This window comes from Methylobrevis albus (assembly GCF_015904235.1).
GTDB classification, from domain to species: domain Bacteria; phylum Pseudomonadota; class Alphaproteobacteria; order Rhizobiales; family Pleomorphomonadaceae; genus Methylobrevis_A; species Methylobrevis_A albus.
Genome location: NZ_JADZLT010000050.1, coordinates 170,015 through 225,513, shown reverse-complemented (window position 1 = coordinate 225,513; position 55,499 = coordinate 170,015). Strand labels below are relative to the sequence as shown.

The window sequence follows — 55,499 nt, the reverse complement described above, 5'->3', positions numbered from 1 at the left end:
ATCGCGAGGCGCACGCCGAATTCTTCCGCCACCGGCACCACCGCGCGCAGGAAGTCGGCGAGGTTGCCGCGCATGTCGTCCGCCGTGACGCCGTCGAAGGCGGCAATGCGTGCGGCGATCCCGGCGCGGTCGTAGGAGCCGTCGCCGCCGGGCAGGCCGGCGATGATGTTGGTCTCGAGCCGGGCGACTGCCGCGTCGTCGAGGCTGGCGAGCCGCGTGGCGGCGCGCTCGAGCACGGCAGCGTCGTAGTCCGCTTCGGCGCCGGGCCGGCGCAGCACGAAAGCGTCGTAGGCGACAAAATCGGTGACGTCGAAGCGCAGCGCGAGCCCGGTCGAGGGCATCGGATGGCGCAGATCAGTCCGGGTCCAGTCGACCACGGGCATGAAATTGTAGCAGACGACGCCGACGCCGGCCCGGCCGAGCGCGGCGAGGCTGTCGGTCCAGATGCCGAGCGCCCGCGACCAGCCGGCATCGCGCAGCTTCAGCGACACCGGCACCGGGATCGATTCGCACACCGCCCAGGTGAGCCCCGCCGCCTCGATCTCCGCCTTGCGCGCCCCGACGTCGTCGTCGGTCCAGGCGCGGCCTTCGCCGATCTCGTGCAGCGCCGAGACGATGCCGGTCGCCCCCGCCTGCCGGACGTCGCCGAGGGTGACGGGATCATTGGGTCCGAACCAGCGCCAGCTCTGCAGCATCTTGTCCCTCCTTCATTTGTGGGACAAAATACCGAGCATGAGCCATTTATCAAGCCGGGAGAGGCGTCGATCGATGCAAAAGGCCGACGATAGCGGTTCGGAGGCGGCGAGTGGCTCCGCCGTCGATCAGGTCGTCGCGGCGATCCGCGCCCTGATCCGCGAGCGCGGCCTCGGCGTCGGCGACGTGCTGCCGAGCGAGGCGGAACTCGGCGCCATGGTCGGGGCGGGGCGCAACACGGTGCGCGAGGCGATCCGCATCCTGAAGGCCTACGGCATCGTCGAAAGCCGCCAGAAGGTCGGCGCGGTGATCACCGACCGGCGCCGCGAGGCGGTGATGGACGTGTTCTCGTTCGCGATCGACATCTCGGCCGCGACGTTCCGTGACGTGCAGGGCTTTCGCCGACTGGTCGAGGTCAACCTCGCCGAGACGCTGATCGGCCGGCTGCCGGCGGCGACGCTCGCCGCGATGGCGGCGGAGAATGCCGCGATGGCTGCGGCCGAGGATCCGGCCGCAGCGGCGCGGCACGACTACGCCTTCCACCGGCTGCTGGTCGAGGCGGCCGGCAACCGCACCCTGGCCGAGGTCTACGCCATCCTGCGCCCCGTGGTGCAGCGCCTGATGGAGACCGGCAAGACCGAACGCCGCGCCCGCGACGGCGCCTTCCGCGAGCACGCGGCGATCCTCGACGCGCTCGGCACCGGCGACCGGCTCGGCTACGCCTACCACATGAACCGGCATCTCGACGCGGGGCTGGAGTTTTTGCCGGAGGCGGGGCGGGGGTAGGGGGCTTTATCGGGCTTTCTCGGCTTTACCGTGCTGCCTCCCCCCTCCCGTGCTTCGCACCTCCCCCGCTTTCGCAGGAGAGGGGACGCAGGAGGAGGGGGCGACGGTCTCGACAGCGTTTCGGTTCGGCGCGACCTTCGTTGTGTGAAGGTCATATCGCCCATCGTCCCCTCTCCTGCGAAGCGGGGGAGGGACAGGGAGGGGGGAGGCCGCACGGCACGACCACCCCCCAAAACCCCAACCTCAGGTGATCGACCCCACCACGCCCTCGAGCAGGTAGTCCGTGCCCCACAGCGCGCCGTCGTAGAGGCCGAGGGTGCCGTCGATGACCTGGTTGCCCTTGTTGTCCTTCAGCGGGCCGACGAAGATCGGGGCGCCGCCCTTCACCTCCTCGATCGCCTTGGTCGCCGCGGCGATCGCCGCTTCCGAGGCGCCGGCGCCGAAGGCGGTCGACTGCACCATGTCCTTGTCGTAGCCGCCTTCGTTGACGTTCGGCAGCTTCTCGCCCTTGGCGATCAGGCCGGCGTATTCGGTGTAGACGGTGCCCCACTTCAACTCGGCGCCGGTGATGAAGCCGGTCGGCGCCAGCGTCGACTGGTCGGCGTTGTGGCCGCAGGTCTTGATGCCGCGGCCCTCGGCGGTCTCGACCACCACCTTGGGGCTGTCGACGTGGCAGGCGATGACGTCGCAGCCGGCGTCGATCAGCGCGTTGGTGGCTTCCGCCTCGCGCACGGGCAGCGACCATTCACCGGTGATGATCAGGCGCACCTCGGCGGCCGGGTTCACCTTCTTCACGCCGAGGGTGAAGGCGTTGATGTTGCGCAGCACCAGCGAGATCGGCTTTGCCGCGATGAAGCCGATCTTGTTCGACGTCGTCGAAAGACCCGCGGCGATGCCGTTCACGTAGTGGCCCTGGTCGAGGTAGCAGAAATAGCCGCCGAGGTTCATCGGGTGCTTGTCGGCGCTCCAGAGGCCGGTCGGGTGGCGGAACTCGATCTCCCGGAACTTCTTCGCCGCCTCGATCATGAACGGGTCGAAGTAGCCGAACGAGGTTGCGAAGATCAGCGACGCGCCGTCGAGGTTGATCATCGATTCCATCGTCTGCGAGACCGAGACGGTCTCCGGCACGTTCTCTTCCTCGACCACGGTCACGCCCGGGATCGCCTTCAGCGCGGCGGCGCCGACGGCGTGCGCCTGGTTCCAGCCGTAGTCGTCGCGCGGGCCGACGTAGACGAGGCCGATGGTGAGGCCTTCCTGGGCCCTGGCTCGCAGGCCGCCGGCGAGCAGCAGGGAGCCGGCGGCGGCGGTGCCGAGGAAGCGGCGGCGGGTCAGCGGAAATGCGGTCATTGCGGGTCCCCTCGCGTTGGGTCGGCCATGCGGCCGCCGTCGCCGGAACTTCGGTTCCGGCGTGGTCGTCGTCATGAAGGTCGGGAAGCCGGGTGGTCCCGGTCTTGTTGGACAGAACGGCGTCAGGTCGCCTTGCGGCCGGACGTGCGCCGGATCGGCACCGCGCCCTCGGCCGTGCCGGCGACGGCGCCGGCGTAACGGGCGAGCACCGTGCCGAGGTCGGCCTCGACCGGCTTCTCGCCGATCAACGCCCGCCGCTCGACGGCGCCGACATGGTGATCCATCAGGTCCGCCGCCGCCTCGCCGTCACCGCGGCGCAGGGCGGCGAGGATCTCGGAATGCTCGTTGACGGCGCAGTCTGACGAGTGCGGCCGGCCGTAGAGCGCAAGAATCAGCGAGCAGCGCGAGATCACCTCGCGCAGGTAGCGCATCAGCAGGCCGTTGCCGGCCATCTCGGCGAGCCGGGCGTGGAACTCGCCGGCGAGACGGATCGAGACGCGCTCGTCGTCCAGCGCCCGCGCCGCCTCTTCTTTCCGCACGTGGCCCTCGAGTTCGGCGCCGAACTCCGGCCGCCAGCGCTTGGCGACGAGGCGCACCACCTCGCGCTCCAGTGCCTTGCGCACCTCGAATACCTCGCGCGCCTCCTCGAGGCTCGGCTGCGCCACGGTCGCCGTGCGCCGCGGCAGCGCGTCGACGAGGCCCTCGGCCTGCAGCCGCGCCAGCGTGGCGCGCACCAGCGTCCGGCTCATGCCGAACTGGGTGCCGATCTCGTCCTCCGGCAGCTTGGTGCCGGGCAGGATCGCCTGCTCGATGATCGCCTGCCGCAGGGCGGCATAGGCGATATCGCTGCGGCTGGAGGGCTTGGTCATCTGGACGAGGGCTCCGGCATGTTGGGGGCGATTGTTGTATACTGGATATGCGCCCGCAAGTATCCCGAACGCGCAAATTCTAGGCGCCGCTGCCGAGTCTTTAGGCTTCTGTCGGCCGATGTCGTATGCCTATCCTGTATACTGGATTAGCCGGCTCGCGCTGGCGCGCATCGTCGGGGAGGTGGCAGGTGGCGGACGACACGACGGCGACGGGGCGAACGGTACGCCTCGTTCTCAACCGGCAACAGCTCGAACTCGTCGACCGGACGGTTGCCCGCGGCGTAGCACAGGACCGGACGGCCCTCGTCCATCTGGCGCTCGCCGAATACGCGGTGCTGGCGGCGGCCGGGGGGCTGCCGCGATGAGCGCGCGCGAGCCGATCTTCGAATGGGAGCTGCAGCCCGGCACGGGCAAGGCGATCGAATTGCGCGCCGGCCAGATCCTGCGCATCGAACAGGTGGGTGGCGGCCAGTGCGTCGATTTCAACGCCTTCAACCTGCACGACTACAAGGAGTTCATGCACTGCGGCCGGACCCGCACCGTGCACGGCTTCAACCCGACCAAGGGCACCTTCATGTGGTCGCAGCCGCCGCGTGAACGCGCGCTGCTCTACATCATGGAAGACACCTACGGCCGCAACGACGTGCTGTTTCCGCGCTGCAGCTCCTACGTCTACGAGGCCGCCTACGGCTTCGACGCCCACACCAACTGCCACGACATCCAGGCCGAGGCGCAGCGCGAATACGGCCTCACCCCGGACGACGTGCACGACAGCTTCAACCTGTTCATGTGCACGGAAGTCACCCTCGACGGCCGCGCCACCATCACGCGGCAGGCGTCGAAGGCCGGCGACCACGTCGACCTGCTGGCGCTCGCCGACGTCTTGGCGATCCCCAATGTCTGCGGCGCCGACGTGATGCGCACCAGCAATTTCGGGCTGAAGCCGATCAAACTGCAGGTGTTCGAGGCGACGGAGGCCGAGCTCGCGGCGGTGCCGAAGACGCCGATCCTGCGCAGCCAGCGCACGCCGAAGGATTTCCGCAATCCGGTGATCAAGGCCGACCGGGCGCTGACCCGCGACCCGGCCTACGTGCCGGAATTCACCAACGTGCCGCTGGAAACCGAGACGCTGGAGATCGAGCTCACGCCGGAAGAGGCCGCGCTGTTCGACAGCGTCCGGCTGCCGGTGCACGGCGACGACGACGGCGCGGCGCTGCGCGACGTGCTGTTCAGCTGGTGGGAAAGCCGCTTTCTCGCGGCATCTAGCGGCGCACCGGCGATCGGCGACCGCTGAACTCGCCCCTGAAACGAACTTCGCCGCCCCGGGGGGCGGCGAGCGGTGGCCAGTTCGCGAAGCGCGTCCGGCGTGGTCGTCTCGAGGCGGCCCGGCACGAAGCTGCCGGGCGGCGTGTCAGAGCCGGTGCTTCAGAGCCGGTACTGGGGGCGCCGGAACAGGCCGCGGTCGATTTCGCGCTGGCGGTGCTCGAGGTCGATCGCGTCGCGGGCCTCGTTGAGGTAGCCCGTCTCGATGTCACGCTGGCTGGCGGGGCGCAGCGCCTGGCGCAGCTTCTTGATCGGTCCAAACATCATCGTCTCCTTTGGCGGCTCGCATTGGCCGCAGTGCCGCTGGAAACCGGTAGGCGCCCGCGCCGACCCGCCACGTTCGACGTGGCGACGGCAGGTGGGACACCGGCTCGCGGTACGAGCATCCGGTTCGTCTCGACGCGGGGCCCGGACATTTCCGATCGCCGCCGCTTCGATGTCCCCAAGATAGGGATTCGATGCTGCGCTGCGAAGGCATGGCTCTGCATTGCACTTATGCTGCAGGCGCACGGCGATGTGCATCGATTTAGACGGTTTGCTCCGAGCAGGACGAACGGCAAGATCCCCGGAAAACCGCCATTCCCGGAATTTCACGTCGCGGAAAACAGCTCGGGACGTCGCAGTCGCAGCGTCTGGATCAGCGCAAAGCTTTTCAAATCGTCAACATTTCCGGCATCTGCCGCCGCGGCGAGTTCGGCGAGCGGCACGATCACCACCTCGATCTGCTCGCCCTCGGCGGCGAGACCGAAGCCGGCGCCGCCAGCCGACCCAAGGTCGGCCTCGGCGAGGAAGAGCGACAGGCGCTCGGAAAGGCTGCCGCCCGAGGGGTAGGCGACCACGACCGGCCGGAGCTCTCCGACGACGCAGCCGGTCTCCTCGCCGATCTCGCGGCGCGCGGTTTCAGCCGGTACCTCGCCGGGGTCGACGAGACCGGCCGGCACCTCCAGCATCAGCCCGTCGCCGCCCTCCCGGTCGAGCTTGCCGGCGCGCACCTGCCGCACCATCAGCGCAGTGCGGCGCAGCGGATCGAACACCAGCGCGGCGGCGCCGTCGCCGTGGTCGACGACCTCGCGCACGATGCTGACGCCGTCGCCGAGATCGATCTCGACCACGTCGAGCCGGTTCCAGCCGCCATGCAGACGGCGGCGGCTGACGATGCGGGGCAGGGCGGGGGCGCCGGGATCGGGTGTCGGCATGGGCGGATCTGGCCTCTCGGGAGCATCGGCGGTCGGGTCCGGCTGTAGCGGACAACGGCGGCTGTGGACAAGCCGGGCCGGCTGTTTCCTGCGCCGGGCGGCGAAAACGCTTTCTTCATGCCTTCGGTCTCACGCTGACGTCCGAGGTTGCTGCGGCGGAGGCCGGCCCGTGCGGGTCGTGCGCCGGACCGCAGCGATCTGCCGGCGGACCGGGCGACAAGCTCCGGCAGCCGGCGGGAAACGCCTGGAGGACGATCGATGCACCTCGTTCGCCTCGTCTATGTCAGCCGGAACCGGATCCTCGATCTGGAGCTGCCGTTCGCCCACGAGATCCGGGCGATCCAGGCGGCTTGTGATCGCAGCAATCCGGCCGCGTCGCTCACCGGCGCGCTGGCATTCAGCGAGCGGCTCTTTGCCGGCGTCCTCGAGGGCGACCGCATTCACGTGTCGAGCACCCTCCGCCGCATCGTGTGCGATCATCGCCATGCCGATGTCACGCTGCTGCAGTTCGGCGCGGTCGGCCAGCGCCGCTTCGCCGACTGGGCGCTCGCCTATGCCGGCCAGTCCGAGGAGATGGAGCGGCTCTATCTCCGTTACGGCATCACGGCGGGGTTCGACCCGTCGCGCATGACGGTCGACAGCCTGGTGTCGCTGCTGGCGCAGATGGTCCGCATGGAGGGCGCGGGTATCCACCATGCACCGGCCTTCACGGCCGCCGCGCAGGTGCCTCAGGTGGAGCCGGAGCCGGGCGCCGCGCCGGAGCCGGCGCCGCGGCCGCGCAATGCGGCGGTCGCCGCCACGCTGGTGAAGCCGCCGGAGCCGGCCAACCGCCCGCCGCCGCTGCCGATCCGGAGCGGCGCCGCCGCCTTCCGGGTGCAGGCGGCGCCCCGGGCCGAGGACGCGTGAGAGCGCAGCGACGGGCGGCACGCGATCCGGCGCTGCCGCAGCGGAGACGACGGCCGGGCGCCGCCCGCGCCGACGACCGACGCCGGCGAGGGGCCAGGCGCCGGACGGGACGGGCCGCAAGGCCGGTCCAGCAGATGGAAAAAGTGCGATGTACTTGTTCAGGATGAGCTTCTACAGCGACAACAACATGGGCGCCGGGGAGCGCCCCATCGCCAGCGAGATCAAGGCGATCCTCGCCGCCTGCAGCCGCTATACGCTGGCCTCCGGCATCACCGGTGCGCTGGTGTTCAACGAGCGCTACTTCGTGCAGGTGATGGAGGGCGAACGCAGCCTGCTGTCGCGTACGGTGTGGAGCATCGCGTCCGATGCCCGCCAGAAGAACATGGTGCTGCTCTCGGCGGCGCCGATCAACGAACGCCTCTTCCTCGGCTGGTCGGTCGGCTACGCCGGTCACTCCGAGCAGGCCGATGCGCTCTACCTGCGCCACGCGATCATGGGCGCGCTCGACCCTTCGCGGATGACGGCGGAAAGCGTCGAGAACCTCGTCGCCGAGTTTGTCACCGGCGAGAACCCGTTCGTGATCTCGTCACGCCATGCGGCCGCCGCGCCGCCGCCGAAGCCGGCGCCAAGGGCCGGCGAGACGATCAAGGTTCGCCCGGCGCCGCCGTCGCCGCGGGTCCCGACAACCGGATGACGGCTGACCGGAGAGGAGTGGTCCGGTCAGTGTGATCGCGCGCCGCGCACCAGGTCCTGCAGCGCGCAGAAGGTGGCGAACCGCCGGTCGTGCTGGGCGCGGATCGCGCCGGCGGCCGGCTCATAGACGGCGCCGGCACCGCTGAGGGCGGACATCGCCTCACGGAGGCCCGGGAAGGCCCCCGCCGCGGTCGCCCCGAGCGTCGCGGCGCCGAGCAGCACCGGCTCGGTGGTGAGCGGCGCGACGACCGGCTTGCCCGCGGCGTCGGCGAGCAGCTGGCGCACGAAAGCGCTCTGGCCCGCACCGCCGCTGATCACGATCCGCTCTGTCGGCGCCCCGGCGTCCGCCTGGGCTTCGAGAATCTGGCGCAGGCCGTAGCCGATGCCGAAGAGGCCGGCGACATAGAGCAGCACGAGGTGATCGGCGTCCGTCTCCATGCCGAGCCCGGCGACGACCGCGCGCGCATGCGGATCGGCGAACGGCGCCCGGTTGCCGAGGAACTCGGGCACGACGTGCAGTCCCTTCAGCGCGGCCACCGCCGCCGACGGATCGTCGAAGCGCGCGGCCGCCTGCTCCGCCAGCAGCACGGGCAGCGAGGTGCCGCTTTCGCGCGCCTGCTGCATCGCCTCCGGATAGGCCGGATGCAGGCGCACCAGTTGGTCGATCGCCGCCCCGGCGGCGCTCTGCCCGCCCTCGTTGATCCAGAGTCCCGGCACCATCACCGAGTAATACGGCCCCCAGACACCCGGCACGAACACCGGCTCGGCCGTCGACAGCAGCGTGCAGGACGAGGTGCCGAACACATAGGCGAGGTTTTGCTCCGGCACGCCGCCGATGCCGACCGTGCCGATGCCGCCGGCATGGGCGTCGATCATCCCCGCCGAAACCGGCGTGCCGGGGGAGAGGCCGAGCTCCGCGGCCGCGCGCACGGTGAGGCCGGCGCCGACCGGGGTGCCGGGCTGCACGATGGTGGTGCCGATACGGGCAAAATCCTCGTCGGCGAGTTCGCCGAGGCCGACCGCGCGGAAATAGTCCGGGTCCCAGCGCGCCTCGTGCGCGACATAGGTCCACTTGCAGGTGACGGTGCACATCGAGCGCGCGAGGTCGCCCGTCGCCCGGAAGGTGAGGAAGTCGGCGAGGTCGAGGAAATGGCCGGCGGCGGTGAAGATCTCCGGCCGGTTTTCCTTCAGCCACAGGAGCTTGGGCGTCTGCATCTCGGGCGAGATGCGCCCGCCGACGTAGCGCAGCACCGCCGGTGCCAGTGCGTTGATCCGCTCGGCCTCGGCGACGGCGCGGTGGTCCATCCAGACGATGATGTCGCGGGCCGGATCCTCCGATGGGCCGACCGGCAGCGAGGCGCCGTCCGGTCCGAGCACGACCAGCGAGCAGGTGGCGTCGAAGCCGATGCCGGCGACGCTGTCGCCCGCGACGTCCGCGGCCGCCAGCGCCTGCCGGACGGCGGTGCAGACCGCAGCCCAGATCTCGCCGCTCGACTGCTCGACCATCGCGCCGCCGTCGCGGAAGAGCGAGATGTCCTGCTTGCCGGTGCCGAGGCATTCGCCCCGTTCGTCGAACAGTCCGGCGCGGGCGCTGCCCGTGCCGACGTCGATGCCGAGAAAATGAGGGCCGTCAGCCATCCACCGTCGCTCCTGCCATCCGCAGGGGAAGGAGGATCACAGATCGACCGCGTTTGGAAGCAGCACCAGGTCGCGCACGACCACGCCGCGCGGGCGGGTCAGCATGAAGAGGACAGCCGCGGCGACCTCCTCGGGCTGCATCAGGCTGCCGTTCGCCAGCGCCTCTTCCATCTTCGCCTTCGGCCAGTCGTCGAGCAGCGCCGTCACCACGGGACCCGGCAGCACCGCGCCGACGCGCACGCCGTGCGGCGCCACCTGGCGCCGCGTGCTGTGCACGAAGGCCTGCACGGCGAACTTCGAGGCGGTGTAGATCGGCTCCCAGACCACCGGCACCACGCCGGCGATCGAACTCGTGAACAGGATGTCGCCGCTCCGCTGCGCGATCATGTGCGGCAGCACCGCGTGCACCGATCGGAACGCCGCGTTGATGTTGAGGTTCAGCATGCGGTCCCAGACGTCGGGATCGCCCTCGGCGACCGGCCCGCCGACATAGGCCCCCGCATTGGCGTGGAACACGTCGAGCCGGCCGGCGAGGTCGAGGATCCGCGGCAGCAGGCCGGACACCTGTGCGCCGTCGAGCAGATCGCAGACGAGCGGCAGCGCGCGGGGGCCGAGGTCGGCCGCGCAGGCCTCGAGCCGGTCCTGCGCCCGGTCGATCAGCATCACGGTCGCGCCTTCCGCGACGAGGGCTTTCGCGCAGGCGAGACCGATGCCGGACGCCGCCCCGGTGATGGCGACGACCTTGTCCTTCATGAGATCGGGCATCGCGTGCCTCCGGACAGAAGTTGGGAGAGGGCTGGAAGAGTTGGGTCCCGGGGCCAGGAGGACCGGCGGCAGCGCCGCCGGCCCGCCGGCATCAGTTCCGGCCCGGCATGCGGATCTGCAGCTTCACGTCGGCGGGCAGGCCCTTCGCCGCGCGCTCGAAGGCGGCGATGCTGTCGGTGAAGTCGAAGGTCTCGGTGATGAGCGGTTTCAGATCGACCTTGCCGGACGCGATCAGGTTCACTGCCCGGTCGAAGTTGTTGGCGTAGCGGAACACCGTCTCGATGCGCGCCTCCTTGACGATCGAGGCCGGCACGTCGAAGGCGACCGGCTCGACCGGCAGCCCGACCAGCACCAGCACGCCGCCCGGCCGCATCAGGTCGAAGATGCCGGTGTAGGCGCGCGGGCTGCCGCTCGCCTCGAAGATCACGTCGGCGCCCCAACCGTCGGTCGCCGCATCGACGGCGTCTTTCAGCGAAGCGGTCGAGATGTTCACCGGCGTGATGCCCGGATAGCGGCCGGCGATCTCGAGCTTCGGCGCGCTGAGGTCGGAAATCAGCACCTGCGAGCAGCCGCCGGCCAGCGCCGCGAGGGCCGTCATGATGCCGATCGGGCCGCAGCCGATGACGACGGCGACGTCGCCCGGCACGATCCGCGCCCGCGTCGCCGCCTGCATGCCGACCGCGAAGGGCTCCACCATCGCGCCCTCGGCGAAGGAGACCGTGTCGGGCAGCTTGTAGGTGAAGGCCGCCGGGTGGACGACCTCGGGCGTCAGGATGCCGTGCACCGGCGGCGTCGCCCAGAAGCGGACGTCGGGATCGACGTTGTAGATGCCGAGCTTCGACGCGCGCGACGACATGTTGGGAACGCCCGGCTCCATGCAGACCCGGTCGCCCGGCTTCAGGCCGCGCACCCGCTCGCCGATCGCGAGCACCGTGCCGGCCGCCTCGTGGCCGAGCACCATCGGCTCGCGCACCACGAAGGCGCCGATGTGGCCGTGGGTGTAGTAATGGACGTCGCTGCCGCAGACGCCCACCGTGTCGATGGCGATCTTCACGTCGTCGGGGCCGACGGTGGTGGGCAGGTCGATCTCGCGCAGCGCGAGCTCGCCTTGCCTTTCAAGGACCAGCGCGATCATCAGGGTACTCCGGGCGCGGCGGTTCAGAGGGCGGCGCCATCCTCGTTGAAGAGATAGATGTGGTCCGGGTCGATGCCGGCGCCGAAGCTGTCGCCGGGCTGCATCGCCGGCCGGCCCGGCGTCAGCAGGGTCACGCTGTCGGCGCCGCTGCGGGCGTAGACCTGGGTCGAGCCGCCGAGGTTCTCCATCAGGTCGAGCGTCAGCGTGAGCACGGGGCGGTCGGAGCGCAGCGTCAGGTGCTCGGGCCGGAGGCCGACGATGATCTTGTCGCCGGCTTTCGGCAGCGGGCCGCCGATGCGCGGCGAAGCGGACAGGCTGCCGCCGACGAAGCTCGGATGCCCGATCCGGATCGCGCCGCCCTCGATGCCGAGCACCGTCGCGGAGACGAAGTTCATCTTCGGCGAGCCGATGAAGCCGGCGACGAAGATGTTGGCCGGCCGGTCGTAGAGCTCGGTCGGCGAGCCGATCTGCTCGACGAGGCCGGCGCGCAGCACCACGATCCGGTCGGCGAGCGTCATCGCCTCGATCTGGTCGTGGGTGACGTAGACCATCGTCGCGCCGAGGTTGCGGTGCAGGCGGGCGATCTCGACGCGCATCTGGGCGCGCAGTTCCGCGTCGAGGTTCGACAGCGGCTCGTCGAACAGGAAGATCTTCGGGTGGCGCACGATCGAGCGGCCGATCGCGACGCGCTGGCGCTGGCCGCCGGAGAGCGCGCGCGGCTTGCGGTCGAGCAGCACGTCGATCTGCAGGATGCGGGCCGCCTCGCCGACGCGCTGCTTGATCTCGGCTTCCGGGATCTTCGCCATCCGGAGGCCGAACGCCATGTTCTCGAAGACCGTCATGTGCGGGTAGAGCGCATAGGACTGGAACACCATCGAGACCTCGCGCTTGGCGGGCTCCTCGTAGGTGACGTCGCGGCCGTCGATGTCGAGCCGTCCCTCGCTGACGTCTTCGAGGCCCGCGATCATGCGCAGCAGCGTGGACTTGCCGCAGCCGGAGGGGCCGACGAAGACGACGAACTCGCCCTTCTCGGCCGAGAGGCTGACACCCTTGATGACGGTGGCGTCGCCGAATTTCTTCTTGATGTTCTCGAGTTTCAGGAACGACATCGGTCGGGAACTCCGGTGGGGGCTTCGGTCGCGCGCGGTCAGCGGCGATCGTCGAGAAGGGCTTCGGCGCAGCGTTCGTCCACGGCGAGATGCTTGACGTAGCCGGCCTTCAGCACGGCCCGGATGATCTCGGTCTTGTAGCTGCCACCCGACGCGAGAATGGGATGCGGCACGGAGCGGAGCTCTTCCGGCGTCAGGCTGAGAACGCGCTCGTTGAGCGGGTGGTCGACGGGCAGGCCGTCCTTGCCGAGGAACACGCCGAGCAGGTCGCCGACGGCGCCCGCCGCCAGCAGGCCCTCGAGGTTTTCCGAGACGGTCGGCGTCTTCACCAGCAGCGAGCGAGCCGTCATGTCGCCGCAGGTGACGAGCGCGATGTCGGCCGCGCGCGCCCGCCGCATGCTTTCGCGGATGCCGTGGTGGGCGAGCAGCGCCTCGCGGCTCTCGACGGTCGGAAAATACAGCGGCGCCGTGAGGTAGTAGCACTCGGCCGAGATCGCCCGCGCGTAGCCGGTCGCGACCTCGAAGGTGCTCGAACCCGACCCGCGCGTCAGCCCGCCCATGATCGACGTCACCCAGCTGTCGGGCAGCACGCGCGGGGTCAGCCGGCGCAGGCCCGCCTTCAGCGTATTGCCCCAGCCGATGCCGAGACCCATGCCGTTCTGCAGCAGCCGGTCGAGCATGATGGCGGCGGCCTCGCCGACCACCCGCTGCAGCTCCGCCTCGTCGTCGAGCGAGGGCACGACGCTGACCTCGCCGAGACCGTAGCGTTCGGCGAGCCGCTGCTCGAGATCGACACAGCCGGCGAGCGGCATGCGCAGGTCGACGAGCACCGAGCCGTCGGCGCGCACCTGGCCGAGGATCTTGTTGACCCGCAGCCGCGTCAGGCCGAGCCGGTCGGCGATCTCCTGCTGCGTCAGCGCGCCGACGAAATAGAACCACGCGACGCGCGCGCGCACCTGCTGCGTCGCGAAATCCTGCGGCGCGAGGCCGGTTTCGTCGGGCGAGATCGTGCTCATGGGCGGCCGTTCCTCACGCCATCGCCCCTTTCAGGATCTGTGCCGTGGTGGCGACCGCCTCGAGGATCGACCGGTCGTCGCGCTCGAAGGGATAGAAGACCTCGAGGAAGACGGGAACGTCGCCGAGCCCGTTGCGGCGGAGTTCGGCCGCCGCCGCGGCGGGGTCGACCGCGCCGGGCACGGTGAAATCCCAGTGCCGGTCGTACTGGAAGTCCGTCTGCTGGATGTGGACGGCGCCGATGACGTCGGCGAGGCCGGCGAACCACGGCTCCATGCTGTCCGCGCCCGCGCCATAGAGCGGCTGGAACGTGCCGTGACCCCAGTCGGGGCAGAGCCGCCATGGCACCGCCGCACCCGCGACGTCCTGCATCATGCGGCGGGCCTGCGGGATCGTCCACGGCCACTCGCGGCGCATCGGCGTCGGTTCGACATAGAGCTCGGTGAGGCCCTCGGCCTTCGCCCGCTCGGCGAGGCTCAGCATGCGGGTGACCAGCCCGTCGTACTCGCGCTCATCCAGCGCCTCCGGCTCGGCGCCGTCGACGCGCGAGGCAATCGCGCCGAGCGGGCCGCCGACCCGGGTGATGCCCGCGGCCGCGGCGAAGGCGTAGGCCCGCTCCAGCCACACGTGCGCGAAGTCGCGCACGTCCGGGTCGGGATGCAGCAGCTGGTTGAAGGTGTAGTGGGCGAGGCCGATGAAGGCGCTGTGCACCGTGATGCCGTGGTCGGCGGAGACATTCCGGATCGCGGCCGCCTGCCGCTCCAGCACCGCCGCCGGCCACAGCGGGTCGGCGAGGTCGTAGGAGAACTGCACGAGGTCGAGGCCGAGCCGCTCGCGCACCACCGGCGCCCAGAGCTCGGGCGTCACCCAGCGCTTGACGCAGAAGGAGAGGTTGATCCCGATGGCCAGCGGCCGGCTCTCCGTCATTTCGTCGCTCCCATCGTCAGGCCGCGCACCATGTGGCGTGACACGATCAGCGCGAAGATCGTCACCGGCAGCACGATGATCGTGCCCGTCGCCATGATCTTGCCCCACGGCAGCTCGTAGCCGGACATGAAGTTGGTGGCGGCGACCGGCGCGGTCTGCACCGCGCGGCGGGTGAGCACCAGCGCGTAGAGCAGCTCGTTCCACGAGAAGATGAACGAGAAGATCGCCGAGACCGCGATGCCGGGCGCACCCAGCGGCAGGTAGATCTTGCGGAAGATGGTGAACTGGTCGGCGCCGTCGAGTCGTGCCGCCTGCTCGATGTCGGGGGGGATCGACTTGAACTGGTCGGTGCAGATCCACACCACGATCGGCAGGTTGAAGGTGAGGTAGACGAGGATCAGCACGAGGTGCGTGTCGAGCAGCCGGAGCTGCAGCGCGAGCAGGTAGATCGGCAGCGCCAGCACGATCGGGCTCAGCATGCGGTTCGAGATGAACCAGAACCAGAGGTCCGACTTGCCGCGGAATTCGAAGCGGGCGAGCGCATAGGCGGCCGGCGTGCCGAGCAGCACCGAGAGCAGGGTGGTTGCCGTGGCGACGATCAGCGAGTTGACGACGGCGCCGACGACCTGGGATTCCGCGAAGATCGCCCGGTAGTTGTCGAGCGTCGGCATGAAGAACCACACCGGCGGCGACGCCAGGATGTCGGTCTGCGACTTGAAGCTGGCCGAAACCATCCAGAAGAAGGGAAACAGCGAGAAGACGACGACCGCCGTCAGCCCGAGCGCGTGGAGGAACGTTCCGCTGCTGAGGCGCATCAGTAGTTTTCCCTGTACAGGACGCGGATGTAGAGCCGGCTGATGACGATGGTGAGGATCAGCAGCAGGATCGCCTGGGCGGAGGCCATGCCGAGGTCGAACACGCGGAAGCCGACACGCTGGATGTAGATCGAGATGAGGTCGGTCGCCGAGCCGGGGCCGCCGCGCGTCATCACGAACACCATGTCGAACAGCTTCAGCACGTCGGCCGAGCGCAGGATCAGGAGCGCGGTCAGGCTGGGCAGCAGATAGGGCAGCTGGACGTAGCGCAGCATGGCGAGCTTGGAACTCGTCTCCAGCCGCGCCGCCTCCTCGATCTCGCCCGGCACCATCGACAGGCCGGCGAGGAAGAACAGCGCGCAGAACGGCGTCCACTGCCAGATGTCCATGATCGCGATGGCGGCGAAGGCGCCCGACGTCGAGCCGAGCCAGTCGAAGCCGCCGATGCCGATCGTGTCGAGGAACTGGTTGGCGACGCCGAAGTCGCGGTTGAAGATCAGCCGCCCGATCAGGCCGACCACCGCATAGGTGGTGGCGAGCGGCACGACCAGCGTGACGCGGGCGAGCGACTTCAGCAGGCCGAGCCCCGGCTTGTGCAGCAGCAGGGCGATCGACAGTCCGAGCACGATCTGCACCGGCAGGACGGTGAGGTAGAACTGCGCGGTCGTCCCGAGGCTGGTCCAGAAGGTGCCGTCGGTGAGCACCGAGGCGTAGTTGGAGAAGCCGATGAAGGGATAGCCGTCGCGCGGCCGGGTGATGTTGTACTGCCGGAACGAGGTGACCAGCGCGAAGATCGTCGGGTAGATGCCGACGAGCAGCAGCGCGCTCACGGCGGGCGCGAGGAACCAGAACGGGGTCCACCGCCCGTAGCCTCGGTTCGGGACTGCCTTGCTTTGGGCCATGGGTTTGCGTTCCTCGTCCGTCGTCGTGCCGCGGACCGCAGCCTATTCGAGGTTGGTGTGGTTGGCGCGCATCGCGGCGGGTGTGATCCCGATCCGGTCGCGAACGGCGAGCACGATCAGTTCGAACAGCACATAGAGCGCGCCCTCGTACAGCGACCCCATCGGCAGCACCGAGGCGCTCGCGCCCTGGTCGCTGGCCATGGTCTGCGCCGGGACCGTGAGCACCGTGTCGGCCCGTGCCGCCGCGCCGCCGGACGGCTCGGCCGTCACCAGCAGCGTCTTGGCCCCCGCCTCGCTCGCGACGCCCATCAGCGCCGCGATGGTCGAGAAGTCGCCGGGGCCGGCCGAGACGATCAAGAGGTCGCCGGGGCCGATCGGCGGGGTGGTCATGTCGCCGACCACCGCGGCCGCGAGGCCGAGATGAAACAGGCGCATCGCCAGTCCCTTGATCTGCAGGCCCTCGCGTCCGACGCCGTAGAGCGCGATGCGGCGGGCCGTCGCGATCCGCTCGACCGCCGCCTCGAAGTCGCCCGGGGCGACGTTGGCGAGACAGGCGGAAATTTCTTCGGTGGCTTGCCTGTGAAGCTGCAGCATGGGGCGAAGCGCTCCGGATGTCGGGCTGCGAAGGCGGTGCCGGACTTTCGCGCGGAAAGCCCGGCACCGGATGTCCCGTCCGGTGCCGCCGGGGACGAGCCTCGGCGGCACCGCTGCGCGGGTCTTACTGCAACAGCTTCTTCGAGCCGTCGTAGTAGCCGTCCTTCGTCAGGATGTCCTCCATCCGGGTGCCGATCTGCTTGGCACCCTCTTCGGCGGACACTTCACCGAGCATCATCTTGGAGCCCCACTCCGCGACGACTTCGGAGATCCCCGGCCAGGACGGGAAGCGCGGCCGGAACTCCGGCACGCCGGCCTGCCACGAGGCAACCATCGGCTCGACGAACTTGTACTGCGACTTGATCGCCGGATCCTCGTAGACCGCCATCCGGCCGGACACGCCACCGGCTTCGACGTAGGACTTCGCGATCTCTTCCGAGGTCGCCCACTGGATGAACAGCCAGGTGGCCTTCTTCTGCTCTTCGCTCGCCTGTGCGGCGACGGCGAGCGAGAAGCCGCCGAGGGCCGGCAGGCGGCCGGCCGGGCCGGCGGGCTCGGGGGCGACGGCGAGGCAGTCGCCGAGCTTGGAGGTCGCCGGGTCGGTCAGGGTGCCGTAGAAGGCGGACCACTCGGTGATCATCGCCACCTGGCCCTGCGCGAGAGCGTTGACCGCCTCGGCGTGGTCATAGCTGACGATGCCTGGCGGCATGTACTGCATCAGGTCCTGGCGGAACTTGAGGCCCGCCTGGCTCTCGGGGCTGAGCAGGTTCGACTTGAACTCCGCGTTCAGCAGCGAACCGCCGAACGGCCACAGGAAGCGCATGAAGCTGTCGGCCGACTGCGTCTCGCCGCGCAACGACTGCAGGGCGAAGCCGTACTGGTTCTTGCTCGCGTCCGTCAGCTTGGGCGCGTAGACGTTCATCACCTCGTCCCAGGTCTCCGGCGGCTTCTCGAAGCCGGCATCCTTCAGCATGCAGGAATTGTAGAACAGCAGGCCGGAGTAGTTGTCGAAGGGCAGGCCGTAGGTCACGCCGCCCCAGGAGCCGAAGGCGTTCAGCAGCAGCGGGAAGAAGCCGTCGAGATTGAGGTTCGGATCGGTGATCGACGCGTCGCTGGTGAAGTTCTCGATCGGGTCGATCCAGCCGTTCTCGGCGAACTCGCCGATCCAGACGAGGTCGACCAGCGCCATCGTCAGGTCGCCCTGCGAGGTGAAGTTCAGCACCGTCTTCTCGCGGGTGTTCTCGTAGGGAACGATCTCGTAGTTCACCTTGATGCCGGTCTTGGCCTCGAATTCCGGCAGCAGCTTGATGATCGCGCGGTAGCCCGGGCGATCGAGGAAGATGCCGCTGATCTCGGTGCCGGCCAGCGGCTTCGCCGCCTCCTCGAGCCAGTCGGCGAGGGCCGTGCTCGACATGCATGCCGTGGCGGTTGCGAGCGCAACCGCACTGACGGCCAATTTGTTCAGGCGCTTCATTTCAACTCCTCCTTGAAATTTCGGCAAGACTTCTTCGTTGGCCGAAACGACGACGAACGCCGCCTCGACCCTCCATCCCGGCGACCGGGACGGCCGCCCTTGCTTCGTCAGTCAGGTCACCCCGGCGTGGCTCCCCGGCGGCATCGGCACTGCCGAGCTACTGGGGCCTCTCCCGTTGCCGTGGGAAAAACACATGCTCCTCCAAGCACTTGTAACGGCTCTCCGCGCCGCCACGGATCGCACAATACAAATGTAATTTCCAAATTTCAATGGTATCAATTCGCGAAATCGGCTTTGATCCGCAAGCGGGGACAAGGAGAGGCCGGAATGGACGCGGTCGTGAGTATCCAGCACGAGACCGGCGCGCGGCTCGCCGTCGCAGAACGCATCGCGCGCTCCGCGGGCCGGATGGCACAGGGATTCCGCCGGCGCTCGGGCGTTTTGACCATCGAGGCGAAGCGCTCGCCGCAGGATCTCGTCAGCGAGGCCGACCGGTCGGTAGAGCGGCATCTGCGCCGGGCGATCGGCAAGAGCTTTCCGGGCGACGCCGTGATCGGCGAGGAGGCCGGCACCTCGGCGGGGCGCTCGCCCTATGCCTGGGTGATCGACCCGATCGACGGCACGATGCCGTTCCTCGTCGGGCAGCCGAACTGGACGATCTCGGTCGCCGTGGTCCGCGACGGCGAGCCCGTCGCCGGGGTCGTCCACGCCCCGATGCTGCGCGAGACCTATACGGCACAGGCCGGCTGCGGCGCGGCCCTCAACGGCCGGCCGCTGATCCTCAACGCCGACTGGACGATCCGCTCTTCGGCGATCGGCTTCGGCGCCAACGACCGGGCGGACCCGGAGGGCGCGGGCCGCTTCGTCACCGCGCTCTATGCGGAGGGCGGCGTGATGTTCCGGGTCGGCTCGGGCGCGCTGATGCTCGCCTACGTCGCCGCCAACCGGCTCGCCGGCTACTACGACCCGACGGTCTACGCCTGGGACAGCCTGGCGGGGGTGGTGCTGATTCGGGAAGCCGGCGGACGCGCCGAATTCGCCGGCAACCTCGAGGCGCCGGGGCCGCTCTGGGCCGGCAACGACGCGGTCTATGCCGATCTCAGGCGGCTGAGCGGCGCGGAGTGAAGTGCGGATTTCAGATGTGCCGAGCCACGGATGGAACAGCCGTCCGTGCACGCGCTAAGCAGAAAACCCGACGTCGAATGGAAAAAACTGTCCGCCGCTCTCGCATCAAATCCACCAAACCGGCGGATTCAGAGAAGGAGTGGGGGAAAATGGTACAGCTGAGTGGTCTCGAACCACCGACCTTCGGAGCCACAATCCGACGCTCTAACCAACTGAGCTACAGCTGCCCGTAAGCGAGGGGGAACCTAGTGGGAAGCTTTCCGGGATGCAAGAGCAAACACGGACGGAGATGACGGCTTCCACAAACCGGCGGGAGTGGCCCCGGCGGCAAGAGCAAAAGGGCACCCGGCGCGGTGGCGGGGTGCCCTTCGGCATGGCATCAGAGGCAACAGGGCCGGGCAAGGCGATCCGGGCGGATCGCTCCGCGTGAGCGGAGCGTCGCCGATCGAACCGTGATCAGGCCGCCTTCGCCTGCTTGATGGTCTTCTCGAACACGTCCTTGACCGGCTGCGAGACTTCGGTGCCGAGCTTGGTGAGAAGCTCCTGCATTTCCTTCGCCTGCGCCGTCATCAGCTCGAACTGCGACCGGGCGTAGGTCGACTGCAGGCTGATCACGTCGGAGAAGGTCTTGGCGGTGATCACTTCGGTCATGAACTTGAACGCGGCGTCCGAGTTCGCCTTGGCGGCGAGGACGGCCTTGGTGTTCAGCTCGACGAGGCCCGAACGGGTGGTCTCGAACTGGTCTTCGATCATGTCGGTCGCCTCTTCCGCGGCCACGCGCAGCTTCTCGTAGCCGTCCTTCGCCTGCTTGACGGACTTTTCGGCCATCTCGCGGAACGCTTCGGGCATCTCGACCTTCTGCATCGTGAAGGCGTCGAACGCCTCGTTGGTCTTCTCGGCGACCTTCGCGCGGGTCTCGCGGGCGACCTTGGTGACGGTGGCGGCAGTCTTCTCGGCTTCGGTCATTGTTTCACTCCTTCGATCCGGTGCCCCGGAGCGGGTCGGTCGACGCGGCGCGTCGGAGCCGGGACCGCACGGGGCATGGGCTGGGCGAGGCGATGATGAACCCCCGCCGAGACGGCCGTGCGACGATCGCACCGGCGTCCGTTTCGACCGGGCAGCCGTTGCTCCCCGGTGTTCGAAGAAGAATATAGGCGCGTTTGTGGTGCAATGCAATATCTATGTTGCACTGCACCATAAGTGGTTGCACGGAGATTTCCGGGCCGTTCGCCGGCAGGTCCGGCCGGCAACAGTCGCTACCGGCGGTCGGGACCGTCGGCGCAGGGCGACATCGGGCGACCGGCCGGCGGTGGCGGTCAGCGCTCGAACGGCTTGGTCAGGTCCTGCGCCGCCTTGACGGCGGATTCCCCGGCAGAACGGGCCTGGGCGCCAAACCGTTCCATCTGCTGCTGCATGAATTTCTGCTGCAGTTCGAGCACCTCCTGCGGCGACTGCGCCCGGCTCATCGCCTCGACCAGCGAGAAGGAGGCATCGACGGTCGCCTCGGTGAACTCCAGCGTATCGCGGCCCATGTCGCGCAGCTTGCCGTGCACGGTCGAGGTGTTCGCCTCGACGCTCGCCACCGACTTGTGCGCGACGCTCATCATCTCGTCGAACGCCTTGCGCGCATGCTGGATGCTCTGCTCGGTCGCGGCGCGGAGCGGCTCGACGTATTCTGCGCCGGGCGGGGGGGTGGAGCTCTTGGCCATGGCTTTTTCCTCCGAAAGCCCGCCGGGAACGCCTGCGGGACGGGGGCACTTCAACACGTCCCCCGCCGGGTGGCAATCACCGCCGGCGCCGGCCCGGCCGCGGGCGAACGGCGCCACCTTCCCGGTTCCTTTCCGGGATCGATCGCATTGCGGCGATCGACGCCCCGCTTCCTTAACGCGCGCCCGCTAAGCCGTCGTTGTTAACTCTGGGCGGAAATCGCGACCTCCGCCGGCTGCTCCCCTGTGGCGGAGCCCGCGGGTCGTCTATATTAACAGGGCGTTAAGTCCCCCGGCAAAAACGCCGGATTGCGGAGGCGGACTGTCGATGATCCACGGCGCGGAAGCGTTCGTCGCCTTCGATGCGGAGCCCGGTGTCGCCGCGCTCAAGGGGGACGCGCGCGCGGCGTTCGTCTACGACCGCAGCGGACGCCGCCTGCTCTGGCTCAACGCCGCCGGCGCAGCCTTCCTCGGCGCCGCCGATTATCGCGGACCGCTCGGCGCCGAACTGCCGGCCGACGACCCGCTCGCCCGGCAGATCGCCCGCGTCGCCGCCGCGGCCGGCCCCGGCCGGCTCGAACGCCTGCGCGTTTTCAAGGGGTTGTGCCCGGTCACGCTCACCTGCCGCGTCGCCCGGCTGCGCGCCGCCGGCGAGGCCGCCGTGCTGATCGCCGTGGTCGATGGCCCGGCCATCGCCGTGCCCGCCGCCGAACTCGCCACCCGTCACGCCGCCTTCGCCGCCGCGCTCGCCGCCCCCGTCGCGGCGCCGCCGGCTGCCGCGCCGCCGCCGCCCGCCGCGGACACCGCACACCGGTACACGGTCGAGGCCGGCGCCGGCCTCCCCATCCCGCGCCCGGCCGCCACCCCGGACCACGGCGACCGGGTCGAGGCTGCCGCCTCGGACGTGAGCTCTGCGCCGGCGGAAACCGCTGCCCCGGTCGAAACCGCCGCCGCAGAGGCTGCCGCCTCGGACGTGAGCTCTGCCCCGGCGGAGCCTGCTGTCGCGGCTGACACAGCGCCTGCGGAAACCGTGGCCCCGGTCGAGATCGCCGCGGCGGAAGCCGTTGCTGCTGACGAGAGTGCCGCGCGGGTCGAGCCGGACGCCGACGCCATCGCCCCGACCCCCGAAAAGCCCGCCGACGACGTTCCCGCCGCCGACGAGATCGCGGTGCCTTTGGCTGCCGGGTCCGACCTCGCCGGTTCGGCGCCGGACGACGCGGACCGAGTCGCCGAAGCCGCGGATTCGGCCGCCGCCGACGTCGTCGCAATCGCGTCCGAGGCCGTCGAGCCGGCCCTCAATACCGACGAAACCCCTGCCGAGCCCGCGGTTGACGCAGCCGCGGAGCCCGAGACGACGGGCCCGGACCCGGTTGCGCCGGAAGCGGCTCCTTCGGAGGTCTTCCCCGAGGCGTCCGTCACCGCGCCGATGCCGGACGCCGCCGACGCGGCGGATGACCTGGACGAGACCGAGATCCTGCCGTCGTCTGCGGCGCCGGATGCCGAGGCGGTTGAAGCGCCGCTTGCGGCCGAGCCGGCTGCGTCCGCCGTCGATGTCCCGGACGAGGTGGGCCCCGACGAAACCGCTACGGACGAGACCCCCACCGACGCGATTGCGCCCGTCGAGGTGCGACCGGACGAGACGGCTCAGGACGAGATCGCGGCGGACGAGGCCGTTTCGAACGAAACGGCGTTCCACGGGTTCGCCGATGCCGAGGCCGCGCCGGACGAAACCGCACCGGACGAGATCGTCGCGGACGAGGCCGTGTCGAGCGAAACGGCGCTCGACGAGTTCGCCGCGGATGAGACCGCACCGGACGAAACCGCACCGGAGTTTATCGCCGCGGACGAGGTGGCCTCGGACGAGGTTGCGCCGGACGAATCCGCTCTGGACGAGCCCGCCCCGGACGAGACCGCGCTGGATGCGGTCCTGGGCGGACCGCTGGAGGCTGCGCCTGACACCGCGCCGGCTGCCACCGAACCCGCCGCGGAGGCCGCCGCCACCAGCGCCGATGCCGGCATCGACGCGTCTGCCGCCGCCACCACCCGCTTCGCGCCGCCGACGCACGGCCGCCCGGTGCGCTTCGTCTTCGAACTCGATGCCGAGACCCGTTTCGACTTCGTCTCGCCCGACCTCGCCGCGACCGTCGGGCCCGATGCCGGGGCGGTCGTCGGCGAGACCTGGTCCGCCGTCGCCGCGCGCCTGCAGCTTGACCCGCCGGGCCGCATCGCCGCGGCGCTGGCGCGGCGCGATACCTTCACCTCGCGCGAGGTGAGCTGGCCGGTCGACGATCAGGCGCTGGCCCTGCCGGTCGGCCTCACCGGCATGCCGGTGTTCGCCCGCGACCGCAGCTTCCGCGGCTATCGCGGCTTCGGCGTTTGCCGCACCGACGCGCCGCAGCCGCTCGCCGCCCCGCTCACGGGGGCCGCTGCCGGCGTCCCTCACCCCGCCGAACCCGCATCGGAGGCTGTCGCACCCGCCGCCGAGCCCGCCACGTCGGACGCACCGGCGCCCGTCGTGCCAGCTGCGGCTGCCGCGGCGCCGGCCTTCCGGCTCGGCTCGATGCTGCTGGCGGCCGTCCCGGCCGCAGCGCTCGCCTCCGACGCAACTCCGCCGTCCGCCACTGAGGGCGCGCGGGAACCGCGGCCGGCTGCCGGATTCGTCGACGATCCGGCACCGGACGAGGCCGGGCCGCTGGGGGCCGAGGTCGCAGAGGCGACCCCGGCCGACGTCGCGGACGCCGCGCCGTCCGCTTGGGCGGCGGGTGAGGCGTCGGAGACGGCGACCTACCCGGCCGATGCCGACATGACGCCGGCCGAAGCCGTCTCGATCGAGCCCTCTGAGGAACCCGCCGCGGACGCGACCGACGCGGTCGGCCCTTCGGCGATGGAGACGGCCGCCGACCCGTCGCTGCCGGGCGCCGACCGCCTGTTTGCGCCGGAGATGGACACCGGGACGGACGCAACTGACGCTGCTCTGCAGGCCGATGGCGATGCACCCGGAGCCGATACCGGGCCCGCCGGGCTCGATGCGGATGTCGCTGCGCAGCAGCCCGAAACGGATGTGCCCGACGCCGAGCCGCAGGCGTCCGAACCCCAGCCGTTGCTCTTCGACCTCGACGGCAGCGCCGCGCCGTCCGAGTCCCCGGAGGCCGAAGTCGCCCCCGAGGCGCCGGGCATGGTGGTCGACGCCGACGGCGATCCCATTGCCGAGATCGAGCCGGCCGCCGAACCCCTGACCGACGCTGCTCCCGCAACCGAGCCCGAAGTGGTCGCCGGGATCGACACCGATTCCGCGATCGGGCCCGAGGCCGAGGCCGACGCGGCGTCCGCGACCGGCGACGTCTCCGGCATCGACGTCTCCGGCATCGACGCCGAGGCCGCCGCTGCCGACGAACCGGTCGCGACGTCCGACGAGCCCACCGTGGCCATCGACGCCGCGCCCGTCGCGATGGCCGACTACGGCGACGACGACGCTGGGTTGCTGCCGGAAGCCGAAGAGCTCACCGGCGACGAAGAGCTTGTCCCCGAGTCTGCAGCCGAGCCGGTCGATTCCGACTCAGACGCCGACACCAGGTCTCAGGCCGCAAGCGACGCTGCCCCCGACGTGGCCGCGGCCGACATCGGCCCGGACGCCCCGAATGCGACGCCGGCCGCAGCGCCCGCCGCGCCGGAAACCGCCCTGACTGTCGACCCGGCCGCCGCCGCCGCGCAGGACGCCGCCCCCCCGGCGGACATCGATACGACCCCGGAGGCCATCCCGGCATCCGAGGCCGTGGCCATCACGCCCGAGGACGCCATCACGCCCCCCGAATCCCCCGCGCCGGGCTCCCCCGTCGCCGATGCCCCGGCCCCCGCCGCCGTCGTCGTCCGCGCGGCGCCGGAGCAGGTGGCCCCCGTGCATCCGGGCGCGCAGATCATTCCCTCGCCCGTGGTGCCGCGCCTCGTGCGCACCGAAGCGCCGGCAACGGGCGGCCGCGAGCTCAGCCGGCCCGAGCGCGAGGCGTTCCGGCAGATCGCCGAGGCGCTCGGCGCCCGCTACGACGAGCCGGTGACGAGCGAGCCGCGCCGCGAACCGGTCCGTCCGGCGCCGCGGCTCGTGCCGCCGCAGCCGACGACGGTCGATGCGACCGTGCTCGATCGGCTGCCGGTCGCGATGGTGATCCTGCAGGACGGCGAGGCGGTGACGCTCAACCGTGCCTTCCTCGAGCTGGTCGGCTTCGCCGATGCCGACGCTTTTGCGGCCGCCGGCGGCATCGCCCAGGCCTTCGCCGGCCGGGCGCTGCGCGAGAACGAGAGCCAGGCGGCCATCCGCCGCGCCGACGGCGTCGAGCGTCCGGTGACCGCGACGCTGCACGCGATCCAGCACGGCGGCGGCCCCGCCTCGCTGATCGTGCTGCGCGAAACCGTCGACACCACGGCCCCGGAGCGGGCGACCAGCGCCGAGCAGCGGCTCGCCGAGCTCGAGGCGATCCTCGACACCGCCACCGACGGCGTTGTCGTGGTCGATGCCGCGGCGACCGTGATCGGCTGCAACCGCTCGGCCGAGGCGCTGTTCGGCGCCGAGCGCGCCGACATCGTCGGCCGCCGCTTCATCGAGCTGCTCGCCCCCGAAAGCCACCGCGCCGCGCTCGACTATCTCGACGGCCTCGCTCGCAACGGCGTCGCCAGCGTGCTCAACGACGGCCGCGAGGTGATCGGCGCGGTCAGCCAGGGCGGCTACATCCCGCTGTTCATGACCATGGGCCGGGTCAGCGGCGACAAGTTCTGCGCGGTGCTGCGCGACATCACCCACTGGAAGCGGGTCGAGGAAGAGCTCACCACGGCGAAACGCCAGGCCGAGAACGCGAGTTCGCAGAAGTCGGAGTTCCTCGCCAAGATCAGCCACGAGATCCGCACGCCGCTCAACGCGATCATCGGCTTCTCGGAAGTGATGATGGAAGAGCGCTTCGGCCAGGTCGGCAGCGAGCGCTACAAGGAATATCTGCGCGACATCAACATGTCGGGCAACCACATCATGAGCCTCGTCAACGACCTGCTCGACCTGTCGAAGATCGAGGCGGGCAAGCTCGACCTCTCCTTCGAGGCGGTGGCGGTCAACGACGTGCTGCGCGACTGCGTCGCCCTGATGCAGCCGCAGGCCAACCGCGAGCGGATCATCATCCGCACCAGCCTGTCGAGTGTGCTGCCCAACGTGGTGGCGGATGCGCGCAGCCTGCGCCAGATCGTGCTCAACCTGCTTTCCAACGCCGTCAAGTTCACGCCGCAGGGCGGGCAGGTGATCGTCTCGTCGATCTACGAGGACAACGGCGAGGTGGCGCTGCGCGTGCGCGACACTGGCGTCGGCATGAGCCCGACCGATATCCAGAAGGCACTGGAGCCGTTCCGCCAGCTCCACACCACCCGCGCCGGCCGCGGCACCGGCCTCGGCCTGCCGCTGACGAAAGCGCTGGTGGAGGCGAACCGCGCCCACTTCCGCATCGACAGCGGGGTGGGGCAGGGGACTTTGGTGCAGGTGACGTTCCCGTCGACGCGGGTGTTGGCGGAGTAGGGAAGTCGGTCGGTCGCTGGCGCTGAACGCGAGGCGACGCCGTTACCCCTCCCGACCCCGCCTTTCGGCGGGGCCACCCTCCCCACGAGGGGGAGGGATGTTGTCGCTGATGGGTTTGCGACCTCAACGACTTCAGTGAGTTCGGCGATGCCGACTGAACACCGCCGTGCCGCGGCCTCATCCCTCCCCCTCGTGGGGAGGGTGGCCCGGCGCAGCCGGGTCGGGAGGGGTAACGGCCTCTCGACCACCCCGAAGCCCACCCAAAAACCTACTCCGCCGGCCCGCCCTTGCGCGCGGTGAACCCGCGCGTCGGGTTGTAGCCCCAGACCGCGCCGGCGAGGAACGCCGCGAGGGCGGCGGCGACGATCAGCATCGAGAGCGGGTCGATCTTCGCGTAGAGCGCGAAGCGCAGCGCCTCGACGGCGTAGGTGAAGGGGTTGTAGGTGCAGAGCTGCCAGACGATGTAGCTCGACTCCCGCATGCGCCACAGCGGGTAGAGCGCCGAGGAGAGGAAGAAGGTCGGGAAGATGACGAAGTTCATCACCCCGGCGAAGTTCTCGAGCTGCTTGATCGTCGAGGAGAGGAACATGCCGAGCGCGCCGAGCATCAGCCCGGTCAGCATCATCACCGGCAGCGCCACGACGTAGCCCCAGGCCGGAAAGGTCGTGCCGAGCAGGGCCGAGACGGCGAGGAAGGCATAGACCTGGATCACCGAGACGGCGGCGCCGGCGAACAGCTTCGCCGTCAGCAGGAACCAGCGCGGCAGCGGCGTCGTCAGCAGCACGCGCATCGAGCCCATCTCGCGGTCGTAGACCATCGAGAGCGACGACTGCATGCCGTTGAAGAGCTGGATCATCGCGATCAGCCCGGGGATGATGTAGACGTCGTAGGTGATGTAGGTCTGGTACGGCGGCTGGATCGCGATGCCGAGCACGGCGCGGAAACCCGCCGCGAACACCACCAGCCAGACGAGCGGGCGCACCAGCGCCGAGAAGAAGCGCTCGCGCTGCTGCAGGAAGCGCAGCACCTCGCGCAGCACGATGCCCACGAAGGCGCGGTAGTAGACGATGCCGGTGATCTCGGTCATGCCGCGGCTCCCTCGGCCGGCGCATCCTTGCGCGTGAGCTGCGCGAACGCCGCGTCGAGATCGGCCGCGCCGCTGCGCGCCACCACGTCGCTGACGCCGCCGCTCTCGATGATCCGCCCCTTGTGCAGCACGATCAGGTCGTCGCCGGGCAGGATCTCGTCGATGAGGTGGGTCGCCCACAGGATGGCGATGCCGCGGTCGCGGGCGAGCTCGTGCACATGCGCAACGATCGATTTGCGGCTCGGCACGTCGAGGCCGACGGTCGCCTCGTCGAGCAGCACGACGCGCGGGTCGTGCAGCAGGGCGCGGGCGATCTCGACCCGGCGCCGGTGGCCGCCGTTGAGGTTGCGCACCTTTTCCTTCAGCCGCTCGCGCATCTCGAGGCGGTCGAGCTCCTCGTCGATCCGCTTGTCGGCGTCGCGGATCGACATGCCGCGCAGCCGCGCGAAGTAGCGCAAGTTCTGCCGCACGGTGAGGTCGAGATCGAGCGTCGTCTGCTGGAAGACGACGCCGAGCGGCGCCAGCGCCGCCGCCCCGGTGGACGAAAGGTCGCGGCCGGCGATGGTGATGGCGCCGGCGCGCGTATCGAACAGCCGGGTGATCAGCGCGAACAGGGTCGACTTGCCGGCGCCGTTCGGCCCGAGCAAGGCGGTGAAGCGGCCCGCCCGCATCTCGAAGCTGACGTCGTCGAGCGCGCGGCGCTCGCCATAGGCGTGGGAGAGTCCCGCAACCGCAAGCGCAACGGCCGGCGGGGCAGGCGAGGCGTTCGCGGTCTCGGTCGTCATGCGGTCGCCCCCGTCCCACGCACTACTGGATGGCGACCGCCCCCGGGCGGTCGCCGTCTCCGGTCAGGAGTTCTTCGGCTCGGGCGCCTCGCCGGGATAGGCGCAGCCCCAGTTGGTGAGCTTCAGTTCGGGATGGTCGCCCATGAACTGGGCAATGTAGAATTGGGCGTCGAACACGCACTGCTTGAGCGGCTCGAACGACTCGTAGCGGATCCGGTGTTCCCGGCAGCTGTTCGGGTCGGAGAGCAGGCAGACGGTCATGACGATGTCGATCAGGTTCATCTCGGAACATCTCCTCACGCAGATGCGCCACTGGGCGCACCCGGCCGTTGGCGGCCGGTCTGCGCCGGCCTGCCAAGGCGATTTCTATATACGGAAGCGCCGCGGCGATCCGATCTAAAATTTTTGTAACTTCGGGTTTGCTGTCAAGCAGTTGTAGTTTGTTCCCGTCCATCGGCGGGAACATGTTCCGGTGCGCCGCACCGATCCCGCTCCTGCCGCCACGGCGCTCGCTCGCTCCGCGGCCCGTCATTTCGCGGGGATCAGATGCAGCCGGTTCTTGGCCATCCAGCGCAGGCCGTGGCCCCAGGATTCGTCCGTGTTGCCGCGAATGTCGGTCCCGGCCATCTGCACGATCTCGCCGCTCTCGGTGTCGCGCACATAGATGGTCAGCGACAGGATCAGGTTGGAGACCTTCTGCACGACGCCGGTCACGGCGAGGTCGGCACCGGCCTCCCGGGCGATCTTGACGTCGCACTGGCCGCAGGACTGCAGATTGTGCTTGCGACCTTCGGTCGCGACCTCGGGCGCCCCGATGATCGTGAAGTCGGCGTGCTCGTCGTAGTAGGCCCGCAGGCGATCTCCGATCATCGCCAGTCGCGAGAACTCGGCATCGGTGGTGCCGAGCATCTCGCCGTCGAGGCTGGTGTCGACGAGTTCGAAGTCGAAGATCGCCACCTTCTTCCCGGTTTCCTGCGCAGCGAGGGGCGTTGCAAAAAGAAGAATCGCGGCAATCATTGCGGTTCGCATGGAAGATTTCCTCCGGTTATCCGGCAGCCGTTCTTTGGGCGGCCATGGGCAGCTTGACGACTATGAACAGAACCGGGGCCGGATGTCCGGAAAAATATCCCGGCTTGATTTAGGGAGAACTTGTCTGATGGGTGCCAATGGCGAGGGCAAGCTGCCCATTCGAATGTCGAGCACCGGTAGCGGTCGTCGAATCCTGCATCGGATCTGCGGCATTTCGCTCGCCGTGGTCGCGGCGGCACTATTGGCGGCGGCGAACACCGCCCCGGCGGCCGCCCAGACGGCGGCCCCGGCTGCCCCGGTCGTGAACGACGTCACGCCGGCCAACCCCGACTTCCAGCAGATCCGCATCGGCTACGTCGAGTGGAAGGAAAAGTCGCTGACGCTGTCGCTGTCGCAGAACCCGCCGGACGATCTCGGCGTCGCCGGCGCGCTGTCGGCGATCCGCGACAACAACACGACCGGCACGTTCACCAAGCAGGAGTTCCACCTGCTCGTCGAGCCGGCGAAGACGCTCGAGGAAGCGCTGGCGGCACGCCAGAAGCTCATCGACCAGGGCGTCGTCGCCATCATCACCGACGTGCCCGCCGACGCGGTGCTGGCACTTGCCGACGCCGATGCCGACAAGGCCGGCATTCTCTTCAACATCTCCGCCAAGGACGAGCGGCTGCGCGAGGAAGACTGCCGCGCCAACGTGTTCCACATCCAGCCGAGCCACTCCATGCTGGCCGACGCGCTCGCCCAGTATCTCGTCTGGAAGAAATGGCCGCGCTGGTTCCTGCTCACCGGGGCATTGCCGGCGGACCAGGAATGGGCCGAGGCGCTGAAGCGCGCGGCCGGTCGTTTTGGCGGCCAGATCGTCGAGGAACGCGTCTACAGCGAGACCGACACCGCCCGCCGCACCGACTCCGGTCACGTTCAGGTGCAGCGGCAGATGCCCGTGTTCACCCAGAATGCGCCGGCGCACGATGTCGTCCTCGTTGCCGACGACAGCGAGATCTTCGGCACCTACGTTCCGTTCCGCACCTGGGATCCGCGTCCCGTCGCCGGCTCGGCCGGCCTGATCCCGACCACCTGGACGCCGAACCACGAGCAGTGGGCCGGCTTCCAGATGCAGAACCGCTTCGGCGTGCTCAACACCCGCCCCATGCAGTCGCTCGATATCAACGCCTGGACGGCGGTGCGCATGGTCGGTGATGCGGCCACCAAGGCTCAGTCGAATGAGCTGGCGAAGATCCGCGAGGCGATGTTGGACGAACGCTTCTCGGTTGCAGCATTCAAAGGTGAAAAATTAACAATCCGTAAGTGGAACCACCAACTTCGCCAACCTATTCTGCTAGCTGACGGGTTCTCTGTGGTCTCCGTGTCGCCGCAGGAGGGGTTCTTGCACCCGAATTCCTTGCTCGACACGATGGGGTACGACGAGCCCGAGACGAAATGCAGCTTCTGAGGGGAGGCTGCGGCAGAGGCTTGGAAATACGGGCCCCCGCGGCGGGGTCTGAGACGCGCTGCCCGACAACCGGGCAGTGGCGATAACAAGGGTCAGGGAGGACAGGACCGATGTTGATCAAACGGCTCGCGTTGCTGATGTGCGGCGTTGCCATGACTGCCACTCCGGCAGCCGCCTACACCGTCTACATTTCGAACGAGAGGGACAACACGGTCACGGTCCTCGACTCGACCACCTGGGAAGTGACGGACACCATCAAGGTGGGTCAGCGCCCCCGCGGCATTACCGTCTCGCACGACGGTAAATGGGTCTACGTCTGCGTCGGTGACGACGACACCGTCGAGGTGATCGACACCGCCACCAACCAGATCTCGCACACGCTGCCCTCGGGTCCCGATCCGGAGCTCTTCGTCCTCAACCCCGAGGGCACCATGCTCTACGTCGCCAACGAGGACGACAACCTCGTCACCGTGATCGACCTCGAGACCCGTACCGCAATCGTCGAGATCCCGGTCGGCGTCGAGCCGGAAGGCATGGGCGTCAGCCCCGACGGCAAGTACGTGGTCAACACGTCGGAAACGACGAACATGGCCCACTTCATCGACACGGACACCCACGAAATCGTGGCGAACGTGCTGGTCGACAGCCGCCCGCGCATCGCCGAGTTCAAGGCCGACAACTCGGAGGTCTGGGTGTCGGCCGAGATCGGCGGCACCGTGTCGGTGATCGATGTGGCGTCGAAGGAGATCACGCAGAAGATCACCTTCGAGATCGACGGCGTCCGCTCCGAGGCGGTTCAGCCGGTCGGCGTGAAGATCACCAACGACGGCAAGACCGCCTATGTGGCGCTCGGACCGGCGAACCGCGTCGCGGTCGTCGATGCCGAGACCTACGAGGTCAAGGACTACCTGCTCGTCGGCCAGCGCGTCTGGCAGCTCGAGTTCACTCCCGACGAGAAATACCTGATCACGACCAACGGCGTGTCCAACGACATCTCGATCGTCGATGTCGCGACCAACGAGGTGATCAGGTCGGTTGGTGTCGGCAGCTTCCCCTGGGGCGTGGCCGTTTCGCCGAACTGACGCAATCCGGCGCCCGGCCGCGCCGGGCGCCGCTGCCTTTTCGGCATTCGAGGCCATCCGACTGAACCGGCGGAGTCGTTGTCGCAGCGGCTCCGGAAAAAAATCGTGAGGGAGAAAACGATCATGAAGAATGCTATCGTCGCCGCAGCGGCCGTGCTGCTGTCCGCTGCCCCGGCGTTTGCCGCCGGCGATCTGGCGATCCGCGGAACTGATCTTCCGCCGCTGGAACTCGGCCTCGGCGAATTCGGCTTCGGCGTGTCGCAGAACGACTACGAACTGGAGACCGGCAAGCTCTACCAGCTGAAGATCACCTCGACCGGCCTGCAGGAATGCGCCTTCATTTCGCCGGGCCTGTTCGGCAACTCCTTCTTCCGCAAGGTCGAGGCCGGCGGTCTGGAGATCAAGGCGCCGTATTTCGTCGAGCTCGAATTCGACGAAGGCGAGGCGGAACTCTTCTTCGTGCCGGTGCGGACGGGCGAGTTTCCGTGGTCCTGCCGGGGCCTCGAGCCGCGCGGCGTCCAGGGCAAGTTCATTGTAAAGTGAGGTGCCGGCCCACAGAGGCCGGGTCCTCGGGGAGCGGAGTTGTGATGAGGCGGTTCAACACGGTGGCGGCAGCCGTGGTCGCGCTGGCAGTCGTCGGGGCATCTGCCCCGGCGGCGGCCGTCGGCGATCCGAACGATCCGAACTGGCCCTGCGTGCAGCGCAAGGTCCCGGAGATTACGCTGGCGACGGTCTGGACCGGTCCGGACCTCGGCGACGCGGTCTCTACCTGGCGCGACGACCCGGCCGTGGTGAGGCTGGTCGATACGCTCGCGGCGCGGCGCACCACGATGGACGAGGCGCGGGCCGCGATCGACGCGTTCGCCGAAGAGTCTGGCGACGCCCGTGCGGCGCGCCTGACGTCGCTGTTTGCCGGCGTGTTCACCAAGCTCAATGCCGAGCGCGGTGACGTCATCCTCGGCATCGGCCGCTTTGCCCGCAAGCAGCGCGCGATGGCGGACGACCTGCGCGGTCGTACCGCGTCGATCGACAAGATGCGCGACGACCCGAACGTCGACCAGATGCAGGTCAACCAGCGTTACGACGAGCTGAACTGGGAGACCCGTGTCTTCGGCGACCGGCAGAAGTCGCTCAGCTTCGTCTGCGAAGTTCCGGTGATCATCGAGCAGAGGCTGTTCCGCCTCGGCAACATCATCGCCGAAAAGATGTGATGCCGCGGCGGCTTGTCGGCCGCCGCGCGTCCACGGATCGTGCCTCCGGGGTAGGAGGGGCGGCAACGCCCTTTGGCACCAACTTGAGGCCCGGGTTCGCCCGGGCCTTTTTTCTTGTGCGCTGTCGACCCGCAATACTGCGAGGTATGCGAGCCATGCATGAAGCAAAACATGAGTGTTGCACGCCAGCTTTTTAGAATTGTTCCAAGTTATTGTTTATGCATTGTTTCTCGTTGACTCACCTTCTCGGGAACCTATAGTCCGCTCGGTTTCTAGAGCCGGGGGCTCAAGTTTTGCTCCCCGAAGAAGTCCGGTGACAGGGCCTTGGACCCTGCCGATTGGAGTCGACACATCATGATCAGAAATCATCTTCTGCGCGCCGCGCTCGCCGCCTCCGCCGTCGTGATCGGTGCCGCCGCGGCGTCGGCCGACGAGGTCAACGTCTACACGACGCGTGAGCCCGGCCTGATCCAGCCGCTGTTCGAGCGCTTCACCGCCGAATCCGGCATTACGGTCAACACGATCTTCGTCAAGGAAGGCCTCGGCGAGCGCGTCGCCACCGAAGGCGAGAACTCGCCGGCGGACCTGTTCTCGGTGGTCGACTACGGCAACCTGATCGACCTCGTCGATCGCGGCCTGACCCAGCCGGTGCAGTCCGACGTCCTCGAGGCGGCGATCCCGGCCAGCCTGCGCGGCGCGGACGGCCAGTGGTTCGCGCTCTCGATGCGCGCCCGCGTCATCTACACCTCGAAGGAGCGCGTCACCGAGACCGCGATGACCTACGAGGACCTCGCCGACCCAAAGTGGCAGGGCAAGGTCTGCATCCGCTCGGGCCAGCACCCTTACAACACGTCGCTGATTGCGGCGCTGATCGCCAAGGACGGCGCGGAAGTCGCCGAAGGCTGGCTCGAGGGCGTCAAGGCCAACCTCGCCCGCAAGGCCGGCGGTGGTGACCGCGACGTCGCCCGCGACATCCTCGCCGGCCTCTGCGACGTCGGCGTCGCCAATTCCTACTATGTCGGCCTGATGCGCTCGGGCAAGGGCGGTGAGGAGCAGGTCGCCTGGGGCGACGCGATCAACGTGATCCTGCCGACCTTCAAGGACGGCGCCGGCACCCACGTCAACGTCTCGGGCGCCGCGCTCGCCAAGCATGCGCCGAACCGCGACAACGCCGTCAAGCTGCTCGAATTCCTCGTTTCCGACGAGGCGCAGAAGCTCTATGCCGAGGCGAACTACGAGTACCCGGTCAAGGCCGGCGCCCCGCTCGACCCGATCGTCGCCTCGTTCGGCGACCTGAAGATCGATCCGCTGCCGCTGACCGAGGTGGCCGCGCACCGCAAGGACGCCAGCCTGCTCGTCGACGAGGTCGGCTTCGACAACTGACCGATGAGCGCCGGATCCCGACTGGGTCCGGTCGTCGGTCGCTGACATTCGCCGGCCGGCGCGCGAGCGCTGGCCGGCATTTGCCGTTCGCGCGGGTCGGCCGCGTCGGCTGGTGAGCGAGGTGCGATGGTCGACAGGTTGGCCGGAATCGCGGCGACGCGGGGCACGGCGGTGGCGGTTCGCCGCCGCCGCGGCGGCTGGTCGCCCTTGACGCTGGCGGCACTCGCCATCGTCGCCGTCGTCTTTGCGCCGATCGCCGGGCTCGTCTGGTTCGCCGTGCAGGGCTCGGGCGATCTCTGGCCGCACCTCGTGCGCACCGTGCTTCCCGTCGCGCTGCAGACGACGTTCCTGCTGCTCGTCGGCGTCGGCATCGTCGTCGCCGTGGTCGGCGTCGGCACGGCCTGGCTGGTCGCGACCTTCCGCTTTCCCGGCCGGCGCCTGTTCGAATGGGCGCTGCTGCTGCCGCTCAGCGTGCCGACCTACATCCTCGCCTACGCCTATCTCGACGTGCTGCACCCGATCGGCCCTGTGCAGAGCACGCTGCGCGATCTCCTCGGCATCACCAGCCCGCGCGACCTCTGGTTTCCGGAGATCCGCTCGCTCGGCGGCGCCATCACCCTGCTCGGCTTCGTGCTCTACCCCTACGTCTACCTGCCGGCGCGCGCGCTGTTCATGATGCAGTCAAAGGCGGCGGTGGAGGTGGCGCGCACCCTCGGCAGCGGCCCGGCCCGCACCTTCTTCACGGTCGCCCTGCCGCTCGCCCGGCCGGCGGTCGCCGTCGGCACCTCGCTGGCGCTGATGGAGGCGCTGAACGACATCGGCGCCTCGGAATTCCTCGGCGTGCGCACGCTGACCGTCGCGATCTACACCACCTGGGTGACGCGCTCGAGCATCGAGGGCGCGGCGCAGATCGCGCTGATGATGCTGGTCGTGGTGTTTGCGCTGCTGCTCGTTGAGCGCGCCGGCCGTCACCACCAGCGCTACGTCGGCCGCGCCGGCCGCACCCACCCGGCCGCGCCCCTGCCACTCGGCGGACTGAAGGCGGTCGCCGCGACGCTCGCCTGCGCGCTTCCGGTGGTCATCGGCTTCGTCGTCCCCGCGAGCTATCTCGTCGCCGAGGCTGGCAAGCGGGTGCGCGCCTTCGGCCTGCCGCCCGATCTCGCGAGCTGGATCGGCAACAGCCTGCTGCTGGCGCTGGTCGCCACCGCGCTCACCGTGCTGACCGGGCTGTTCCTCGCCTATGTCGCGCGTTTCTCGCCGCGCCGTGGCGCTCACCTGATCGTCCGCCTCGCCGGCATCGGCTACACCATCCCGGGCACGGTGCTCGCCGTCGGCATGCTGGTGCCGCTCGCGAGCTTCGACAATCTGGTCGACGGCTGGGCGCGGGCGACGCTCGGCATCTCCACCGGCCTGCTGCTGTCGGGCTCGGGCGCGGCGCTGGTGATTGCCTACGTCATCCGCTTCCTCGCGATCTCGTCCGGCGGCATCGAGGCCGGGCTCACCAAGATCAGTCCGAGCCTCGACATGGCGGCGAAAAGCCTCGGCGCCGGCCACGCCCGCCTCGTCGGCCGCATCCACGCGCCGATGCTGCGCCCGGCGATCACCGCCGCGGCGCTGCTCGTCTTCGTCGACTGCATGAAGGAGCTGCCGATCGCGCTGCTGCTGCGCCCGTTCAACTTCGAGACGCTGGCGACCCACGTCTATGCCGAGGCGGCGCGCGGCACCTATGAGGACGGCGCCGTGGCGGCGCTGATGATCGTGCTCGTCGGCCTCGTCCCGATCGCCCTGCTCGCCGGCACCAGTTTTCGCGAGGCGCCGTCGGGCGGCTCCGCGCGCAGCCCCTCGGCCGTCTCGAGCTGACGGCCGGTCACCGGCTCCAGTAGGCCGGCGTCAGCACGACGAGCACGACGACGATCTCGAGACGCCCGAGCAGCATCAGGAACGCCAGCACCCATTTGGCGACGTCGGAAAGCCCGGCGTAGTTGCCGGCGGGGCCGATCTGCGCGCCGATGCCGGGACCGACGTTGGCGATCGCCTGCATCACGCTCGACAGCGCGGTGACGAAATCGACTCCGGTCGCCGAGATCACCGGGGTGAACAGCACGATCACCATCAGCGTCATCCAGACGAAAGCGCCGATCGAGCGCAGCACGTCGTCGTCGATGGTGCGCTCGCCATAGGTGACGAGCAGGACGCGGTGCGGCTGCAGCCGGGTCAGCAGCTGGTTCTGCATCACCTTCAGGAGCATGTAGATGCGGAACGCCTTGATGCCGCCCGAGGTCGAGCCGGTGCAGCCGCCGACCAGGGTGATCATCAAGAACATCGCCTCGGGAAAATGCCCCCAGGCGAGGTAGTTCTCGCTGGCGAACCCCGTCGTCGAGATGATCGAGATCACGTTGAAGCTGGTGCCCCAGACGATGTCCACCAGTCCGGCCTCGGTGGCGATGACGCGCCAGGCGGAAATGATGAAGACGACGACGACGATCAGCTTCAGGTAGAACTTCACCTGCGGATCGTCGAACAACAGCTGCGGCCGGCCGTGGAAGGCCTGGATCATCAGCGGAAACGTCAGGCTGCCGACCAGCATGCCGACCATCAGCACGCCCTCGACATAGCGGCTGTCGAACCAGCCGATCGAGGCGTCGTGGGTCGAGAGGCCCCCCGTCGCGATCGCCGCGAAGCTGTGGCAGACGGCGTCGAGGAAACTGACCCCGCCCATGGTCAGCAGCATGATCGAGACCGCGGTGCAGCCGATGTAGAGCAGGGCGATCTGGCGCACCATGACAACGACCCGCGCCGTCGCCTTGTTGCCGACGTCCGAGCTTTCCATCTTGAACAGCTGCATGCCGGAAATGCGCAGGAACGGCAGCAGCACGATGCCCATCGCGATCACGCCGAGCCCGCCGACCCAGTTCAGCGTCGCGCGCCAGAGCAGCAGCCCCGGCGCCATGTCGTCGAGGCCGGTCAGCACCGTCGAGCCGGTCGTCGTGACGCCCGACACCGCCTCGAACACCGCGTCGGTGAACGAGATGTCGTATTCGGAGAAGTAGAGCGGCAGCGCGCCGATCAGGCTCAGCACGACCCAGCTGATGACGGTCAGCATGAAGCCCTGGCGCAGCGACAGCTTCAGCGGCGCGCCCCAGTTCGCGGTGGCGAGCAGGCTGCCGAAGCCCATCACCAGCATCGCCACCATGACGAAGGTCTGCCAGTCGCGATGACCGGCGCCGAGGTCGACGAGCGCGCAGATCAGCAGCAGCGGACCGAAGGTCGAGGAGAGCACGCCGACGATGAAGAAGACGGGCCGGAAGTCGATCACGGAGGGCCTTTCCCACGCTGGCGGCGAGCCCGCGGGCCCGTCATGCTCCCCGTGTTCATAGGGCAATCGCAGTGCAATGTCAGGCCTCGGCGATGGCCGCAAGGCGCGGGCGTTTCGCCGCGTTTACGCGATGTTCACCATGCGGCGCGTTGACTGGTCATACGAGCCCGCCGCCGTCATCGCGGCGGCTGACGGCCGGAATCGACGACCCATGTATCGCCTCCCGCTCACGCTCCTGAAGCTCGGCGCCGCCTCGCTCGCCACCGGGGCAGGGCTGTCCTTCGCCGGCATCTCGGTGGAGCGGATCGCCGCCAAGGTCGGCATGACGCCGGACGAGGTCGCGGCGATGGCGAGCCGGGCCGTCGACTGGGCTCTGCCGAACATGGCGCTGGGCGCGCTGGTGATCGTGCCGATGTGGGCCCTCGCCCTGCTGGTCCGCCCGCCGCGGGCGTGAAACCATTCCCCTGACCCATCGGACCATTCCCTTCTCCCCTTGTGGGAGAAGGTGCCCGAAGGGCGGATGAGGGGTATGGGCCCCACCGCCAATTCCGAGCCCGACGAGAGGCTGCACCCCTCATCCGGCCTTCGGCCACCTTCTCCCACAGGGGGAGAAGGGAATTAGACCCACTCCCCCTACGGCGTCGCCGCCGCCAGCCGCTCGGCGCGCTGCCGTTCGACCTCCGACCGCTTCGACGCGATCGAGGCGATGATGACGCCGATGGTGACGATGCCGATCAGGATGGTGCAGACGGCGTTGATCTCGGGCGTCACGCCGAGCCGCACCTGGCTGTAGATCTTCATCGGCAGCGTGGTGGCGCCGGGGCCGCTCGCGAAGCTCGCGATCACGAGGTCGTCGAGCGACAGCGTGAAGGCGAGCATCCAGCCGGCGATGACGCCGGGCAGGATCAGCGGCAGGGTGATCTGGAAGAAGGTCTTCACCGGCGGGCAGCCGAGGTCCTGCGCCGCCTCTTCCATCGATTGGTCGAAGGTGACGAGGCGCGACTGCACCACGACGGCGACGTAGCACATGGCGAAGGTCACATGCGCGATGATCACCGTCCAGAAGCCGCGGGCGAGCCCCATTGCCACGAACAGCAGCAACAGCGACAGGCCGGTGATGACGTCGGGCATCACCAGCGGGGCGTAGATCATGCCGGAGAACAGCGTCCGCCCGGGAAAGCGGGTGAAGCGGACGAGGGCGATCGCGCCGAGCGTGCCGAGGACGGTCGCGACCGTCGCCGAGAGCAGCGCGACGCGGATGGTCACCCAGGCGGCGTCCATCAGGCCCTGGTTGTTCCACATCTCGACGTACCACCGGGTCGAGAAGCCGCCCCATACCGTCACCAGCCGCGACTCGTTGAACGAGTAGACGACCAGCAGCAGGATCGGCAGGTAGAGGAACGCGAAGCCGAGCGTCAGCGACGTCACGTTGAACCAGCTGAGGTTCTTGTTCATCGGCCCTTCTCCGTTGCCCTGGCGCTCTGGTTCTGGAACAGCACGATCGGCACCACGAGGATCAGGAGCAGCACCACGGCCACCGCCGAGGAGAGCGGCCAGTCGCGGTTGTTGAAGAACTCGGTCCACAGCGTGCGGCCGATCATGATCGTCTCCGAGCCGCCGAGCAGGTCGGGGATGACGAACTCACCCATGATCGGGATGAAGCAGAGGAACGAGCCGGCGATGACGCCGGGCAGCGACAGCGGGAAGGTGACGAGCCAGAACGCCTTGATCGGCGGGCAGCCGAGGTCCTGGGCTGCTTCCAGCAGCGTGTTGTCGAGCCGTTCCAGCGCCGCATAGAGCGGCAGGATCATGAACGGCAGGTAGGAGTAGACGATGCCGATCAGCACCGCCGTCTCCGTGTTCATGATGCGGACCTGCTCGTTGGGCGCGAGCAGTCCGACGGTCTGCAGCACCACGGTGAGCAGCCCTTCCGGCTTCAGGATGCCGATCCAGGCGTAGACGCGGATCAGGAACGACGTCCAGAACGGCAGGATGATCAGCATCAGCAGCGTCGGCCGGATCGAACTCGGCGCGCGCGCCATCGCGTAGGCGATCGGGTAGCCGATCGCGAGCAGCAGCACCGTCGAGATGAAGGCGATCCGGAGGCTCGACAGGTAGGCGCGGATATAGAGCTGGTCGCTGGTCAGCCAGACATAGTTCTCGAAGCTGAACTCGGCGAGATTGTCCCAGAGCCCGGTGAGCCCGTCGAACACCGGCGTATAGGGCGGCATCGCGATCGCCGTCGTCGACAGCGAGATCTTGGCGATGATGAAGAACGGCGCGAGGAAGAAGACGAGCAGCCAGACGAACGGCACCGCCACCACGAGGTAGCGGCCGAGATTGCGACTTGGACCTGCGGCCATGACCCGTGTCCTCCTCAGGCGGTGAGAACCAGGCCGGCATCGCGCGGCCAGGTGAGCCAGACCTTGTCGTCCCAGCTGATGGGGCGCTCCACGAGGCGGGTGGTGTTGGTCAGCGTCGCCTTCACCACGGCGCCATTCTCGAGCTTGACGTGGTAGATCGAGACGTCGCCGAGATAGCCGATGTCCCAGATCGTGCCGGGGATCGCGTTGACCGCGGTCGAGGGCGGCGCGTCGAGCGACAGGCGCATCTTCTCGGGCCGGATCGCGAAGAACGCCTTGTCGCCGGCCTTGCAGCCGGTGTCGCGGTCGACCTCGATCGTCGCCGAAATGCCCGGCGCGGTGAGCACGGTCTTGCCGGGCTCGGTCCGGGCGCAGCCGGCTTCGATGACGTTGATGTTGCCGATGAAGTCGGCGACGTAGCGCGAGTTGGGTTCCTCGTAGATTTCGCCCGGCGTCGCGACCTGGATGATGCGGCCCTTGTCCATCACCGCGATCCGGTCGGCGAGGGTCATCGCCTCTTCCTGGTCGTGGGTCACGATGATGAAGGTGAGGCCGAGCGTCACCTGCAGGTCGGTGAGCTCGAACTGGGTCTCCTCGCGCAGCTTCTTGTCGAGCGCGCCGAGCGGCTCGTCGAGGAGGAGCACCTTCGGCCGCTTGGCGAGCGCGCGGGCGAGCGCGACGCGCTGGCGCTGGCCGCCGGACATCTGGTGCGGCTTGCGCTTGGCGAACGGCTCCAGCTTGACGAGCTTCAGCATCTCCTGCACGCGGGTCTCGATCTCGCCCTTCGGCAGCTTGTCCTGCTTCAGGCCGAAAGCGATGTTCTGCTCCACCGTCATGTGCGGGAACAGCGCGTAGGACTGGAACATCATGTTGACCGGCCGCCGGTAGGGCGGCACGCCGGAGAGGTCGGCGCCGTCGAGGGTGATCCGGCCCGTGGTCGGGTGGTCGAAGCCGCCGAGCATGCGCATCAACGTGGTCTTGCCGCAGCCGGATGGCCCGAGCAGCGCGAAGAACTCGCGCTCGTAGATGGTGAGGGTGAGATCGTTGACGGCAACGAAGTCGCCGAAGCGCTTCGTCACGCCCTCGTAGCGGATGTACGGCTTCGCGGCCGGATCATCCCAGGGCGCGAACTTGCGTTTCACCGGTCCGAGCGATTTCGCCATGATGAGCCAGCCCCCTTGCCCCGATCACTTTGCGCCCGGCGGCCGGCGGCGCCGGCACCCCTGCCGGTCGCGCGCCGGGACCGCCGTCCCGTCGTGGAAACGCCCGGGCGAGCCGGGCGTTTCGTCGTTCGATGCCGGGCTCAGGAGCCGGTCTTGACCGTCGTCCAGACCCGGGTCAGCACGCGCTGCGAGCGCGGGTCGTAGGGGCTGATCGTGTAGAGGTTTTCGAGCGCCTCGGCCGGCGGGTAGATCGCCGGATCGTCCTTCACCTCGGCGTCGAGCAGGTCCTGCGAGGCGAGGTTACCGTTGGCGTAGAACACGTAGTTCGAGTTCGCCGCGGCGACGTCCGGCTTCAGCATGAAGTTGATGAACGCGAGCGCTTCCTCGGGATGCGGCGCGTCCGCCGGGATGGCGAAGTTGTCGAACCACATCAGGGCGCCTTCCTTCGGGATCGAATAGGCGATCTCGACGCCGTTGTTGGCTTCCGCGGCGCGGTCGCGGGCGATGAAGATGTCGCCCGACCAGCCGATGGCGATGCAGATGTCGCCGTTGGCGAGCGTGTTGATGTACTCGGACGAGTTGAACTTCTGGATGTAGGGGCGGATTGTCTTCAGCAACTCGCCGGCGGCCTCGATGTCCTCCGCGGACTTCGAATCCGGATCGCGGCCGAGGTATTTCAGCGCGGCCGGGATCATCTCGTCGGCGCTGTCGAGCATGTTGATGCCGCAGTCCTTGAACTTCGACAGGATCTCCGGATTGAAGATCATCTCCCAGCTGTCGACCGGCGCGTCGGGCATGATCTCATTGATCTTGGCGACGTTGTAGCCGATGCCCGTGGTGCCCCACATGTAGTTGACGGCGTATTCGTTGCCCGGATCGTACTTTTCCAGCCGCTCGGTAATCTCCGGCCAGGCATTGGAAAGGTTGGGCAGCTTCGACTTGTCGAGCTTCTGGAACACGCCGGCCTGGATCTGCCGGGCGAGGAAGGTGCCGGTCGGCACCACGACGTCGTAGCCGGTCGAGCCGGCGAGCAGCTTGGTCTCGAGAATGTCGTTCGAATCGAACACGTCGTAGACGACCTTGATGCCGGTTTCCTTCTCGAAGTCGGCGAGGGTCGTCTCCCCGATGTAGTCGGACCAGTTGTAGACGTTGACGACGCGCTGCTGCGCGTTCGCGGCGCCCGCGAGCAGCGTGCCCGCGAGGGCCGCCACCACGATCGTGCGGCACGAATGGTTCAGTTGACGCATGCTGTCCACCTCTGCGGTTTTTGGTGCGGCAGGGCCGGGTGGGGCCCCATCGGGATGGTACGGCGGGCACGCACCCGCCGGATGGCTCGGCCCGTCCGACGGCAATGTCGGCCCGGTCCGGACGTGCTCCCGCTGCTCAAGCAGCAGGCATGATCAAGCAATAGTCTTTCAAGCCGAACCGCGGCGCGCAAGGGGGCTGATGGCGTAACATGACTCGCCAGTGCCCCGCCGCCGGGCCGGGTGCCCCGAATCGCACGGATCGCCCCGCATGGACGATCGGCAAAAGCGCGGAGGGCGGGAGACGGAATGCAGGTTGCCGGCCGGTCGGTCGCCGGCCCGGGGCATATGCCGGTGCGCGTCGTCGCCATGCTCGCCGGATCCCCCTCTGTCGCCGTGGGCTGGCCGCTTGCAATTCCTTCGGTACGTGATCACAAATCATTCGGTACGGCAACCTCAAACGACGAGGGTCGGCGTCCATGCCCACGGTTCAGCGCCACGTCGAAACCCTTGATCCGGCCGAGCTTTCGGGCGAGGGACGGCGGGGTTTGCGCGGCCGCGTCACGGATGCGCTGCGCGCGGCGCTGATCACCGGCCGCATTCAGCCGGGCCGCTCGGTAACGCTGCGCGGCCTTGCCGAGGAGCTCGGCACCAGCCCGATGCCGGTGCGCGAGGCGATCCGGGGACTTGCCGCCGAGAACGCGCTGGAAATCTCCGCCAAGGGCCGCATCGCGGTGCCGAAGATGAGCGAGCGCAAGTTCGCCGAGATTCTCCGCGCCCGCGCGCTGCTGGAGCCGGAAGCCGCGGTGCTGGCGCTGCCATCCCTGGGCCGCGCCGAAATCCGCCGGCTGCAGGCGGTCGACGACCAGATCGACGCCAGCCTCGGCACCGGCGACGTCGAGACCTACATGCGCCTCAACCATGATTTCCACTTCACGATCTACACCGCGTCCGGCTCCGCCGTGTTCCTGCAACTGATCGAGAGCGTCTGGCTGCAGTTCGGACCGTTCATGCGGATGGTCTACGGCCGGGTCGGCACGGCCGCCCTCGTCGACCACCACAAGCAGGCGATCGAGGCGATCGCGGCGCGCGATCCGGCGCGGCTGCACGAGGCGATCCGCCTCGATATCGCCGACGGCATGGCGCTGATCGGCGAGGCACTGGGGAGCGATGCCGGAGCGGCATCTGAGGTCCGGATGCCGCGCGGGGTTTGACATCCGATCTCTTTGTGATCACAAATAGAGGCGGATTTCGGCGCGATCTGGTGCCTGCCGCGCGGCGGGTGGCCCCGGTCGCCCGCCATTCCAAGCCCGGCGGCACTCGCCGCCGCGGGCCGTCTCCCGGCCCCTTTCCAGAGCTGCAGGCGCAGAAGCATCATGACCGAACCGACGAGCCCCGCGACGCCCGCCGACAGCCCCCGCGGCGTCGCCTCCCTGCAGGAGGCGCGCGAGTGGCTGGCGCGCCGCGGCATCGAGGATATCGAGTGCGTCGTGCCCGACCAGGCCGGCGTCGCCCGCGGCAAGCTGATGCCGACCGACAAGTTCTTCGGCGGCCCGGTGATGTCGCTGCCCGCCTCGCTGTTCGCGCAGACCATCTCCGGCGAGATGCCCGAGGAGGACGAGGGCTTCCAGTACGACCCGACCGACGGCGACATCATGATGCGCCCGGACTACTCGACGCTGTCCGTCGTGCCCTGGGCCTCGGACCCGACCGCGCAGATCATCCACGACGCCTATACCCGTGACGGCCGCCCGGTCGAGATCGCGCCGCGGCAGCTCCTGAAGCGGATCATGAACCTCTACGACCGCAACGGCTGGACGCCGGTGGTCGCGCCCGAGATGGAATTCTATCTCGTCAAGCCGAACACCGACCCGGACTACCCGCTGGAGCCCCCCGTCGGCCGTTCCGGCCGCCCCGAATCCGGCCGCCAGTCCTATTCGATCCAGGCCGTGAACGAGTTCGACGACCTGTTCGACGACATCTACGACTTCTCCGAGGCGCAGGGGCTCGAGATCGACACCCTGATCCACGAGGAGGGCGCCGCGCAGATGGAGATCAACCTGCGCCACGGCGACCCGGTCCAGCTCGCCGACCAGGTGTTCCTGTTCAAGCGCACGATCCGCGAGGCGGCGCTGCGCCACAAGATGTACGCGACCTTCATGGCGAAGCCGATGTCGCGCGAGCCCGGCTCGGCGATGCACATCCACCAGTCGATCGTCGATACCGAAACCGGCAAGAACATCTTCTCCGACGCCGAGGGCAACCCGACCTCCGAGTTCTTCGCCTTCATCGCCGGTCAGCAGAAATACCTGCCGGCCGTGATGTGCATGCTGGCGCCCTACGTGAATTCCTATCGCCGCCTCGCTCGCAACACCGCGGCGCCGATCAACGTCCACTGGGGCTACGACAACCGCACCGTCGGCATCCGCGTCCCGAACTCCGGGCCGCAGGCGCGCCGCGTCGAGAACCGGGTGCCGTCGTCGGACGCCAACCCCTACCTCGCCATGGCCGCCTCGCTCGCCTGCGGCTACCTCGGCATCGAGGAAGGCCTGACGCCGGAAGACCCGATCGAGGGCTCGGCCCGCGGCCTGCCGCACACGCTGCCGCGCGGCCTGCTGGAGGCCGTGGCGCTGTTCGAGGAGACCGACGAACTCACCGACATCTTCGGCAAGGCCTTCGTCTCCACCTACCGCGCGATCAAGCAGACCGAGTACGAGACCTTCATGCGGGTCATCTCGTCGTGGGAGCGGGAATATCTGCTGCTGAGCGTCTGAGCTCGCGCTGCGCCCCGCGGGGCGAGGCCGTCTGCTGCGGGGACCGTAAGGCGTACCCGGACGAGGCGCGCCCGCCGGGCGGGGTGCCGGGGCCGGGTGGGGGAGATGGGGCGATGGCGGTTCCTCTGACGAAGCCGGCGGTGGTCGCGGCGCCGGTCTCCGCACCGGCACCCGCACCGGCGTTCAAGTCGCAGTATTTCGGCCCCGAGAAGATCGGCGCGGCCGTGCTGGACAGCCTCGACTACGGCTCGGCGCCGTGGATGAAGCCGGCGGTCGCCGAGTTCCGGCGCGGCGGCAAGGGCGTGCAGGAGGACTACCGCTCCTACAAGACGGTGCTCGCCGAGGAGCAGAAGCTGCGGCGCGGCCTGATGAAGTCGTTGCCCGCCGACGACCGTGCCGCCCTCGAGAAGGACCTGCGCGCCGCGCGGCTGCGCGCCGTGAAGGAGGCCAATCCCGAGATCAACAAGTACTTCGACGCGGTCACCACGCCGCCCGACAAGCGCGGCCGCGAGTATCACGTCTCGCCGGTGGTCCCGAGCGGCAGCGGCCTGATCGTGACGCCGTGGTGCGCCGCCTTCGTCGGCTGGTGCATCCGGCAGGTCTATTCGGAGAAAACCATGGAGATCGCGCACACCACGGCAATCTCCTGGACCGAGTTCGGCATCGGCATCGCGCATCCGAAGTTCGGCTGCGTCGCGGTGAAGCGCAAGACCGGCGGCAACCGCAACAACGAGGGCACCGGCCACGTCGGCTTCTTCTGGAGCCGTGCCGGCGAGGTCGTCTATCTGCTCGGCGGCAACCAGAACGACGGCGTCAACGTGATGAGCTGCCGCGCCGCCGACATCGTCGCCTGGCGCTGGCCGGCGATGTCACTCAGCGGCTACCTCGCGGGCAACCGCGACCGCACGGCCTGAGCGGGGCCATGATGATCGTCGCCCCCGGACATCTCGCCCCGACCCGCCGCCGCGCCGCGGCGGCTGCATGCGATGCCGGTCCGGATGGTGGAGAATCGAACCTCGGCGCGGGTCTCGCCGTTGTCGGCGCAGTGGCCGCGTTCGCGGTCGCGGTTCCGACACTCCCGCTCCGGATACCCGCCCTCATGGATCTCAGCCTCTCCCCCCAGGAGTTCGACACCCTCGCAGCGACGCTGATCGCCTGGTCGATCGCCTTCGTGCCGCACCTCGTCGCGGCGATCGTCATCTTCGTCGTCGGCCTCTTCGTCGCCGGCTGGGTGTCGCGCGGCGTCAGCGGCCTGCTCGGCCGCGCCCCGCACGTCGATCCGACGGTGCGCCCGGTGGTCGCCGCGGTGCTGCGCTACGGCATCATCGTCTTCGTCATCATCCTGTCGCTCAGCCAGCTCGGCGTGCAGACCGCCTCGCTGTTCGCGATCCTCGGCGCCGCCGGCCTCGCCATCGGCCTCGCGCTGCAGGGCACGCTCACAAACATCGCCGCCGGCGTCATGCTGCTGTGGTTGCGCCCGTTCAAGATCGGTGACTACATCGAGGTCGGCGCCGTGGCCGGCACCGTGCGGGAAATCGGGCTGTTCGTCTGCGAGCTCGAGACTTTCGACGGCATCTACGTGCTGGCGCCGAACTCCTCGATCTGGAACCTGCCGCTGCGCAACCATGGCCGCAACGGCCGCCGCATGGTGAGCCTCGCGACCATGGTCCCGAAGGACGCCGACCTCGCCGCCGCCGTCGCCCGGCTGAACGACGTCGTCGCCGCCGACGGCCGCGTGCTCGCCGAGCCGGCCCCGGTGGTCTTCGTCGACGGCTTCACCGGCGCCGGCACCAATGTCGTCACCCGTTTCTGGACCACGACGGCCAATTTCGCCGAGGTCCAGCGCACGATCATCGCCGAGGGGGTCGCCGCCTTCGGCAGCGCCGCGCAGCCGGCCGAGATGCCCGTCCAGATGACCCGCACGATCCCGCCCGATGCCGACCCGTCGCGGCTGATCGTGCGCAACGACAAGCTGGCCGTCGCCAGACGGCCGTAACGGCGCCGGCGTCGCCAACGCCGCGCGCCGGTGCGCCAAGGAGAACAACGTGACCGTCTCGAACCTCTACCCCACCGGCCCGCTGCGCGCGCTCGACGCCGCCCATCACCTGCATCCCTTCTCCGACATGAAGGCGCTCAACGCCGAGGGCTCGCGCATCATCGTGCGCGCCAAGGGCTGCTTCCTCGAGGACAGCGATGGCAACCGCATTCTCGACGGCATGGCCGGGCTCTGGTGCGTCAACATCGGCCACGGCCGGCCAGAGATCGCCGAGGCGGTGCAGGCGCAGATGGCGGAGCTCGCCTACTACAACACCTTCTTCAAGACGACCCACCCGCCGGCGATCCGCCTCGCCGAGCTGCTGGCGGAGCTCTCGCCGCCGCAGTTCAAGCACGTCTTCTTCACCGGCTCCGGCTCGGAATCGAACGACACCGTGCTGCGTCTCGTGCGGACCTACTGGGCGAAGCTCGGCAAGCCGGACAAGAAGGTGATCATCGCCCGCCGCAACGCCTATCACGGGTCCACCGTCGCCGGCGCCAGCCTCGGCGGCATGGGCCCGATGCACGCGCAGGGCGGCCTGCCGATCCCCGGCATCCACCACATCGCCCAGCCCTACTGGTTCGACGAGGGCGGCGAGCTGTCGCCCGAGGAGTTCGGCCTCGTAGCCGCGCGCGAACTCGAAGTCGCGATCGAGCAGCTCGGCGAGGGCAATGTCGCCGCCTTCATCGCCGAGCCGATCCAGGGCGCCGGCGGCGTCATCATCCCGCCCTCCACCTACTGGCCCGAGGTCGCCCGCATCTGCAAGGAGCGCGAGATCCTGCTGGTCGCCGACGAGGTCATCTGCGGCTTCGGCCGCACCGGCCGCTGGTTCGGCTCCGAGTTCGTCGGCATCGAGCCCGACCTGATGCCGGTCGCCAAGGGCCTGTCGTCGGGCTACCTGCCGATCGGCGGCGTCCTCGTCGGCGAGAAGGTGGCGAGCCTGATGGTCGCCGGCGAGTTCGGCGATTTCAACCACGGCTACACCTATTCCGGCCACCCGGTCGCCTGCGCCGCCGCCATCGCCAACCTCCGGATCATCCGCGACGAGGGCCTCGTCGAGCGGGTCGCCAACGACATCGGCCCCTACCTCCAGAAGAAGTGGCTGGCGCTCGGCGACCATCCCCTCGTCGGCGAGGCGCGCATGGTCGGCCTGATCGGCGCGCTTGAACTGGTGCCGGCAAAGCCCGAACGCCGCCGCTTCCCCGATCCCGGCAAGGTCGGCACGATCTGCCGCGACTTCTCGTTTGCGAACGGCCTCGTCATGCGCGCGGTGAAGGACACCATGATCATCTCGCCGCCGCTGGTGCTCAACCACGAGGAGGCCGACGAGCTGGTGCGCCTCACCGAGAAGACGCTCGACGATACCTACGCCGCGCTGAAGGCCGACGGACGGATGGGCTGACCGCCATGCCGCTGATGCCGCGCGAGGGCAGGGCGCCGCATGCGCCGTCGTGGTACGCCGCCTCCGCCGGCCCGCTGCCGGCATACCCGGCGCTCGCCGGCGAGACGCGGGCCGATGTGGTCGTCGTCGGCGCCGGCTACACCGGCCTCGGCGCAGCCCTGCGCCTCGCCGAGCGCGGCTACGACGTCGTCGTGCTCGAGGCGAACAAGGTCGGCTGGGGTGCCTCGGGCCGCAACGGCGGCCAGATCCACCCCGGCCAGCGCCGCGACCCGGACTGGCTCGCCGCCCGCCTCGGCGAACCCGCCGCCCGCCGCCTCGTCGGCTTCGCGGAAGAAGCGCGCCGCCACCAGCTCGGCCTGATCGACCGCCTCGGCATCGACTGCGATCTCCGCCCCGGCCTGATCGAGGCGGTGCACCGCGCCCGCGACGTCGATGGGGCGAAAGCCCACGCCGAGCGGCTGACCGAGGCCTGGGGCCTCGGCCCCTACCGCGTTCTGAACCGGGCCGACACCGCGGCGGCGCTCGGCACCGACGCCTATTTCGGCGCGGCGATCGACCCGACCGGCGGCCATCTCCACCCGCTGAAATTCGCCCTCGGCCTCGCCCGCGCCGCGAGCGCCGCCGGCGCGCGCATCTTCGAGGACAGCCGGGCCGTCGGCGTCGAGCACGGCGCCAAGGTGCGGCTGCGCACGGCGGCGGGCAGCATCGTCGCCGACGCGCTGGTGCTCGCCGGCAACGGCTACCTCGCCGGCCTCGATCCCGACACCGAGGCGCGCATCCTGCCGCTCAACAACTTCATCCTCACCACCGAACCGCTAGGGCCCGAGGGCGACGCGCTGCTGCCCGGCGGCGAGGCGGCGGCCGACAGCCGCTTCGTCGTCTACTACTGGCGGATGACGCCGGACCGCCGGCTGCTGTTCGGCGGCGGCGAGACCTTCGGCGCGAAGTTCCCGGCCGATATCGCCGGCTTCGTGCGCCGCCACATGGCGAAGATCTACCCGCAGCTCGCCGATGTCGCGGTCAGCCACGCCTGGGGCGGCACCCTCGGCATCACGGTGAACCGGCTGCCCTACGTGCGCCGCCCGAAGCCCAACGTCTGGGTCGCGGCCGGCTATTCGGGGCAGGGCGTGATGATGGCGCCTTACGCCGGCCACATCCTCGCCGAGGCGATCGCCGGCGTCACCGAACGCTTCGACGCCTTCGCCGCCCTGCCATGCCCGCCGTTCCCCGGCGGCAAATGGCTGCGCTTCCCGACGCAGGTGGCGGCGATGAGCTGGTTTGCGCTGCTGGATCGGCTGTGAGCGGCGCTTTACCGTGGGGCCTTCCCCCCTCCCTGTCCCTCCCCCGCTTCGCAGGAGAGGGGACGATGGGCGATGGGACTTTCGCAAAACAGCGACTGCGCCGAAGCGAGACTCCAGTGACCCCGGGAGTCCCATCCTCCTGCGTCCCCTCTCCTGCGAAGCGGGGGAGGTGCGCAGCACGGGAGGGGGGAAGCCCCACGGCAAAACCCCTCAATAATGCGGCGGCGGCGGCTCCGGCGGGCCGGCGGACGCCGCGGCCCGTTCGGCCTGGGTCACCCGGTCCGACAGCCGCTCCAACTCGCGCTTCAGCGCGTCGACCAGCGTCCACTGCGCGGTGATCGTCGCGTTGAGGTCCTCGATGGTGTCGTCCTGGTAGGCGATCCGCATCTCCAGCCGGTCGACGCGGGCGGCGAGGTCGTCGTCGGGGCTCATGGCTCATCCTTCTGGAGACCGGCGTCGCGTTCGCGCGGGCCGGGGCGTTCGGCGAGACCATGCCCGAGCGCGACGCGCTCGTCGAACACGAAGCAGTCGCCGCGCCAGCGGCTCTCCGCCTCGGGCACCTGTTCGAGATAGGCGAGAATGCCGCCCTTGAGGTGGAACACCTCGTCGAAACCGCGCGCCAGCAGCAGCGCCGAGGCCTTCTCGCAGCGGATGCCGCCGGTGCAGTACATCGCGACGCGCCGCTGCCGGACGGGGTCGAGCGCCCGGTCGACATAGGCGGGAAACTCGGAAAAGCGCTCGATCTCCGGGTTGGCCGCGCCCTCGAACCGGCCCATCCGCACCTCGAAGTCGTTGCGGGTGTCGAGCACCACCACGTCGGGGTCGGCGATCAGCGCATTCCAGTCTTCCGGCGCGACATAGGTGCCGACGCGCCGCGTGGGGTCGGCCGCCGCATCGCCGATGGTGACGATCTCCGGCTTCACCTTGACCTTCAGCCGCCCGAACGGCATCGCCGCAGCGGTAGAGTATTTCAGCTCCAGCCCGTCCCGCCCGCCGAACGCCGGCTCCGCGGCGAGCGCCGCCAGCACGGCCTCGACCGCGTCATCGGTTCCCGCGATCGTGCCGTTGATCCCCTCGCCGGCGACGAGCAACGTCCCCTTCACCCCGCCGGCCTCGGCGACGGCTTGGAGCCGGTCGCGGAGGGCGGCGGGGTCGGGGATCTCGACGAAGCGATAGAGGGCGGCGACGGTGAACGACATGGCCGCGGGGATATCAGGCGGGGTGGGGTGGTGGAAGGGGGGCGTGCCGTGGGGCCTCCCCCCTCCCGTGCTGCGCACCTCCCCCGCTTCGCAGGAGAGGGGACGATGGGGGATGGGACTTTCGTAAAACAGAGGCTACGCCGAAGCGATTCGCTGCTGATGGGGGCGCCCTAACCTCCTGCGTCCCCTCTCCTGCGAAGCGGGGGAGGGACAGGGAGGGGGCCGCCCCACGGCACGAAACCTCAAGCCGCCTGCAGCGCTCCCGCCACCGTGAACGACGCCTCGGTCTGCGCCTTGACCTCGTCCACCGTCACGCCGGGGGCGAGTTCGATCAGCGTCATGCCGGTGCCCCCCGCCTTGTCGATCTCGAAGACGCAGAGGTCGGTGACCACCATGTCGACGACGCCGGTGCCGGTGAGCGGCAGGTTGCAGCGCTTCAAGAGCTTCGGCTCGCCCTTGGCGGTGTGCTCCATCAGCACGACGACGCGCTTGACGCCGGCGACGAGGTCCATCGCGCCGCCCATGCCCTTCACCATCTTGCCCGGAATCATCCAGTTGGCGAGGTCGCCGTTTTCGGCCACCTGCATCGCGCCGAGGATCGAGAGGTCGATGTGGCCGCCGCGGATCATCGCGAAGCTGTCGGCCGACGAGAAGAAGCTCGTCGACGGCAGTTCGGTCACGGTCTGCTTGCCGGCGTTGATCAGGTCGGCGTCCTCTTCGCCCTCATAGGGGAACGGGCCCATGCCCATCATGCCGTTCTCGCTCTGCAGCTGGACCGACATGCCCTCGGGAATGAAGTTCGAGACCAGCGTCGGGATGCCGATGCCGAGGTTCACGTAGAAGCCGTCGCGCAGCTCCTTGGCGGCGCGGGCCGCCATTTCGTCACGGGTCCAGGCCATCAGACGGTCTCCTCGACGGGACGCTTGCGGGTGGTGCGCTGCTCGATGTGCTTCACCGGGTTCGGCACGTGCACCATGCGCTTCACGTAGATGCCCGGGGTGTGGATCTGGTCCGGGTCGATCTCGCCGACCTCGACGAGATGCTCGACTTCGGCGACGGTGACCTTCGCGGCGGTCGCCATCATCGGATTGAAGTTCCGCGCGGTCTTCCGGTAGACGAGGTTGCCTTCCTTGTCGCCCTTGAAGGCGTGCACGATCGAGAGATCGGCGAACAGGCCGCGCTCCATCACGTAGTTTTCGCCGTCGAACTCGCGCACTTCCTTGCCTTCCGCCACCAGCGTGCCGACGCCGGTCTTGGTGAAGAAGGCGGGAATGCCGGCGCCGCCGGCGCGGATGCGCTCGGCCAGCGTGCCCTGCGGATTGAACTCGAGCTCGAGCTGGCCGCCGAGGAACTGCTGCGCGAACAGCTTGTTCTCGCCGACATAGGACGAGATCATTTTCCGGATCTGCCGGGTCTCGAGCAGGATGCCGAGGCCGATGCCGTCGACGCCGGCATTGTTGGAGATCACGGTGAGCCCCTTCACGCCGGATTCGCGCACGGCGAGGATCAGCGACTCAGGGATGCCGCAGAGGCCGAAGCCGCCGGACATGATCACCATGTCGTCCTTCAGCAGGCCGGCGAGCGCCTCCACCGCGGTGGAATGGACCTTTCGCAAGGCGGGTGTCCTTTCTTGTGTTCCATTGGTCCGGACAAAGTGCCCGGATCGCCTGTCGATTTCTACAACGAACATTTTTGCGGACAAGCCAGTCCGGCACGGCACTGTGCGAGTGCAAAAATTAAATCGATTGAAATGCACGTCGGTGCGTGCGCCGCAACAGTGTCGGGCTTCTCGTCGTCCCGAGGCGGGGTGCGGCACGTCGCCCGGCGCCGTCACAGGCTCCTTCGTGCGCTTGACGAGTCACTGATGGGCAGGAGAGAGCGGTGCGGACAGGCGGTTGCATCGCTCGAATTGTGGAGTTAGAAGCTCAAGTTAAATCGCCGGTCGAAATCCGGCGGGTTTGCGGGTGCCGGGTGCGGCCGACGGGTGTGGAGTGGGCGATGAGACGGACGGCGATTCTGCTGGCGGCGATGTGCTGCGCGGGGGCGGGGCCTGTCGGGGCGCAGGACCAGGCGGCGATTCCGATCCGGATCGAACTCAACCGGCTCGAGGCCGCCGGCAGCGATTGCCGCGCCACCGTCGTCGTCGAGAACGGCCCCGTCGCACTCGCGTCGCTGAAGCTCGACCTCGTGATCTTCGACGGCGCGGGCATCGTCGCCAAGCGGATCGCGGCGGAGCTCGCGCCGCTCGCCCGCGGCAAGACCGTGGTGAAGACGTTCCCGGTCGCCGGCCTCGCCTGCCCGGACGTCTCGCGCGTGCTCGTCAACGAGATCATGTCCTGCACCACCGATGCCGGGCCGGCCACGGACTGCATGGACCGCATCGAGACCGCCAGCCGCACGCCGGCGCGCTTTTCGAAATGACAACCCGCCGCCCGTGACGGCGGCGGCAGCGGATCCGGCCTCCGGGCACCGGAACCATCAGTTCGGTTTGAGGACATCGGCATGACCCTGCGCACGACCTTCGTCCTTGCGGCGACGCTTATCGCCCTCGCGGCGCCGGCCTCCGCCCAGACGACGGCGCCGGCTGGCGCCCCCGCCGAGACGATCGCGCCGGCGGCGCCCGCCGCCCCCGCCGAAACGATCGCACCGGCCGAGCCCGCCCCGGCCGGCGCCCCCGGCGACCTGCCGGGCGCGCCCGCCGAGGTCGACGCCGCCGCGCCCGATGCCGACCTCGTCGCCGAACCCGCGCTGCCGGAGCTCGCCGCCCCGGCGACGCTGCCGCACGACCTGTCCCCCTGGGGCATGTTCATGGCCGCCGACATCGTCGTGAAGGCGGTGATGCTCGGCCTCGCCTTCGCGTCGCTGGTGACCTGGACGGTCTGGCTGACCAAATCGCTGGAAATCTGGCTGGCGACCCGCGGCGTGCGCCGCGCCGGGCGCCTGATCGCCGAGGCGCGCAATCTCGCCGAGGCGGCGGAGACGGTCGGCTTCCGCCGCGGCCCGGCGCCGCTGATGGTGCGCGCCGCGGCCGCGGAAGTCCGCGCCTCGGCGGACCTGCCCCCCGGCGGCCTGAAAGAGCGCGTCGCCTCGCGGCTCGACCGCATCGAGGTCGGCGTCAGCCGCGGCATGATGCGCGGCACCGGCGTGCTGGCGACGATCGGCTCCACGGCACCCTTCGTCGGCCTGTTCGGCACGGTCTGGGGCATCATGAACTCGTTCATCGGCATCTCGCGCGCCCAGACCACCAACCTCGCCATCGTCGCGCCCGGCATCGCCGAGGCGCTGCTCGCGACCGCGATCGGCCTCGTCGCGGCGATCCCGGCGGTGATCATCTACAACGTGTTCGCCCGCTGGATCGCCGGCTACCGCGTGCTGCTCGCCGATGCCTCGGCCGAGATCCAGCGCCTCGTCTCGCGTGACCTCGACCGCCTGCGCGCCGGCCGTCTCGGCGCGGCGGAATAAAGGGGAGGGCGGGACATGGCCGGCAAGCTCGACGACGGCGACGACCTCACCGAATCGCACGAGATCAACGTCACGCCGTTCATCGACGTGATGCTGGTGCTGCTGATCATCTTCATGGTGGCGGCGCCGCTCTCCACCGTCGACGTCGCCGTCGACCTGCCGGGCTCCACCGCGCCGGCGCAGCCGCGGCCCGACAAGCCGATGTACCTCACCGTCAAGGAAGACCTGTCGCTGGTGCTCGGCAGCGAGCCGGTGGCGCGCGAGGCGCTCGGTGGCGCCCTCGATGCGTTGAGCGGCGGCAACAAGGACGAGCGCGTCTTCCTGCGCGCCGACCGCTCGGTGTCCTACGGCGACCTCACCGAGACGATGAACGCCCTCCGCGCTGCGGGCTACCTGAAGATCGCTCTCGTCGGCCTCGAAACCCTGCCGGGCTCCGGGCTCGGCCCGGCTCCATGAGCACGCTGGTCCTTGGCGGCGCCGTCCGCGGCGGCGACATCGGCGGGCGGCCGAGCCTATGGGTGGCGAGCTTCGCCCTCGTCGCCATGCTGCACGCCGCCGGCGGCTTCGCGCTGCTCGCCCGCGACGAGGCGCCGCTCGCGAACGAGGCGCCGGAAGCCGCGATCATGATCGACCTGCCGGCCGAACTCGCGT

Annotated in this window: 54 protein-coding genes and 1 tRNA gene (2 of these 55 running past the window's edge); 24 read left to right on the top strand and 31 right to left on the bottom strand. The window is 69.2% G+C overall.

Annotated features, from left to right (window positions below):
- Positions 1-695, bottom strand: the 5' portion of a protein-coding gene (gene uxuA, locus I5731_RS10790; RefSeq protein ID WP_197311394.1) for a mannonate dehydratase. Its footprint begins 487 nt before the window's first position; only the first 695 of its 1,182 coding nucleotides appear in the window; it begins with the start codon at positions 693-695; its stop codon lies off the left edge, out of view.
- A gap of 73 nt (positions 696-768) precedes the next feature.
- Between uxuA and I5731_RS10785 the strand changes: the two genes are divergently transcribed.
- Positions 769-1,479 (top strand): FadR/GntR family transcriptional regulator, encoded by a 711-nt coding sequence (locus tag I5731_RS10785; protein ID WP_197311393.1) that lies wholly within the window; start codon positions 769-771, stop codon positions 1,477-1,479.
- Positions 1,480-1,722: 243 nt separating this feature from the next.
- Here the strand turns inward: I5731_RS10785 and I5731_RS10780 are convergent, their stop codons facing one another.
- Both I5731_RS10780 and I5731_RS10775 read right to left on the bottom strand, forming a co-directional pair.
- Positions 1,723-2,826 (bottom strand): BMP family ABC transporter substrate-binding protein, encoded by a 1,104-nt coding sequence (locus tag I5731_RS10780; RefSeq protein ID WP_197311392.1) that lies wholly within the window; start codon positions 2,824-2,826, stop codon positions 1,723-1,725.
- Positions 2,827-2,948: 122 nt separating this feature from the next.
- A complete protein-coding gene (locus I5731_RS10775; RefSeq protein WP_197311391.1) occupies positions 2,949-3,695 on the bottom strand; it encodes a GntR family transcriptional regulator in 747 nt (248 codons plus the stop codon).
- Between the two features lie 188 nt (positions 3,696-3,883).
- Between I5731_RS10775 and I5731_RS10770 the strand changes: the two genes are divergently transcribed.
- Together I5731_RS10770 and I5731_RS10765 are read left to right on the top strand one after the other, a co-directional pair.
- Positions 3,884-4,060, top strand: a complete 177-nt coding sequence (locus I5731_RS10770; protein WP_197311390.1) for a hypothetical protein — start codon at positions 3,884-3,886, stop codon at positions 4,058-4,060.
- A complete protein-coding gene (locus I5731_RS10765) occupies positions 4,057-4,989 on the top strand; it encodes a DUF1989 domain-containing protein (protein WP_197311389.1) in 933 nt (310 codons plus the stop codon). The genes I5731_RS10770 and I5731_RS10765 overlap by 4 nt, the downstream gene beginning before the upstream one ends.
- Positions 4,990-5,120: 131 nt before the next feature.
- Here I5731_RS10765 and I5731_RS10760 read toward each other — a convergent pair whose 3' ends face one another.
- Positions 5,121-5,282, bottom strand: a complete 162-nt coding sequence (locus I5731_RS10760) for a DUF3563 domain-containing protein (protein ID WP_197311388.1) — start codon at positions 5,280-5,282, stop codon at positions 5,121-5,123.
- Between the two features lie 326 nt (positions 5,283-5,608).
- Entirely contained in the window at positions 5,609-6,214 is a 606-nt protein-coding gene (locus I5731_RS10755; RefSeq protein ID WP_197311387.1) for an NUDIX domain-containing protein, read from the bottom strand.
- Positions 6,215-6,472: 258 nt separating this feature from the next.
- Here I5731_RS10755 and I5731_RS10750 point away from each other — a divergent pair, with 258 nt between their 5' ends.
- Both I5731_RS10750 and I5731_RS10745 read left to right on the top strand, forming a co-directional pair.
- Entirely contained in the window at positions 6,473-7,120 is a 648-nt protein-coding gene (locus tag I5731_RS10750; RefSeq protein ID WP_197311386.1) for a BLUF domain-containing protein, read from the top strand.
- Between the two features lie 148 nt (positions 7,121-7,268).
- Positions 7,269-7,814, top strand: coding sequence for a BLUF domain-containing protein (locus I5731_RS10745; RefSeq protein WP_197311385.1), 546 nt, complete (start codon positions 7,269-7,271; stop codon positions 7,812-7,814).
- 26 nt (positions 7,815-7,840) lie between these two features.
- Here I5731_RS10745 and I5731_RS10740 read toward each other — a convergent pair whose 3' ends face one another.
- The 10 genes from I5731_RS10740 to I5731_RS10695 form a co-directional block, all read right to left on the bottom strand.
- Positions 7,841-9,451 carry an FGGY-family carbohydrate kinase gene (locus tag I5731_RS10740; protein ID WP_197311384.1) on the bottom strand — a complete coding sequence of 537 codons (1,611 nt, stop codon included), beginning with the start codon at positions 9,449-9,451 and terminating at the stop codon, positions 7,841-7,843.
- A 36-nt stretch (positions 9,452-9,487) separates the two neighbouring features.
- Positions 9,488-10,216 carry an SDR family oxidoreductase gene (locus tag I5731_RS10735; protein ID WP_197311383.1) on the bottom strand — a complete coding sequence of 243 codons (729 nt, stop codon included), beginning with the start codon at positions 10,214-10,216 and terminating at the stop codon, positions 9,488-9,490.
- Positions 10,217-10,307: 91 nt separating this feature from the next.
- On the bottom strand, positions 10,308-11,351 hold the full coding sequence (locus I5731_RS10730) for an NAD(P)-dependent alcohol dehydrogenase (RefSeq protein WP_197311382.1): 1,044 nt from the start codon (positions 11,349-11,351) through the stop codon (positions 10,308-10,310).
- A gap of 23 nt (positions 11,352-11,374) precedes the next feature.
- Positions 11,375-12,460: an ABC transporter ATP-binding protein gene (locus I5731_RS10725; RefSeq protein WP_197311381.1), complete on the bottom strand. Its 1,086-nt coding sequence runs from the start codon at positions 12,458-12,460 to the stop codon at positions 11,375-11,377.
- A 38-nt stretch (positions 12,461-12,498) separates the two neighbouring features.
- Complete coding sequence (locus I5731_RS10720; RefSeq protein WP_197311380.1) at positions 12,499-13,476, bottom strand: sugar-binding transcriptional regulator; 978 nt, start codon at positions 13,474-13,476, stop codon at positions 12,499-12,501.
- 13 nt (positions 13,477-13,489) lie between these two features.
- Complete coding sequence (locus I5731_RS10715) at positions 13,490-14,401, bottom strand: sugar phosphate isomerase/epimerase family protein (RefSeq protein ID WP_197311379.1); 912 nt, start codon at positions 14,399-14,401, stop codon at positions 13,490-13,492.
- Complete coding sequence (locus I5731_RS10710) at positions 14,398-15,216, bottom strand: carbohydrate ABC transporter permease (protein ID WP_197311378.1); 819 nt, start codon at positions 15,214-15,216, stop codon at positions 14,398-14,400. The genes I5731_RS10715 and I5731_RS10710 overlap by 4 nt, the downstream gene beginning before the upstream one ends.
- On the bottom strand, positions 15,216-16,118 hold the full coding sequence (locus tag I5731_RS10705) for a carbohydrate ABC transporter permease (RefSeq protein WP_197311377.1): 903 nt from the start codon (positions 16,116-16,118) through the stop codon (positions 15,216-15,218). Before I5731_RS10705 ends, I5731_RS10710 begins: the two co-directional genes overlap by 1 nt.
- A 42-nt stretch (positions 16,119-16,160) precedes the next feature.
- Positions 16,161-16,712 (bottom strand): SIS domain-containing protein, encoded by a 552-nt coding sequence (locus tag I5731_RS10700; protein WP_197311376.1) that lies wholly within the window; start codon positions 16,710-16,712, stop codon positions 16,161-16,163.
- Between the two features lie 124 nt (positions 16,713-16,836).
- Positions 16,837-18,126: an ABC transporter substrate-binding protein gene (locus I5731_RS10695; RefSeq protein WP_235981706.1), complete on the bottom strand. Its 1,290-nt coding sequence runs from the start codon at positions 18,124-18,126 to the stop codon at positions 16,837-16,839.
- 387 nt (positions 18,127-18,513) lie between these two features.
- Here I5731_RS10695 and I5731_RS10690 point away from each other — a divergent pair, with 387 nt between their 5' ends.
- Entirely contained in the window at positions 18,514-19,311 is a 798-nt protein-coding gene (locus tag I5731_RS10690) for an inositol monophosphatase family protein (RefSeq protein WP_197311374.1), read from the top strand.
- Between the two features lie 150 nt (positions 19,312-19,461).
- Here I5731_RS10690 and I5731_RS10685 read toward each other — a convergent pair.
- The 3 genes from I5731_RS10685 to I5731_RS10675 form a co-directional block, all read right to left on the bottom strand.
- A tRNA-His gene (locus I5731_RS10685) sits at positions 19,462-19,538 on the bottom strand.
- A gap of 229 nt (positions 19,539-19,767) precedes the next feature.
- On the bottom strand, positions 19,768-20,277 hold the full coding sequence (locus tag I5731_RS10680; RefSeq protein ID WP_197311373.1) for a phasin: 510 nt from the start codon (positions 20,275-20,277) through the stop codon (positions 19,768-19,770).
- Positions 20,278-20,627: 350 nt separating this feature from the next.
- Positions 20,628-21,020: a phasin family protein gene (locus tag I5731_RS10675; protein ID WP_197311372.1), complete on the bottom strand. Its 393-nt coding sequence runs from the start codon at positions 21,018-21,020 to the stop codon at positions 20,628-20,630.
- A 325-nt stretch (positions 21,021-21,345) separates the two neighbouring features.
- On the opposite strand from I5731_RS10675, the gene I5731_RS10670 reads away from it, so the two are divergent.
- A complete protein-coding gene (locus tag I5731_RS10670) occupies positions 21,346-26,565 on the top strand; it encodes an ATP-binding protein (RefSeq protein WP_197311371.1) in 5,220 nt (1,739 codons plus the stop codon).
- A gap of 268 nt (positions 26,566-26,833) precedes the next feature.
- Here the strand turns inward: I5731_RS10670 and I5731_RS10665 are convergent, their stop codons facing one another.
- The 4 genes from I5731_RS10665 to I5731_RS10650 all read right to left on the bottom strand — a co-directional run bounded on the left by I5731_RS10665 (position 26,834) and on the right by I5731_RS10650 (position 29,394).
- Positions 26,834-27,652: an ABC transporter permease gene (locus I5731_RS10665; protein ID WP_197311370.1), complete on the bottom strand. Its 819-nt coding sequence runs from the start codon at positions 27,650-27,652 to the stop codon at positions 26,834-26,836.
- Entirely contained in the window at positions 27,649-28,437 is a 789-nt protein-coding gene (locus I5731_RS10660; protein ID WP_197311369.1) for an ABC transporter ATP-binding protein, read from the bottom strand. The genes I5731_RS10665 and I5731_RS10660 overlap by 4 nt, the downstream gene beginning before the upstream one ends.
- Before the next feature lie 63 nt (positions 28,438-28,500).
- Positions 28,501-28,719 (bottom strand): hypothetical protein, encoded by a 219-nt coding sequence (locus I5731_RS10655; RefSeq protein ID WP_197311368.1) that lies wholly within the window; start codon positions 28,717-28,719, stop codon positions 28,501-28,503.
- 246 nt (positions 28,720-28,965) lie between these two features.
- Positions 28,966-29,394, bottom strand: coding sequence for a DUF3280 domain-containing protein (locus tag I5731_RS10650; RefSeq protein WP_328838607.1), 429 nt, complete (start codon positions 29,392-29,394; stop codon positions 28,966-28,968).
- Positions 29,395-29,464: 70 nt separating this feature from the next.
- On the opposite strand from I5731_RS10650, the gene I5731_RS10645 reads away from it, so the two are divergent.
- From I5731_RS10645 to I5731_RS10620, 6 genes are all read left to right on the top strand, one after another.
- Positions 29,465-30,913: an ABC transporter substrate-binding protein gene (locus I5731_RS10645; protein ID WP_235981705.1), complete on the top strand. Its 1,449-nt coding sequence runs from the start codon at positions 29,465-29,467 to the stop codon at positions 30,911-30,913.
- 110 nt (positions 30,914-31,023) lie between these two features.
- Positions 31,024-31,995, top strand: a complete 972-nt coding sequence (locus tag I5731_RS10640; RefSeq protein WP_197311367.1) for a YVTN family beta-propeller repeat protein — start codon at positions 31,024-31,026, stop codon at positions 31,993-31,995.
- A 123-nt stretch (positions 31,996-32,118) separates the two neighbouring features.
- Complete coding sequence (locus I5731_RS10635) at positions 32,119-32,538, top strand: cupredoxin domain-containing protein (protein ID WP_197311366.1); 420 nt, start codon at positions 32,119-32,121, stop codon at positions 32,536-32,538.
- Between the two features lie 44 nt (positions 32,539-32,582).
- Positions 32,583-33,206, top strand: coding sequence for a hypothetical protein (locus I5731_RS10630; RefSeq protein WP_197311365.1), 624 nt, complete (start codon positions 32,583-32,585; stop codon positions 33,204-33,206).
- Positions 33,207-33,560: 354 nt separating this feature from the next.
- Positions 33,561-34,589: a Fe(3+) ABC transporter substrate-binding protein gene (locus I5731_RS10625; protein WP_197311364.1), complete on the top strand. Its 1,029-nt coding sequence runs from the start codon at positions 33,561-33,563 to the stop codon at positions 34,587-34,589.
- A 126-nt stretch (positions 34,590-34,715) separates the two neighbouring features.
- Complete coding sequence (locus I5731_RS10620; protein ID WP_197311363.1) at positions 34,716-36,449, top strand: ABC transporter permease; 1,734 nt, start codon at positions 34,716-34,718, stop codon at positions 36,447-36,449.
- A gap of 7 nt (positions 36,450-36,456) precedes the next feature.
- Here the strand turns inward: I5731_RS10620 and I5731_RS10615 are convergent, their stop codons facing one another.
- Positions 36,457-37,905 carry a TrkH family potassium uptake protein gene (locus I5731_RS10615; RefSeq protein ID WP_197311362.1) on the bottom strand — a complete coding sequence of 483 codons (1,449 nt, stop codon included), beginning with the start codon at positions 37,903-37,905 and terminating at the stop codon, positions 36,457-36,459.
- A 211-nt stretch (positions 37,906-38,116) separates the two neighbouring features.
- Between I5731_RS10615 and I5731_RS10610 the strand changes: the two genes are divergently transcribed.
- A complete protein-coding gene (locus I5731_RS10610) occupies positions 38,117-38,359 on the top strand; it encodes a hypothetical protein (RefSeq protein ID WP_197311361.1) in 243 nt (80 codons plus the stop codon).
- 179 nt (positions 38,360-38,538) lie between these two features.
- Here I5731_RS10610 and I5731_RS10605 read toward each other — a convergent pair whose 3' ends face one another.
- The 4 genes from I5731_RS10605 to I5731_RS10590 all read right to left on the bottom strand — a co-directional run bounded on the left by I5731_RS10605 (position 38,539) and on the right by I5731_RS10590 (position 42,678).
- Positions 38,539-39,360: an ABC transporter permease gene (locus I5731_RS10605; RefSeq protein WP_197311360.1), complete on the bottom strand. Its 822-nt coding sequence runs from the start codon at positions 39,358-39,360 to the stop codon at positions 38,539-38,541.
- On the bottom strand, positions 39,357-40,268 hold the full coding sequence (locus I5731_RS10600; RefSeq protein ID WP_197311359.1) for an ABC transporter permease: 912 nt from the start codon (positions 40,266-40,268) through the stop codon (positions 39,357-39,359). The genes I5731_RS10605 and I5731_RS10600 overlap by 4 nt, the downstream gene beginning before the upstream one ends.
- A 14-nt stretch (positions 40,269-40,282) precedes the next feature.
- Positions 40,283-41,431, bottom strand: a complete 1,149-nt coding sequence (locus I5731_RS10595) for an ABC transporter ATP-binding protein (protein WP_197311358.1) — start codon at positions 41,429-41,431, stop codon at positions 40,283-40,285.
- Positions 41,432-41,571: 140 nt separating this feature from the next.
- A complete protein-coding gene (locus I5731_RS10590) occupies positions 41,572-42,678 on the bottom strand; it encodes a polyamine ABC transporter substrate-binding protein (RefSeq protein WP_197311357.1) in 1,107 nt (368 codons plus the stop codon).
- A 476-nt stretch (positions 42,679-43,154) separates the two neighbouring features.
- Here I5731_RS10590 and I5731_RS10585 point away from each other — a divergent pair, with 476 nt between their 5' ends.
- The 6 genes from I5731_RS10585 (at position 43,155) to I5731_RS10560 (ending at position 50,187) form a co-directional block, all read left to right on the top strand.
- On the top strand, positions 43,155-43,889 hold the full coding sequence (locus tag I5731_RS10585; RefSeq protein ID WP_197311356.1) for a GntR family transcriptional regulator: 735 nt from the start codon (positions 43,155-43,157) through the stop codon (positions 43,887-43,889).
- 162 nt (positions 43,890-44,051) lie between these two features.
- Positions 44,052-45,449, top strand: coding sequence for a glutamine synthetase family protein (locus I5731_RS10580; protein WP_197311355.1), 1,398 nt, complete (start codon positions 44,052-44,054; stop codon positions 45,447-45,449).
- Positions 45,450-45,562: 113 nt separating this feature from the next.
- Positions 45,563-46,363, top strand: coding sequence for a TIGR02594 family protein (locus I5731_RS10575; protein ID WP_197311354.1), 801 nt, complete (start codon positions 45,563-45,565; stop codon positions 46,361-46,363).
- Positions 46,364-46,548: 185 nt separating this feature from the next.
- Complete coding sequence (locus I5731_RS10570; protein WP_235981704.1) at positions 46,549-47,445, top strand: mechanosensitive ion channel family protein; 897 nt, start codon at positions 46,549-46,551, stop codon at positions 47,443-47,445.
- A gap of 49 nt (positions 47,446-47,494) precedes the next feature.
- A complete protein-coding gene (locus I5731_RS10565; RefSeq protein ID WP_197311353.1) occupies positions 47,495-48,886 on the top strand; it encodes an aspartate aminotransferase family protein in 1,392 nt (463 codons plus the stop codon).
- A gap of 5 nt (positions 48,887-48,891) precedes the next feature.
- Positions 48,892-50,187 carry an NAD(P)/FAD-dependent oxidoreductase gene (locus I5731_RS10560; protein ID WP_235981703.1) on the top strand — a complete coding sequence of 432 codons (1,296 nt, stop codon included), beginning with the start codon at positions 48,892-48,894 and terminating at the stop codon, positions 50,185-50,187.
- Positions 50,188-50,397: 210 nt separating this feature from the next.
- Here the strand turns inward: I5731_RS10560 and I5731_RS10555 are convergent, their stop codons facing one another.
- From I5731_RS10555 to I5731_RS10540, 4 genes are all read right to left on the bottom strand, one after another.
- A complete protein-coding gene (locus I5731_RS10555) occupies positions 50,398-50,619 on the bottom strand; it encodes a SlyX family protein (protein WP_197311352.1) in 222 nt (73 codons plus the stop codon).
- Positions 50,616-51,386 (bottom strand): oxygen-dependent tRNA uridine(34) hydroxylase TrhO, encoded by a 771-nt coding sequence (gene trhO / locus I5731_RS10550; RefSeq protein WP_197311351.1) that lies wholly within the window; start codon positions 51,384-51,386, stop codon positions 50,616-50,618. The genes I5731_RS10555 and trhO overlap by 4 nt, the downstream gene beginning before the upstream one ends.
- 242 nt (positions 51,387-51,628) lie before the next feature.
- Positions 51,629-52,285 (bottom strand): CoA transferase subunit B, encoded by a 657-nt coding sequence (locus tag I5731_RS10545; RefSeq protein ID WP_197311350.1) that lies wholly within the window; start codon positions 52,283-52,285, stop codon positions 51,629-51,631.
- A complete protein-coding gene (locus I5731_RS10540) occupies positions 52,285-53,001 on the bottom strand; it encodes a CoA transferase subunit A (protein ID WP_197311349.1) in 717 nt (238 codons plus the stop codon). The genes I5731_RS10545 and I5731_RS10540 overlap by 1 nt, the downstream gene beginning before the upstream one ends.
- Before the next feature lie 383 nt (positions 53,002-53,384).
- Between I5731_RS10540 and I5731_RS10535 the strand changes: the two genes are divergently transcribed.
- The 4 genes from I5731_RS10535 to I5731_RS10520 form a co-directional block, all read left to right on the top strand.
- Positions 53,385-53,807, top strand: coding sequence for a Tat pathway signal protein (locus I5731_RS10535; RefSeq protein ID WP_197311348.1), 423 nt, complete (start codon positions 53,385-53,387; stop codon positions 53,805-53,807).
- 81 nt (positions 53,808-53,888) lie between these two features.
- Positions 53,889-54,848 (top strand): tonB-system energizer ExbB, encoded by a 960-nt coding sequence (gene exbB / locus I5731_RS10530; RefSeq protein WP_197311347.1) that lies wholly within the window; start codon positions 53,889-53,891, stop codon positions 54,846-54,848.
- Between the two features lie 15 nt (positions 54,849-54,863).
- Positions 54,864-55,304: a TonB system transport protein ExbD gene (gene exbD, locus I5731_RS10525; protein ID WP_197311346.1), complete on the top strand. Its 441-nt coding sequence runs from the start codon at positions 54,864-54,866 to the stop codon at positions 55,302-55,304.
- Positions 55,301-55,499, top strand: partial view of an energy transducer TonB family protein gene (locus tag I5731_RS10520; protein ID WP_197311345.1) — the 5' end (the start) only. 812 nt of this gene lie beyond the right edge of the window; the window shows 199 of its 1,011 coding nt (coding positions 1-199); its start codon is at positions 55,301-55,303; the stop codon falls past the right edge of the window. The genes exbD and I5731_RS10520 overlap by 4 nt, the downstream gene beginning before the upstream one ends.

Excerpts from the sequence above, each read along its gene's own strand:
- I5731_RS10785 (WP_197311393.1), top strand. The coding sequence starts at position 769 with ATGCAAAAGGCCGACGATAGCGGTTCGGAGGCGGCGAGTGGCTCCGCC.
- I5731_RS10780 (WP_197311392.1), bottom strand. The coding sequence starts at position 2,826 with ATGACCGCATTTCCGCTGACCCGCCGCCGCTTCCTCGGCACCGCCGCC.
- I5731_RS10775 (WP_197311391.1), bottom strand. The coding sequence starts at position 3,695 with ATGACCAAGCCCTCCAGCCGCAGCGATATCGCCTATGCCGCCCTGCGG.
- I5731_RS10765 (WP_197311389.1), top strand. The coding sequence starts at position 4,057 with ATGAGCGCGCGCGAGCCGATCTTCGAATGGGAGCTGCAGCCCGGCACG.
- I5731_RS10760 (WP_197311388.1), bottom strand. The coding sequence starts at position 5,282 with ATGTTTGGACCGATCAAGAAGCTGCGCCAGGCGCTGCGCCCCGCCAGC.
- I5731_RS10755 (WP_197311387.1), bottom strand. The coding sequence starts at position 6,214 with ATGCCGACACCCGATCCCGGCGCCCCCGCCCTGCCCCGCATCGTCAGC.
- I5731_RS10750 (WP_197311386.1), top strand. The coding sequence starts at position 6,473 with ATGCACCTCGTTCGCCTCGTCTATGTCAGCCGGAACCGGATCCTCGAT.
- I5731_RS10745 (WP_197311385.1), top strand. The coding sequence starts at position 7,269 with ATGTACTTGTTCAGGATGAGCTTCTACAGCGACAACAACATGGGCGCC.
- I5731_RS10740 (WP_197311384.1), bottom strand. The coding sequence starts at position 9,451 with ATGGCTGACGGCCCTCATTTTCTCGGCATCGACGTCGGCACGGGCAGC.
- I5731_RS10735 (WP_197311383.1), bottom strand. The coding sequence starts at position 10,216 with ATGCCCGATCTCATGAAGGACAAGGTCGTCGCCATCACCGGGGCGGCG.
- I5731_RS10730 (WP_197311382.1), bottom strand. The coding sequence starts at position 11,351 with ATGATCGCGCTGGTCCTTGAAAGGCAAGGCGAGCTCGCGCTGCGCGAG.
- I5731_RS10725 (WP_197311381.1), bottom strand. The coding sequence starts at position 12,460 with ATGTCGTTCCTGAAACTCGAGAACATCAAGAAGAAATTCGGCGACGCC.
- I5731_RS10720 (WP_197311380.1), bottom strand. The coding sequence starts at position 13,476 with ATGAGCACGATCTCGCCCGACGAAACCGGCCTCGCGCCGCAGGATTTC.
- I5731_RS10715 (WP_197311379.1), bottom strand. The coding sequence starts at position 14,401 with ATGACGGAGAGCCGGCCGCTGGCCATCGGGATCAACCTCTCCTTCTGC.
- I5731_RS10710 (WP_197311378.1), bottom strand. The coding sequence starts at position 15,216 with ATGCGCCTCAGCAGCGGAACGTTCCTCCACGCGCTCGGGCTGACGGCG.
- I5731_RS10705 (WP_197311377.1), bottom strand. The coding sequence starts at position 16,118 with ATGGCCCAAAGCAAGGCAGTCCCGAACCGAGGCTACGGGCGGTGGACC.
- I5731_RS10700 (WP_197311376.1), bottom strand. The coding sequence starts at position 16,712 with ATGCTGCAGCTTCACAGGCAAGCCACCGAAGAAATTTCCGCCTGTCTC.
- I5731_RS10695 (WP_235981706.1), bottom strand. The coding sequence starts at position 18,126 with ATGTCGAGCACGGCCCTCGCCGACTGGCTCGAGGAGGCGGCGAAGCCG.
- I5731_RS10690 (WP_197311374.1), top strand. The coding sequence starts at position 18,514 with ATGGACGCGGTCGTGAGTATCCAGCACGAGACCGGCGCGCGGCTCGCC.
- I5731_RS10680 (WP_197311373.1), bottom strand. The coding sequence starts at position 20,277 with ATGACCGAAGCCGAGAAGACTGCCGCCACCGTCACCAAGGTCGCCCGC.
- I5731_RS10675 (WP_197311372.1), bottom strand. The coding sequence starts at position 21,020 with ATGGCCAAGAGCTCCACCCCCCCGCCCGGCGCAGAATACGTCGAGCCG.
- I5731_RS10670 (WP_197311371.1), top strand. The coding sequence starts at position 21,346 with ATGATCCACGGCGCGGAAGCGTTCGTCGCCTTCGATGCGGAGCCCGGT.
- I5731_RS10665 (WP_197311370.1), bottom strand. The coding sequence starts at position 27,652 with ATGACCGAGATCACCGGCATCGTCTACTACCGCGCCTTCGTGGGCATC.
- I5731_RS10660 (WP_197311369.1), bottom strand. The coding sequence starts at position 28,437 with ATGACGACCGAGACCGCGAACGCCTCGCCTGCCCCGCCGGCCGTTGCG.
- I5731_RS10655 (WP_197311368.1), bottom strand. The coding sequence starts at position 28,719 with ATGAACCTGATCGACATCGTCATGACCGTCTGCCTGCTCTCCGACCCG.
- I5731_RS10645 (WP_235981705.1), top strand. The coding sequence starts at position 29,465 with ATGGAAGATTTCCTCCGGTTATCCGGCAGCCGTTCTTTGGGCGGCCAT.
- I5731_RS10640 (WP_197311367.1), top strand. The coding sequence starts at position 31,024 with ATGTTGATCAAACGGCTCGCGTTGCTGATGTGCGGCGTTGCCATGACT.
- I5731_RS10635 (WP_197311366.1), top strand. The coding sequence starts at position 32,119 with ATGAAGAATGCTATCGTCGCCGCAGCGGCCGTGCTGCTGTCCGCTGCC.
- I5731_RS10630 (WP_197311365.1), top strand. The coding sequence starts at position 32,583 with ATGAGGCGGTTCAACACGGTGGCGGCAGCCGTGGTCGCGCTGGCAGTC.
- I5731_RS10625 (WP_197311364.1), top strand. The coding sequence starts at position 33,561 with ATGATCAGAAATCATCTTCTGCGCGCCGCGCTCGCCGCCTCCGCCGTC.
- I5731_RS10620 (WP_197311363.1), top strand. The coding sequence starts at position 34,716 with ATGGTCGACAGGTTGGCCGGAATCGCGGCGACGCGGGGCACGGCGGTG.
- I5731_RS10610 (WP_197311361.1), top strand. The coding sequence starts at position 38,117 with ATGTATCGCCTCCCGCTCACGCTCCTGAAGCTCGGCGCCGCCTCGCTC.
- I5731_RS10605 (WP_197311360.1), bottom strand. The coding sequence starts at position 39,360 with ATGAACAAGAACCTCAGCTGGTTCAACGTGACGTCGCTGACGCTCGGC.
- I5731_RS10600 (WP_197311359.1), bottom strand. The coding sequence starts at position 40,268 with ATGGCCGCAGGTCCAAGTCGCAATCTCGGCCGCTACCTCGTGGTGGCG.
- I5731_RS10595 (WP_197311358.1), bottom strand. The coding sequence starts at position 41,431 with ATGGCGAAATCGCTCGGACCGGTGAAACGCAAGTTCGCGCCCTGGGAT.
- I5731_RS10590 (WP_197311357.1), bottom strand. The coding sequence starts at position 42,678 with ATGCGTCAACTGAACCATTCGTGCCGCACGATCGTGGTGGCGGCCCTC.
- I5731_RS10585 (WP_197311356.1), top strand. The coding sequence starts at position 43,155 with ATGCCCACGGTTCAGCGCCACGTCGAAACCCTTGATCCGGCCGAGCTT.
- I5731_RS10580 (WP_197311355.1), top strand. The coding sequence starts at position 44,052 with ATGACCGAACCGACGAGCCCCGCGACGCCCGCCGACAGCCCCCGCGGC.
- I5731_RS10575 (WP_197311354.1), top strand. The coding sequence starts at position 45,563 with ATGGCGGTTCCTCTGACGAAGCCGGCGGTGGTCGCGGCGCCGGTCTCC.
- I5731_RS10570 (WP_235981704.1), top strand. The coding sequence starts at position 46,549 with ATGGATCTCAGCCTCTCCCCCCAGGAGTTCGACACCCTCGCAGCGACG.
- I5731_RS10560 (WP_235981703.1), top strand. The coding sequence starts at position 48,892 with ATGCCGCTGATGCCGCGCGAGGGCAGGGCGCCGCATGCGCCGTCGTGG.
- I5731_RS10555 (WP_197311352.1), bottom strand. The coding sequence starts at position 50,619 with ATGAGCCCCGACGACGACCTCGCCGCCCGCGTCGACCGGCTGGAGATG.
- trhO (WP_197311351.1), bottom strand. The coding sequence starts at position 51,386 with ATGTCGTTCACCGTCGCCGCCCTCTATCGCTTCGTCGAGATCCCCGAC.
- I5731_RS10545 (WP_197311350.1), bottom strand. The coding sequence starts at position 52,285 with ATGGCCTGGACCCGTGACGAAATGGCGGCCCGCGCCGCCAAGGAGCTG.
- I5731_RS10535 (WP_197311348.1), top strand. The coding sequence starts at position 53,385 with ATGAGACGGACGGCGATTCTGCTGGCGGCGATGTGCTGCGCGGGGGCG.
- exbB (WP_197311347.1), top strand. The coding sequence starts at position 53,889 with ATGACCCTGCGCACGACCTTCGTCCTTGCGGCGACGCTTATCGCCCTC.
- exbD (WP_197311346.1), top strand. The coding sequence starts at position 54,864 with ATGGCCGGCAAGCTCGACGACGGCGACGACCTCACCGAATCGCACGAG.